Below are 54,579 nucleotides of genomic sequence, written 5' to 3'. Positions count from 1 at the left end.
CCGGACCGGCAGCCGCCGCTCCTGCCTCCTCAGGCCGAGTTCATGAGTGCAGAGCGCCGGGCCCACCCGGATCTGAGCGTCGCCCAGCTCAAAGCCCGCTACGACCAGCACCGCCGTACCGCCGAAGCCGCCGGGACCATCGCGCGGCTGAAACAGCTGTGCGGTGAGGACCGGGTCCACTACCGCGCCTGCGACATCCTGGACCGGGAGCGCACCACGGCGGTACTGGACGAGATCCACGACCGGCACGGCCGTATCGACCTCCTGATCAACGGAGTCCTCGACCTGCGCTCCCGTGCGCTGCCCGCCAAGCCCCTCGCCGACTTCCAAAAGGTCCGCGCCACCAAAGCGGCCGGCTACCGCAACCTCAAACACGCGCTCGCCGGCCGCGCCCCACGCATCTGGTGCAACTTCAGCAGCATGGCCTCCGTCACCGTGGTCCCCGGCGACGCCGACTACACCGCCGCCAGCGAATACCTCAACCACGCCACCGCCTGGGCACACCACCTCCCGGGCGGCCACGGCGAGTTCGCCATCCTGTGGGCCGGCTGGCGCTCCGTAGGCGTGGTCGCCACCCTCGACTCCGCCGACACGCTCGTCCAACACGGGGTGGACGCCTTCGTCACCAACGAACAAGGCTGCGCCCAATTCCTGTCCGCCCTCACCCGACCACCCCGGGACCCGGTCCTCCTCTTCGTCCGCGACGACGAGCAGGCGATGTTCACCCGGCTAAACATCTCCGGACAGCCCAAACCGCACCTCCCCCCGGCGCCACCCAGCGCGGCCCCCGCCGGCCCGGCCACCGGGCCGCTCCTGGACGGAACCCTGATGCGTGGACGCCACTGGGGGGTGTTCACCAAGACCTGGGAGCCCCGCTCCCTCCCCGAAGGCGACGGACGATGGCTCCGCCACCACCTCGTGGGCGGCGTGGCCGAAGTCGCCGGCACCTTCGTCCTGGAAGCGGCAGCCGAAGCCGCCGCACAGCTACGGCCTGACCTGGCGGTGGTCGGATTCCGCGACCTCGTCTGCAACGCCAGCATCACGGTCCGCGCCGACCGGCCACGCACCATCAAGACCGAGGCCCACATCCTCAAGCAGGACCAACACACCGCCACGGTCGCCGTCCGGATCACCACCAACCGCGTGAGCGCAACGGGCAAGGTCCTGCGCTTCGACGACCTGTGCCACCGGGCACAGGTCCTGCTGAGCACCCGTCACCCCGACCTCGCCGCGCCGCCGGACCCCGGACCGCAGTCGCCGTACGAGGCGGACACCTTGCCCATCTACCGGCCCAACAAGATCATCCATCTCAGCGGCCCCTTCGCCGCCACCATCCAGCACACATCCGGGCCGCAAGGCACCACGGCGATCTTCGACCTCCACCCCGAGACCTGCGCCGAGCCCCTCACCCGGCTACGTGTCCCCGCCCTCCTGCTCGACGCCATGGGACACCTCCTGGCACTCCCCCGGGCACGTGACACCGGACCGCTCCTCGGCCCCCTCGCAGGGATCACCACCGTGGACCTCGCCACCGCGGGCAACGACCTCGACCTGACCGCAGTCCACAAGACGATCCACCTGTCCCACGACCTCGCGACCGGCACACTCACCGCCCACACCGGCGACGGAACGGTCCTGGCCAGGACCACCGGGCTGACCTGCCACCCCACCGCCACCCTCGACTCTCAGCACAACCTCATTCCCCTGCCCGCGGGCACCACCCCGGCCCTCTGAACCCGTCCGAAGGAACCCACCATGCTGTGGCATGACATTCACCTCGCCGGAACAGGCGCGTGGATTCCCCGGATCCGCCCCAGACAAGGGACGTCCAGCCAATCCCCGGCCGACGTCAACGAGTACCTCTCCGCGGCACGCTCGACGGGCGACACCGCCGCGGAGATGGCAGGACGAGCAGCTCTGCAAGCACTCAGGGACAGCGGACGCGGCAGCAGCGAACTCAGTCTGATAGCCCATGCCGGCTACCGGGACGACGACCACTACACCCCCGTCACCTACCTTCAACGCGTACTGAACGCCCCGCACGCCCTCAGCGTCGAGATCGGCGCCGCCAGCAACGGCGGGGCCGCAGCCCTGGTCAGCGCCGCCGAACACCTCACCGCCCGCCCCGAGGCACGCGCCGCTCTGATCACGGCCGGCTCACTGTCGAGCCGTCTACACGACGACCGCCTGGAGGATGAAGCCGGAATCGTCGTAGGCGACGGAGCAGCCGCCGCAGTCCTCACCCGCGAACCGGGATACGCCCGGCTTATCACCACAACCCATACATCAGCACCACACCTGGAGAACCTCAGCCGCGGAACCCTCACCCTGCAGGACTTCCGGCTCCGCAGACGCATGCTCCTCGAGGACACCGGGGTCGCCCCGTACCTGACCTCACTGCGCGAATGCACCCACGTCTCCGTCCTCGCCGCCCTGGGCGAAGCCGAGCTGACGCCGAGCGACATCTCCCACACCCTCGTGATCGCCATGGGCGCCCCCGTCATCGACGTCCTGCTGACCGGCCCGCCACTCTTCCTCAGCCGCACCAAGAGCAGCTGGGCCTTCGGCCGCCACACCGGACACGCAGGCGCCTGCGACATCCTCCTGGCCCTCAACCACCTTCTCCGCACCAAGCAACCCGCACCCGGAGAGCACATCCTGCTCATCAGCTTCGGCATGGGTTTCCGCTGGACCATCGCCGTCCTGCAAACGACCGAACGACCCGACGCCCGATAGTCCATGCGCAGGGCCTGCCAAGATCCGGGCCAGTTGCGGGCCATCACCAGCCCGCCGAAGGCAGGTACCTTCATTTTGCCTGGTCAGGAGCGGTGTGGCGCATGTACCACCAGCAGTCGAAGAACATTTTTATCAGCTATTCGCCAAAGGCTGTTGGGTTCTTCTAGAGCCTCAAACTCCGCTCCACTGAAGGGGATTACCCTCCCGGAACCGATTCCGAAGCACCACCTCCGACGCTAAGCCTCCACACTAAGTGGTAAATGGGCTGGTTCGGACAAGCCTTCCGGACGGCCGCCGGGCCCGATGATCGGGGTGTCCTCACTGCAGGGTGAGGAGGTTTCCTTCACCGGTACCACGGACGTGAACGAGTTGGTGGAGTGGACCCGGGGGCTGGAAAGGTCACCGTGTACGCCACGTACGCCGGCCTCCCGGGCTGGGACCTCACCATCATCGATGAGGCACACCGAGCGTCCGGACGGATCCGTCGGCGCCCACAGCCCGGTCTCGGTCTCACGCTGAAGGCCGGACGGCGACTCAGCCGCACGCCATACCGACGCGGCTACCGCCGACCCACCCCCGCAGGGGCTACGGCGTGCCCGGTGGATCCTGTCACTCGACCCACCGGACACGCCTTCAGGCCAGGAAGACTACTCGCCGAAGGGTCAGCCGCTGCGGACCACGCTGAACGGGCGACATGCGATGATCTTCGTTGATCAGGGGGCCAGGTAGTAGACACTTCGAATGCCGGTGGAGTCGTCGCCGTCCTGAGGAACGATGTCGAAGCTCTGGTCCAGGGTGCCCACGTACGGGCGGCCGGTCACCGCACCGGCGCTGCTCACGCTCAGCGCGAGGTTGTGGTAGACGCTGCGGATGCCGACGGATCCGTCGGCCTGCGGGACCAGAATGAAGCTCTGATCCACGTTACCCACGTACGGGCGGCCGGTCACCGCACCGGTGTTGCTCATCGTCAGTGCGAGGTTGTAGTAGCCGTTTCGGATGCCGGTGGAGCCGTCGGCTTGCGAAATGCGTTTGAAGCTCTGGTCCGCGTCGCCCGCGTACGGCCGGCCGGTCACCGCACCGGTGCTGTTCATGCTGAGCGCGTAGCTTCGCGGGTGGGGCTCGGGCGCGGGCTGGTAGGTGGTGTGGATCCAGAGCCTGAGGTGTCCTTCGTTGCCGCCGTTGAACTCGTAGGTGGACACGCCGGCCGGCCACCCTGCGCCTGGCGGGATCTGGCTGAGGGCGACGAGTCCGGCGCGGGTGATGCCGTAGGAGCGGTGGGCGACGAAGTCGTCCTTGTTCTCGAAGAGCGAGAACAGCCAGCCGATGAACTCGGTGGCAACCCCGAACAGTGCAAGGGCTCCGGCGGCCGCCTGGGCGTTGTCGTCCGGAACGCCGGACGCCTGACCCCTTTCGGCCGCCTCCATCGCCTTGTCGGAAATCTTGTACAGGAACTTGCTGATCTCGCTCCAGATGCTGCCGCTATCCTCCTCCCACGCCTCGATGTCCATGTAGAAGAAGCGGTCCACGCGGCCCTGGAAGAGGACGTCGGAGTCGCTGAAGTTCCGGGTGTTGCCGGTGTACATGTCGGTGAAGACACGGGAGCGGTACTCACGGCGGGCAACCTGGTCGCTGCCCGCGCCCGAGGCCCAGTAGAACTCGTCGGCACCGATCTCGTCGGATCCCCGCACACTCATGAACTTGTGCGCCTTCAGGGTGAAGGTGCTCGGTGCGAGGGCCTCAGCGCCGGGCGGGGGTCCGGTGATCACCGTGAGCGCCGATCCGTACTCGCCCATCGCGGCGACGAATTCCTCGCTGTCCGGACTGTCCAGCTGCGCCCCCGCGGACGGGGAGGACAGGTCGATGATGTTGACATTGGGCTGCGCCAGAATGTCCCGGACAAGGGTCTCCTGGTCCGCCGCGTAGTCCGCCATCGAGTAGGAACGCTCCAGCTCGATCCGCGCCACGCCGGAGGGAAAGAACTCCCCGACGGCGGGGGCATCCTTGTAGAGCTTGCCGTACTCCGCGACCTCCTCCACGGTCACAATCCGGGCCATCTGGTCGACCAGGTCCTGCTCAAGGTCCGACAGCGGTAAGCCCTCGCTGAGCCGGGCAGCGGCATGCAACGCGGTCTCGATCAGGATGTTGCTGTTCCGGTTCACCCTCAGGCGCCTGGCCCAGCGCGTGTCCGCGCGGGCTCCCGACAGCAGGGTCCGAAGCCGCGCGACCCGCTCCTCCCGCGTCGTCGCGGGTCCCTCGGTTCCCTCAGTTACCGGCGGTGTGCTGTCCGACATGCGGCGTACCTCCCACGTCAAGTGCCTGCGACACAGGCCCAGTACGGAAGGTAACGGCCTTATCACTCCACGGCATCGACGTCTTTCAGGCCGCTGGCCTGAACGCCTGGCCGTCAAAGAACGATCCGACCCCCCGCTCGCCCACGACAGGACCGCCGGGACACCTCAGAAGGCGCGGGCCGCGATGTCTCCTTAGGCGGTGGTCGCGTGGATCTTCAGGGCGGCCGCGGCGCCGCCGGCGTTGCCCAGCGCGTGCTGATTCGGCCGCAGCCGGTGCCGACGTCGAGGGTCGCGGAGATTCCGCGGGCGGCGCCGACCACCAACCGCTCCGACACCGTCGCGCCAGCGGCGGTGAACACCACGAGGGAGAAGCACAGTGACCCTGCCCCGCCAGCGAGGACTGACCTAGCAGGCCGCCACCACGGCCATCGACACGGCTTGCCGCCTGTTGCGGCTTCCGGAGCTCAGGCACGAGTTCTCCGACATCACCAACCGGGCAATGAAGGACCACATGACCTACCGCGGCTTCCTCGCCGAGCTGCTGATGGCCGAGTGCGACGACAGGGCCCGGCGAGACCCGGTTGCGTTACCTCAACGTCGGTGAGAACTCCCTCACTACCCTGCCAGAGACCATCGGTGGGATGAGCGGCCTCATCGAGTTCAGGGCACAGCACAACCGGCTCACCGCCCTGCCCGATGCCATCGGCCAGCTCCGCTGCCTGCGTGAGCTGTGGCTCCGAGGGAACGCGATCGAGCACTTTCCGTCGTCAGCAGCCGAGCTGCATGAACTGCGCCACCTGGACCTACGCGAGAACTCCCTGACCGAGGTGCCGGAGTCACTGGCCGGCCTCCCGCGACTGCGTCAGATCGACCTGCGGAGCAACCACCTCGGCCAGCTGCCCGACTGGCTCGCCCTGATGCCATCGCTGGAGAAGCTGGATCTGCGATGGAACAAGGTCGATCCCTCCCTATCGCTCCTCAGCGAGCTGGAGCGGCGGGGGTGCATCGTCTTGACGTGACAGCGACGCCCCCCTCGCGCCACACTGCTGCTATTTCTCGGTTCTGGCACAGATCTTGGGGAGTGGTCGCGGAGGGTGACGCTGTCGTTCGATTGTGGGCGCGGGTCCGGGGCCCGTCAGCGTTCTCGCATTCTGGTCCACCACCAGCCGAAACCCGCCAGCTCAATACTGTTGGGGTCGGGCAGGGTGCGGCGCTCGAGTTCCTCATCGATGCGTGTGATCAGTCGGCCCAAGTCCCGTTGCGCTCCGGGAGGAAGGTGCCGCATCGCCCAGTCGAGGTCATCACGAGCATCTCCCACCCCGGGCGATTCGAACTCGGAGGCATCCAGGTAGCGTCCCGGCTGGTTAAAGGCTCGCTCGAAACACGAGAGCGCATTGGCGACCGCGTTGAGCCACATCTCCTGGTCTTCGACCCGGCGGATCGCTGCACGAGTCCGCGCGGAGACTCCGCGGACTCTCAGGACCGAACACTGCCATTGTGGCCGCCACCGCTCTGCGCGGACGGCCTTGGGACGCCTACGCGGCATCGCCCTTTCGGATCAACATGAGGCCATCCTGCCACGGCTGGGCGGCTGCTCGCACAGTGTTACTGGAGCAGGATCATCTTGCGGAGGAGTTCAAATCCGGCTCGGCCGTAGAGCTGGCGCTTGATCTTCTTGATGTGGTTGACGGCGCCCTCGATGCTGCCGGAGCTCCAGTCGAGAGTGAGCCCAGCTATCACGGCGTCAATGTCCCGCAGAAGGTGGAGCGCGAAGCCGGTGAGACAGGGTAGCTGGCTGTCATCGACTGCGTCGATCCAGGTGGGGAGTGTGGAGCCGAGGCGGTCGGTGAGTATCTCGCCGAAGTCGCGGACGTGTCCGGCGGCCTTGTCCAGTTCGGGGCAGCGGGCCAGGACCTCCTTCAGGCCGACCCGATCTTCCTCGGTCAGGGTCGTGGGGTGCCGGGTGAGCCAGCCGGTCACCTGCCGCACCGTCGGCGGCCGCTGCGGCGCGCCGGCCGGAGCCCCGCGGAGGGTGGCGATGTTGGATCGGACCATCTGGTAGGTGACGGGCGCGTTGTCGGCAACGAGTTCCCTATGGAGGTGGGTGACGCTCGTGCATCCCGCGGCGAAGCGTTGCTCCAGGTAAGGCTTGTATGGGTCCAGTCTGCTGGGGCGGGGCCGGTTTTCGCGGATGGTGTCCTGCCAGTTCGCGGCGTTCGCGTACCGGAGCACGGTGTTGAGACCCCAGCCCAGGTGCCGGGCGATCGCCCGGCGCGAGTGGCCTCGGGCAAGCAGCTCGTGCACCAAGGCGTGTGCTGCCTTCTTCCGCTCAGCCCGCCGGCCGACGGGTGCCGGGTCGTCCTGCGGCTGGGCGGCAGCCGCTCGGGTGGCCTCCGGCGGCATGTCCCTTGGTGAAGGATTGCGCAGGCAGTCGCGGTGGGCGGCGACGCAGGTCTCCACCGCTCGGCCGAGGCCCTGCCACAGATGGAACCGGTCGGCGATCTGCAGAGCGTCGGGGGCACCACGGCGGGCGCCCTCGGCGTAGGCGCCCGCCCGGTCCCGGCAGATGATCTCCACGCCGGGGTGGCGGATCAGCCAGGCGGCCAGTGGCCCGGCTTCACGTGTCGGGAGCACGTCGACCACGCGATGGCCTTCGACGCTGGTCAAGACTGTGGAGTAGGTCTGGCCGTGACGGATCGCGAAGTCGTCCACGCCCAGCACGCGCGGAGTGCTGAACTTCGGATCGGGCAACGCCATTACCCTGCGTAACAAGGTCATCCGTCCCGCGCCGAAGCCCAGCTGGGCAGCCAGCCGAGCTCCGGCCCGCCCGGCCAGCGCGAGCCCCACTCGCTCCAGGGCGTGGTTGAGACGCGTGGTGAACCGTGCGTGCGGGGCAGCCAGCCGCGAGAACGGCTCGGCGAACGTCCGGCGCGGGCACTCGGCCGACCCGCAGATGAAGCGCCGGACCGTCAACTGGATCACAAAGCCCTGCGCGGCGACCGGAAGGTCCTTCAGCCTGTGCTGGTATCGGTCGTGAACCCGATCCGAGAAGCGGCCGCAGTCCGGACATACAGAGCCGGCCGCACGGCCTCTCGCCGCCACCTCGACCGTGCCGAACGCGGCCGTAACCGCCTCGACATCCACATCGTCGATCCCCTCGAACACCAGCGAGTGCCAGAACGGTGCATCGGTCAGCATGACCAGCACCACTAAAGGCTGCCCAAACTCGCCAACAAACGCTGTCGCTGGAGATGAACGAAGCCAGCCGTCCAACAGCGGACGCCGTACCGCATCCAGCCGAAGTCAGCACCAGGGCCTACACAAAGAAACTGACACTCCCACGCGTCAATGCTGGCAGGACGGCCGGACGGAGAGCAGCTCGGTCCGTAGCACGGGTGTGCCGTCGACCGGTGCCGGGGCCTCCGCGGTCGGCTCGATTCCTCCGGCGGCGACTTTGTCGAGTGTCGTCAGGCCGTCGGCGCCGACCGTGCCGAACACCGTGTAGTTCGGTCGCAGCGCGGAGTCGCCGTAAACGACGAAGAACTGTGAACCATTCGTGTCCGGACCTGCGTTGGCCATCGCCAGCAGGCCTCGCCCATAGAGGCGGCGCGCGCCGGTCGGATCGGTCGGTGCCGGCGGCAGGTCCACCGGCAGCTCGTCCTTGTACTTGTACCCGGGCCCGCCCTCACCGGTACCGGTCGGGTCGCCGCACTGCAGGACCTTCAGCGTCGGGTACGCCGTCAGACGGTGGCACACCGTCCGGTCGTAGAACCCATGCCGTGCCAGGTGCAGGAAACTCTGGACCGTGCACGGCGCCTTGGCCCGGTCCAAGTGCAGCGGGAGCGGGCCCTGGCTGGTCGGAACAGCCATATCAACCGTGCCACGACTGGGGGTGTGCCGCGGGTCAGGCGGCAGCGGAACGGAGCGCGCCGGTGGCTCGTCCGGGGTCTGTGCGTACTGGCAAGGGCCGTGCGTCGTGCGCGGCGGAGCACCGTCAGCAGCAGTGGCGACGCTCCCCCCGGACACGACTAACGTCACGGCCGCGAATGCGCTGATCAGTGCCCGTTTCATCTCGCACGCCCTCCCGATGATCGCCAAGTCCTGAAGCGGTCGCAGTCTAGGGCGTGGGTTTGGTCCGCGGGAATAGTTAACGGCGGGAGGCTGGCCCGGCCGATCCCGAGGTCCTCACCCTGCAGCTGACGTCCCTGCTCGACGGAGCCACTGGCGCTGTAGGCGTCGGCCGCACCACAGGCTCCAGACGGCTCCGCCAGACGCTTCCATACCGTCCGAACCGACACCGGCAGCCTCCGCCATCACCCGCACATGCAGCGACGACACCGACCCCCGGCTCCTGGTCCACCGCCGACAACCGACGGACCACCACACCCCGCACCAACCGGCCGTCCTCACCCATACCCACCAGCACAGCCCGGCCCTAGCCTCCCGCACATGGGAACGGGCATCCCCATGACTGGCTAAGGGCGCGCGCATCGGCTCGGGGCTTCCACCCTGCCGTGCGTGTCGCCGCAGACGGCGATGATCGCCTCGACCGTCTCCCAGGACCGCGCACTCCGGCCCGAGGCCGCGCGCAACGCCGGCCTTTCGACCTGGGACCTGATCGTCGTCGACGAGGCGCACCGGACGTCGGGGCGGATCGGGAGGCCGTGGGCGGTCATCCACGACAAGGCCCGGTGCCCGCGGCGGTGTTCCGGCGCGAGCGCCAGGTCCACGAGGGTCCGGACCGGTCCCTCGGTGCACAACAGCGCGTCACACAGATCGAACAGGGCGTCGGCGCGGGAAGTCGGGCACGCATACAGCTCCGATCGGAACTCCGATGCCTGCACGAACGCGTCTCGTTGAACGATCTGTTCGACCACTCCCACGTTCCAGGCCTCCGTGCTGCATCAACCCTGAGCACAGGATCGGGTCCCGGCCCCCCGCACGTCCGCTGAACTGGGGAAACCCGAACAAGTTCGCGCCCAGTTCGACGCAGGTGGAGAAACGACAAGCTGAGCTTGTCGTTTGACGGCTGGGGTCGGTCGTGACCGACCGTGGTGTCAGAACTGCTGGCGCCGGTCTTCCACTGTCCAGGCGTCACCCAGCTCACGGCGGAGAATCTCCAGTGCAGCGTCCGCCTGCCGTGTGAACAGCTCTTGTTGTTCCTTGGGCCACGGAGACGGATTCGGTGGGTACTCCCAGTCGAGCGACGAGTAGTACCAATCGGCCAGTCTCGCCAGTTCGGCCTGGATATCCGAACTGATCGGCAGCCGCTCCAGCTCGCAGGGGTATCCGTAAGGACTGTCGAGTTCGGGATCACCGGGCGGACCTGGCCACAATGGGGTGTGGGCGCCGACTTCGAAGAAAAACCGCAGGTAGTAGGACACACCGCACCCTCTCACAGCACCTACTGATGCTGCGCTCGCCTGTCATCCAACGCGTCGCGGTTTGGCTCCTGTCTTGTGGTGGGCGGGGCGGATATATGCCTCGCCGGTGGCGAGGACACGTCCGACGTCGTAGCGGGTGGCGGGCTGCCTGTTCTTCGATCCGAGTGGGCGGCCGGGGCCTGGGCGGGTGGGTTTCGGCGCACGGGCCGGCGTGCTGGTCTTCGCGTGCAGGTTCCTGAACCCGCGCCGGACGCGTGCCGGGGTGAGTCTGTTCGGTTCCGCCGGCCGTTCCCAGGGACGGCGGAGGTCTCGTGCGAGTGGGCGGGCGAGGCGGAGTTGGGTGTGTGTGGCCAGGACGAGCCAGGTCCAGCGGTCGGCGGCCTGGGAGTCCCGGAGCTTGGGCCGGGTCCAGCCAAGGGTCTGTTTCGGCAGGCGGAAGGTGTGCTCCACGTCGAACCTTCGCAGGAACGCCCGCCAGCACCGATCCACGTCCTCGGGGCGGGCACCGGTAGCCGACCACCACAGCCAGACGGGCTTGTTCATCACGGTGCCCTCGATGATTGGCAACGGGCCCTCGTGGCTGAGCCACGCCGCCCGGCGGGTCAGCCGGGGATGCAGCCGGTCCCACGCCTGCGCCGTCGCCGTCCCATACCGATCTGTGTCGGTCACGGTCGTCACCGTGACCTCGTCCCAGGTCTCGGGGCGGCCGAAGACGAACTCGCCGCCGTGCTTGGGCGGGCGCCCGCCCTGCGGCGGGCAGATCCACGGCACCGGAACCGGCTTGCGCATCACCCGGTCCGAGCGGAGCCGGCCCAACACCTCGACCGGCAGATCGGCCAACAGGTGGGCGATGCGAGGTGCGTCGTAGCCTGCGTCCAGCACGACCAGGACGTCCAGGTCACCGTCCCGCCACTGGCCGCCGCGACGAGGCGTTCGACGACGTCGCGGACCTGATCGGCGGTGACCGCGGCCAAGTCCGCACCCGGCTCCAGCCGGATCGCGTCCAGCAGCGCGGTCCACGAGGTCCCGCCCGTCTCCAGGCCGGCGACGATCGAGTACGGCCAGTCGGGCACCATCTGGTGCTTGCCCAGCCCCCGGCCGAAAGTGTGACAGAACGAGCGGTCCGAGCAGGTGTCGGCATCCGGCCGCAACCACGGAGAGACGTCCACCGCCAACACCAGCCGGCCGTCGTTCGCCCGAGGCAGCGGCACACCCGCCAACGCGCGACGAAGTCGGGCGACATCGATCCGGCCCCGGTTCAGCCCGGATCACAGGGCACCATGCCCGCGCCGGTGCTCCGGCGCGAGGGCCAGCTCCACGAGCGTGCGCACCGGCCCATCGCTGCACAGCAGCGCGTCGCACAGCTCGAACAGGGCATCGCTCCGGGAGACCAGGCACGCGTACAACTCCGACCGGAACCCCGACACCGCCGCGAACGCAGCCCGTTGAACCTCGTGCTCGACCAGTCCCACGATCCCGGCCTCCGTACTGCATCAACCCTAAGCACAGGATCGAGGCCCGGCCTCTCGCACGCCCGGTGAACTGGGGAAACGCCGCACAAGTTCGAGCCCAGTTCGATGCTGGTGGATAAACGACAAGCTGAGTACCTGTTCCCGAACTGGATGGGTAAGCCGGGCTGCTTGAGGTCGGGTAGCCGCGACCTAAGCCTCTGAAAGGCCTGACTCAACCGAGCCAGGAGCTGTCGCGAGTCGGCGCGCGTGCTGCCGGGGCGGAGTTGAGGAAGACACGGCGGCCTGCCCCGGAGGAGACGGGACAGGCCGGGGTCTGTGTCAGTTGTTCTGCGTCGCGTCCGACTCGGCCTGGGCGGCGGTTTGGTCGGCGTTGTCGAGCTTTTGCTGCATTTCCTGCGCCTGCGCGTCGTCCGCCCCGTCTGTGGACTGCGACTGCGCCGTCCGGTCCGGTGCGGCTGCCTTGTTCGTGCCGCAGCCGGTGAGGAGCAGGGCAGCCGTCGCCACCAGGACGGCAACACCGGCCGCGGTGCGGTTGATCACTTCTTCGCCGCCGGGGCGCCCTGGGCCGCGCACCAGGTGCTGACGGACTTCAGGTCGTTCTGCCGGCCCTTCAGAGTGGGCAGCAGGCTCTTGCGGAAGGTGAGCCGGTCGTTGAGGTAGGTGTAGATCTCGGTGTGACCGGCCGCCTTGGCGTCGGCCACCCGCTGTTCCAGCCGGGCGATCGAGCCGGGCACGGTGGCGTCGCCGCTCAGCCGGGTGATCGAGTTGGCGACCTTCTTCTCGGTGTCCGGCAGGCGCTTGCAGATCGCCTTCGACCCGTCGCCCTTCGGGGCGGGCTTGGCGGACACCGCCAGCGCCGGGGTGGCGGCGAGCAGGGCGCCTGCCAGGGCGAGCGTGCCGATGGCGGCTGCTGTCGTACGGTTCGCACGCATGATGGTTCTCCTTCGAAGCCACGAGGGTTCGACCCGTGAGTGGTCCAACCGGGCAGGACCGTAGCGCGCGTCTTTGTGGCTTCTTTGTGAATCGGCGGTCAGTCGTGAATCGGCGCTCAGCCGCTCCGGGAGATCCAGTCCCGCCGGACCGGCAGCCGCGGGGCCCTCGTGTCCGCGACCAGCAGCGGCAGGAGCACCTCGAACCTGCTGCCCGTACCGCCGGGGGGTGTCGCGGCGGTGACCGTGCCCCGGTGCAGCGCCACCTGCTGGGCGACCAGCGTCAGACCGAGCCCCGAACCCTGGCTGTCGGCCCCGCGGTGGAAGCGGCGAAAGACCACTTCCCGGTCAGGGGGCGGGATACCGGGCCCGGCGTCGTCCACGGTGAGTACCGCGGATCCGCCTTCCGCACGCAGCCGTACGGAGATCCGGGCGGGCTCGCCCGGCAGGTGGCCGTGAGCCACGGCATTGCCCAGCAGGTTTGCCAGCAGGATCCGCAGACCCGCGTCCCAGCCGAAGATCCTCAGCTCGGCGGGGAGCTCGGTGGCCACCGCCACCTCAGGGTGCCTGCGCCCGGTCTCCGCGACCGCCGAGTCGACCAACTCCACGAGGTCGAGCGGACCGAATGCGGAAACCTCCACCAGGTCGCCCTGGGCGAGCATCCGCAGCGCGGTCAGCAGCTCCAGCAGCCGTGCGTGGTCGTCCTGCAGATCCTGCACCACCTCGGCGCGCTCGGTGCCGGACAGGTCGGGGTGGGCGGACAGGACGTCCAGGTTGGTCCGCATGCTCATCAGCGGTGTGCGCAGCTCGTGCGAGGCCGCGGAGGAGAACGAGCGGGCGGTGTCCAGCGCCTGCGCCGTCCACCCCGCCTGCTCCTCGTAGCGTGCGAGCAGCTGTCCGATCGAGGAGGTGAGTTCGTCCACCTCCGTGATGCGCGAGCGCTCGGCCGTGAAGCCCGCCGCCCCCGCCCGCGGATCCAGCTCTGCGGCCCGGCGGCTGAGCCGGCGCAGGGAGGCCGTCGCCCGGTCGGCCAGGGCGTACGCGAGCAGTCCGGAGACCGGCGCGGCGAGCAGGGCCACCAGCAGCATCCGGCGGCGTACGGCGCTGATCTGCGGGTCGGAGGCCGAGGTCGGCGAGAAGAGCCAGAGCGTCCCCGGCGAGGCACCCTCCACCTGTACGGTCAGCACCCGCCAGGTGTGGCCCTTGCCCCGTACGGTCACCGGGCCGCCCGGGGTGGTGGTGGTCGGTGGTTCGGCGGGCTGCGGGCCGCCGGTCAGGACCAGCGTGCCGTCCGCCGCCACCACCCGGACACCGGCGTCCAGTGCGTCACCGAGCACTTTGCGGTGCTGGTTCTGCTCGGCCTTCGGCCGGCTGTTGCGCTCGGCGTTCAGCAGCGTCCGTACGTCGGGCAGGACGGCCGTCGCCCGCTCGCGCAGCCGGGTGTCCTGCTGGTGGCGCAGGTCGCGGTTGACCAGCCCGAGCAGCAGCAGTCCGGCGGCGACCACGAGCACCGGCACGACGACGGTGACCGAGAGCGCGATCCGGGTGGAGAGCTTCATTTGCCGCCCCGTCCTTCCGGGAGGCGCAGGACGAAGCCGACGCCGCGGACCGTGTGGATCAGGCGGGGCCGGCCGCCCTCTTCCAGCTTGCGTCGTAGGTAGCTGACGAAGGTGTCGACTACGTCGGAACGGACGTCGAAGTCGTAGCCCCAGACCCGGTCGAGCAGCTGATCCCGGGTGAGTACGATCCCCGCGTTCCTTGCCAGCTGCGACAGCAGGTCGAACTCCCGTCTGGTCAGGTGGAGCTCCACTCCGTCGTGGAACACCTGATGGACGGCCTCGTCGATCACCAGCGGCCCGGCGCGCAGCTGGTCACGGGGTGGCGGCGCGGCGGGACGGCGGCGCAGCAGTGCCTGGATCCGCAGTACCAGCTCCTCCAGCGCGAACGGTTTGACCAGGTAGTCGTCGGCGCCGGCCTGGAGCCCGGCGACCCGGTCGGCGAGCTCGTCCAGCGCCGAGAGCATGAGTACGGGCGTCTCGTCGCCCCGGGCGCGCAAGGTGCGGCAGACCTCGATACCGCTCAGACCGGGCATGGACACGTCCAGCACCATCATGTCGGCCCCCGCCCCGGTGAGCTGCTCCAGCGCACGGAGCCCGTCCTCGGCGAGCAGCACGGTGAAGCCGCTCAGCCGCAGCCCGCGCTCCAAGGAGCGGCGGATCGCGGCGTCGTCGTCCGCGACCACTACCCGTCCGGTGGTCATGCCGTCCTCCTGCCTGTCGGTGGCTGTCGGTAGCGTACGAGACCGCCTGGTGTCGGGGCTGCGCACGGGGGGTCCGCCGGATGGCAGGGTGGGGTCCAGTACCAGGTGAAGGGAACGGGATGGCGGAACAACGGATGGCCCGGCAGGCGGTGGCCGTCGTGCGGCGGCTGCCTGCGACGACGGTCTACCTGGCGTTGCTGCTGGTGACGGCCGGCTGGATGGCCAGCCAGTCGGGACAGGAGCAGGCGCGGTTCGTCCGGCACAACAGCAGCAACGTGCACCATCTTGAGGTCGGGAAGTGGTGGACGCTGTTCACCAGCGGCCTGGTGGTGGATGGCTTCCCCGTGCTGCTCGGCATCGCGGCGGTCGCCGCGGTGCTCGGGCTCGCGGAGTGGCGGTGGGGCGGCCTGCGGGGATTCGGTGTCTTCCTCTTCGGGCACGTCGTGGCGACGCTGCTGACGGAGGGGGCCATGTGGCTGATGCGTCTCGCGCATCTGCCCGGCGCCCTGTCGCGGGCTCGCGACGTGGGGATCAGTTACGGCTTGGTGGCCACCGCGGCCTGCTTGCTGGCCCTCGCCGGTCCGCGGGTCCGCCGGCCGGCCCTGACGGCACTGACCGTGCTGCTTGCCGTGGCCTGGATCATCGACCAGGAACTGGCGGACGCGGGCCATCTGGTAGCCCTGGGGCTGGGCGTACTCGGCTCGCGGACCCGGTGGCTCAAGAACCATCAGGTGCGCGGCCACGGCGAACCGTGGCGGCGGGCGGGCTCGAGCGGCCCGCCGACGAGCACCGCCACCGCCACCGCCGCCGATCCCACCGTTACCGATCCCACTGTTACCGATCCCACTGTCACCGCGTCCGCCGGCTCCGCGTCTGCCGGTCTCCCGTCAGACGCTGGTCGAGGCCGCTGAGGCGGCCGCCGCCCACGGCCAGTCGGCGCCCCGGCCGCCCTCGATCAGGGACACCGTGCGGAAGGCCGCGTCGGTTCGGCCGTATCGTTTGGATCACCTGGCCAGGCCGGATTCCACTTCGCTGCCGCGTCGGCGTCAGATGCTGCCGAAGGGGTTCGGGGTAGATGAATTCGCCTCGCACGGTCCTGCGACGAGGTGCGTCCGGCGGCACAGCCGTTCACCAGCCCGGCCGCCGAGCGTTTCCTCCCGGACAGGGGCCTCTCAGCGAGGCTTCGCTCGTAGGACGAATGGACCCTGCGGGCGCGGTCCGGCACCCCTGGCATCTCGGCGGCGGACCGCACGCAGCAGCCACCCGACCAGACCCACCGCGGTGAACTCCACTGCTTTCAAGCGAACATCAACATCCAGGAACAACACAGCATCGAGCGAGCAGATCCCCACCAGCCAGGAATGCTCTGCTGGAACGTTCCTGCATGCGGGCCCTGACCTGGGAATTCACGGAACACCGGTCAGAGCCAAATCCAAATTTCCCCATCAGCGCGGGCGAAGCGCCGGCAAGGCGGTCGAGCGCCTGACTCGTCTTGGCCAGCAGGTCCGCGACCTCCTCGGGATACGCAATGGTCGAGGCTTCTACGGTCTCGATGTGCCGGTCCTAAGCGGTTTCGGTGAAGTCCAGTACTGATCCTTTGGCCGTCCAGGCCGACAACCGGCGGGCCTGCCCTGTGCCTGGCATTGCCTTGCTGGCAGTTGTTCCGGCGATGGCGGACGGCCACGTGGCTGTGTCAGTGGTTTCCTCTACGGTGCCCGGTATGACGGATTGGATACACAGCGCGCTCGCGCACCATGAGGAGACCAACGTCGTCTTCTTCCGAGGGTTGTCGCTGGACGCGCTCACCAGAGGACTCCTTGCCCAGCGGCGGATGCCACTCGCATACGGGAAGGGAACCGATTGGGGGCTGATGATGCACGACATGCTCAGCTGGGACAGCGGCGACTACGACCTTGCCGACTACCGACGGCTGTGCCCGGACGGCGGCGAACTCATCGTGTTCGTGACCGAGCCATGCTTGGTGAAGGCCCACCGTCCGTGGTTCGAGTACTACCGCGATGGGAACCTGCTCACCGGCTTCAGCTTCGAGAATCTAGACAGCCGCGGGGGCGAGGAGCCTGATCTGTTGCTGCCCGTCCTCATGGCGGCGAACCTGATCGGACCGAAAACGGATCCCTACAGGGATGACGACGATGAACGAACGGTGCAGGCGATCGCCGGCTTCTTCTCCTTGCCGGAACTTGAGACGCCTTGAGCGAGAGCTCTGAACGGTCCGGTGCTGTGTGGCTGCCGCTCGGGTATAAGACGGGATAGGGAGGGGCCGCCTCATGCCGAAGACCCTGCGTGTGGAGTTGACTTCTGATCAGGAACGCGAAGTGCGCGAGCGGCTGCGGACGTGATCTCGCGTCGGGTACCCGGCTGCGTCTGGAGTGCATACGACTGATGGGGCGGGGTCTGACGTGCCGGAGGTCTCTGACCTGCTTGCATGCAATGGCGTCACTGTGCGTGGCGCGGTCCACCGCTTCGCGGCGGGCGGCTTCGACGCGGTGGCGGATGCCCCGCGCCCAGGCCGCCCGGCCGTAGTCACCCGCGAGGACCGTGAGGCTCTCGCCGACCTGCTGGACGAGTCCGCCCGGCAGGGCCGGACCTGCACTGCCGCCGCGTTGCGCGACTGGCTAGCCGCCGAGCGGGGGGTGCGGATCGGCCGCTGGCTCGGCGTGACGGGAGCCGCATGGGATCGCAGCGGGAGGGGTGATCCTCAAGGTGCTGAAGGGCGTGCGTGGACTGGGGAGTCAGGACGCTGGGTTCCACCGCGGTGATCAGCGAGCGGATCAGTTGCTCGCGCACCTCTGGCGGCAGCAGGCCCGGGCAAGGGTTGAGCCTGAAGGGCAGGCCGAAACATCCCACAGCATACGCCCGGTGTGTCCTGATAAGCACTGATGTTTAGCTGATGTAAACAATGATCGGATCGCCCCCTCTCCTCTCTCCCCCCAAAAAAGGAGTCAGACAATGAGGCCACTGCGCCGCCCCCGCCAGGCCGCTACCCTGCTCGCCGCGCCCGCGTTCGCACTCACCTTCACCGGTCTGCTCGCCACCCCCGCTCACGCCGCCACCATCAACGTCGCCTGCTCCCCCGCAGCCCTTATCCGGGCCATCACGACCGCCAACAGCACCCCCACCACCCCCGACACCCTCAACCTCGCCCGCGACTGCACCTACACCTACAACGAGCGGATCGCCGGCCCCGGCCAAGCCGCGCTCCCCCAGATCACCAGCCCCATCACCATCAACGGACGCAACGCCACCATCACCCGAGATGACCACACCGACAACGAATTCCGCTTCTTTAACCTCCCCCCTTCCACCGGCGCGAATCTGACTCTCCGAGACGTTGCCCTCACCAACGCCAAAGTCGGAGTAGGCGCCCAGGGTGGGGCCATCCAGCTGGGATTCGGCACCGTTGCTTCCCTTACCAACACCCGCCTCACCGGCAACGCCTCCGGCAACGGAGGCGGAGCCATCAACAACAACAACGGAACCCTCCGCGTCGAAGGGTCCTACTTCAAAGGCAACAACACCGAAGCCGGCCACGGCGGCGCCATCCTGAGCAGCGGCTCCACACGCGTAGACCTCAGCGTCTTCACCAACAACTCCACCGGCCCCGTCAGCGGTGGCAACGGTGGAGCCATCTCGCACAGCAGCATCTCTTCAACCTTCTCCTTGACCGCAAGCATCCTCACCGGCAACGAAGCAAAAGGCCTGGGCGGTGCCATCCATAACAACAGTTCCTCCGCGACCATCTCCGACAGTCAGATCCGCAGCAACGACGCAAGAACTGGCGGGGGCATCGCCAACTTCGGCACGCTCACCATCAACATGCTCACCACCATCCGTGGCAACACCGCAAGCTTCTCCGGTGGCGGCATCTACAACTTTGGAACGCTCAATACCCGCAACACTGTCATCGACAGGAACGCCGTCACTCAAGGAACCGGCGCCGGCATTCACAACCAGGGTGACGCAACGTTCAACGACTCCCGTGTCACAGGCAATACCGCGGCCCACGCCCCCGCCGGCCTCCACAACGAAGGCGGAAACGTCACCCTCAACCACACCACCATCACAAACAACAACCCCGGTAACTGCGATCCTTCGAACCCCGCCGTCATCGGCTGTACTCACTAGGTCCGCCCAGGGCGGGGACACCGAGCCGGAAGAAGATCGATTCTTCGGTGATTCCGGCAGGAGCCGCCTTCGGCACGCGGGACCGGCGACCGCCCTAGACGCTCCACTGCGCGGGTGAAGCCCCGTATCGGCCGCACGGTCGTGTGCGGCGTACCTCGACCCAGCCGTCCTACTCCCTCAAGGACCTGCGAGGGACCGCGGTACTGCGGTCCCGGGTACTCACGGGAGGAACGTCACTGCCGGGAAGGCTGTGGACGGCCCGTCGAGCAGGTGCCCCCGCCGGTGACGCAGGTGCTCGTCGAAGAACGCGAGCGGATAAGCCTGCTGGATCTTCACCGCCTGGTCGGGATCGAGGGTGCCGATCACGTCCTGGAGCTGCTGGCCGCTCCATCCGAACAGTTTCGCCACCTGCGGGAACAGCGCCTCATTGTCGCCGTACGAGACGTGGGCGGCGCCCTGGGCCTGAACGTTCAGCCGCCAGCCCCGAAGGTGCGACCAGAATGCGGCGGCCTCGGGATCCGTGGCCCGGGTGAACACGGCGGACATCATCATGAACGGCCGGTCCAGGTCGCCGGCCAGTGGCGGGTTCATCTGCATCGGGCCGTCGAGGCTCAGCCCGGCCAGGATGCGCTCGTCCGCGAGCGTGGCGCAGGCGGTGGCGGTCCCGCCCTTCGACCATCCGAACGCGCCTATGCGCCGGGGGTCGAGGGAGCCGAGCAGCCCGGCCGGCAGCTCCCGCTGGTCGACGTCCGGATTGCAGCCGGCGGCGAGCTGCTCGACGCAGTCGAGGACGAAGCGCAGGTCGGCGGCGAAGTCCCCGGGCAGCGTCGGCGCCTCCCGGTCGCGGAGCGGGACGGCGACCCGGCCGTCGGGAAACTCGGTGTACGTGTCGTACTGGTGAGCCACCGTCACGGCCGCGTATCCGTGGCTGGCGAGCTCCTGGACCATGACGGTGTGGTCACCCTGGTGGCTGTGCGCGCCGTGCGAGAACACGACGACGGGCAGCCGTCCGCCCGACCGTCGCACCGGAGCGCCCACGTGCCCGGCAGTGAGCGGCGCCAGGGGGACCAGGTCGCTGAACCCCACGTCGGCGAGGAACGCCTGAAGGGCGCCGGCGGGCATCCAGGGCGCCACCGGGTACCGCTCGACGTTCCGGGCGGGGTACCAGAGGGTGGCCATCAGCTCTCGGAAGTGCCCGGGGCCCGCAATGTCGTCCGGACGCGACCGGTCGACGAGGTGCAGTTGGACCGTGCCCACCGGGTACGGCCCGGTCGGCTCGGGCAGCGTGAGCCGCGTATCGGCGGGCGATGGCGCGCCCGGGGCCGCCCATGCGGGGCTGGCGATGGCGGCAAGCGGCACGGCGGCCCCCGCGGCCAGCGCGGCTCCCAGCATGCTGCGGCGCGTCATGTCCTTCCGGCTGATGAACGGCGTGGTGGTCATGGGCCCTCCCCTAGTGACGGATCGTCAACCGTGCCGCCACGGGCCAGTCCGTGGGCACAGGGCAACGCTGTCACGCACCCCTCCGCGCGGCATCGGCCCACGGGTTTACGCCCTGGGGCTGATGCGGTCGGCGGTGTCGTCCGGTTACGAGGCCATCCCGCTCGCTTCGGGCTCGCGGTCCCGCCAGGATCAACCGACCTGTTCCGGCCACGACTCGTAGCCCACGCGGTCGCTCACTGCCGCTGAGGAGTTGAGCCCGCGAAGGTGGCCACCCCCTGGCTCAGCGCAACTCGCCTGCCAAGTCAGCTCTGGGTGACTCATGGTTCGAGTCGCGGTCGCTGCCAACATTTCCCACATCGGTAGTGGGGGTCGCGGCAACGACCCCACCGTGGATGTACGAGGCGTCCCACGGGCCGCACGGCCCTCGCCTGCCGCGCGTCCCCGGGCGGATCCGTCCGTGGCCCACTGGACGGGTACGCCGCCCACGACCACAAGGTCAGCCACACAGTGCCCGGACTCCTCGCCGTCCCGCGCAACGCCCGGACGCCCCCACCGTCCAGGCCTGGAGGGAGTTCCCGCCGTCACCGCGTCTCATGCAAGGCGGTACCGGAGGGGGGAGCTGAGGCTCGGCGAAATCACCAACACCATCCGGGAGTTCGGGCAGAACCTGCCTGGTGGCCGTCCTCGCCGACGACCGGACCGGGCATCACAGCCGGTTCGGGGCCCCCGCGTCCGGCCGGAGAATTGGCCCATGATCTCTGTGGGCCAATGGACCTCTCCCCTGGGCAACTTGAGTCCTAGTATCCTTCTCATGACCACAGTGGATTTCTACTTCGACCCCATCTGTCCCTTCGCGTGGATCACCTCCCGCTGGATCCTGGAGGTGGACTCCCAGCGCGACCTGGACCTGAACTTCCACGTCATGAGCCTGTCGGTGCTCAACGAGGGTCGCGAGGGCCTGCCAGAGCGCTATCAACGGCTCATGGAGACCGGCTGGGGCCCGGTACGGGTGTGCATAGCCGCCGCCCAGCAGCACGGTGACCATGTTCTGCGTAACCTCTACACCGCGCTGGGCACCCGCCTGCACAACGACGACCGGGCCGCCACCGACGCGGTCATCCGCGAGGCGCTGGCCGAGGCCGGGCTGCCGACGGACCTTGCCGACGCCGCACACACAACCGACTACGACGACGCCCTACGCAAGAGCCACCACGAGGGCATGGACCCAGTCGGCGAAGAGGTCGGCACACCGACCATCCACATCGACGGCACCGCCTTCTTCGGGCCCGTCCTCACCTCGATCCCCCGGGGCGAGGCCGCGGTGCGCGTCTTCGACGGAGTCCGGCTCCTCGCCGGCTACCCCGACTTCTTCGAGCTGAAGCGCACCCGCACGGGCACGCTCGACTTCACCTGAACCACCCTGTCGTGACGCCGACGGCGGCCGGCCGTCAGCCGGAGGTCGGCCGTTCGTGCTGTTCCTCGGTCGGCTGTCGGCGCCCGGTGTGGGTGGCCAGGGCGGCGGACGGCGGAGCGGGCGGCATCCGTCATTCAGTCTCCGCCGCTCGCCCTCCGCCAGGCGACGGCCCCGCTGACGACTCCCGGCGCAACGCCTGGACGTACGGCCACCACCTACGACAAGACCGCCACCATCTACCTCGCCGGACTCGACCTCGCCGCCATCTTCATCTGGTCAGCGAGGTGATCCGCAGGCAACGGCCTAGGCCGGCGGCGGCGTCCGCGTCGAGCGGTAGCCCGGGTGGACGCCCGGAGTCAGGCCCTGAGCGGCCGCCAGCCGGCCCAGCAGGGACGTCAGTTGCTCGTGCTCCTCCGCCGACAGGGGCTCGCAGACCTGCTGTTCGTGCGCCGTCGCCACCTCGCGCAGATCGGCCAGCAGGGCGGTTCCGGCGTCGCCGAGGAACAGCGCGTACAGCCGCCGGTCTTCCGGGTTGCGGCGGCGCTCGATCAGTCCGCGCGCCTCCAGGTCGTCGGCGAAGGCCACGAAGCGGCTCGGGGGCATGCCGAGCACGTCGGCCAGTTCGCGCTGGCTGCGGCCGGGGGTGCGGGCCAGCAGGCGCAACAGCCCCGCCTGGGCGGGGGTCAGGCCGAGCGCGGAGACCCGCTCGGCGAAGCGGCCGGCCGCGTGCGCGCCGAGCTGGGCCAGCAGGAAGGCCACGCCGCCGTGCGGGCGCGGGCCGCCGCCACCGTCATCCGTCGTTCCCATGGGGGAACCGTAACAGCTTGACAATCGTTTCAGCTTGTAATCATTCTAGAAAGGAACGGACTGGACGGACGAGGAGACGAGAACGCCATGACCGCCGCACCTGCCCCCGTGGAACCGGCCGACCGAACAGGTCGAGGGCCCCAGGCCGGGCCGCCCCTGCTGGCCCCCGTACTGGCCCTGGCCGGCCTGACCATCGCCTACGTGGTCCTGAACCGGGCCACCCCGCACCCCGACGCCACCGGCCTGGAGGTCCTGCGGTACGCCGCCGGGCACCGCACCAGCGCCGAGCTCGGCGCCCTCCTGCTGCTCGGCGCAGCCGTCCCGATGACCCTGATCGCGGCCGTCCTCTACCGGCGACTGCGCGCGCTGGGCATCACCGCACCCGGATCCGCGATCACCCTGGCCGGCGGGGTGCTGGCCGCCGCGGCGCTGATGCTGAGCGCCATGTCCGGCTGGGCGGGGGCGCGGCTCACGGACGGCGCCGGACCCGACCTCGCGCGGGCCCTGGCCGACCTGGCGTTCTTCGCCGGCGGACCCGCGTACTCGGCGATGTTCGCCCTGCTGCTCGCCGGGGTCGCCGTCCCCGGACTCCTCGCGGGGCTGCTGCCGAGGCCACTGGCCTGGGCCGGGCTGGTGCTGGCCGCCGTGGGGATGCTGGCCCTGCTCGGGCTGGTGGTGGACGGGTTCCAGTACCTGCTGCCCGTGCTGCGCTTCGGCGGGCTCGCCTGGCTGGTGTGGGCCGCGGTGAAGCTCCCGCGGACCCGGCACGGCCTCGGCCGGGCGGGGGCGCGCTGAGATGACGAACTACCCCGAACTGGACGGCCGTACGGTCGTCGTCACCGGCGGCAGTCGCGGCATCGGAGCCGCCACCGCCCACGCCTTCGCCGCCGAGGGCGCCCGGGTCTGCGTCGTCGGCCGCGACGCGGAGGCCCTGGCCGGCGTGGTGGACGCGATCGGCGCCGAGGGCGGTACGGCGATGTCCGTGACCGCCGACGTCACGGACGCGGCGGCGCTGGCCCATGTCCGGGAGGAGACCGAGCGGCGGCTCGGCCCGGTGGAGGTACTGGCCGCCTTCGCGGGCGGCCAGGGCCGGCCGGTCCCCACCCCCGAACTCACCGAGGAGCGCTGGCGCGAGGTCCTGGACTCGGACCTCACCTCCGCCTTCCTGACCGTACGGACCTTCCTGCCCGGCATGCTGGAGCGCGGCCGAGGCTGCGTGATCACCATGTCCTCCGCGGCGGGCCGCCGGCCCAGCCAGGCGAACCTCGCCTACGGGGTGGCCAACGCCGGGCTGGTGATGCTGACCCAGCACCTGGCGACCGAGCTCGGCCCGCGCGGGATCCGCGTCAACTGCCTGGCGCCCTCGGTGATCCTGACCGAGCGGACCGCGGTCGCGATGCCGGTGGAGATCCGCGAACAGCTCGCGCGGGCCCACCCGCTGCGCAGACTCGGCCTCCCCGGGGACGTGGCCGCCTGCGCGCTCTTCCTCGCCTCGGACGGAGCGTCCTGGCTCAGCGGGGTCACCCTGGACGTCGCGGGCGGCCGGATCACGGGGTGACCCGGCCGAGCCCGGCCGGCCTGACCGCAGACGGCGGGAGCTGCGTTCACCGGCACAGCCGTGGCGACACCGTGGGCGCGACGTTCAGCCACCCGGTTTCCCGGCCCCGCGTGCGGCGGTTGCTGTGAGCCTTATCGGCGCTGACGCTGTCCGGGCATGACCAACAGGGAAAGCGGCCGTCGGCGCTCAGGTGGATTTGGTGGTGAACCCGCCGCGCGAGCGGCCCAGGCCCTCATGTGCAGCACCACCTCCTCCAGGTGGCCGGCCAGGCTCGTCCACGCCGGATCGATCTGATGTCCCGTCACCGGCGCCCCCTTTGAGATGACGGGCGGCGGAGCGTCGCGGGCACCGGCGGCGTGCTGACGGGCGCGCATCACCGTGGAGTCGACCGAGACGTCCCATCAGATGTTCGGAGAGGCGCCGCCTAGTTCGCCCGCGCGCGGAACGTCTGCCGGTACACCATCGGTGCCACCCCGATCGCGTGCGCCATGTGCCGTCGCAGTGAGGCGCCCGTACCCAGGCCCGCCTCCTGCGCGATCCGGTCCACCGGCAGGTCGGTGACCTCCAGCAGGCGCCGGGCGTGCTCGATGCGCTGCCGGGTGAGCCACTGGCCGGGCGTCATCCCGACCTCGTCGCGGAACCGGCGCGAGAAGGTCCGTACGCTCATCCCGGCGTGCCGTGCCAGCTCTGCCAGCGCGATCGGGCGACCGAGCCGGCTCAGGGCCCATTCGCGGGTGGCGGCGGTGCCGGCCTGAGACACCTCGGGCACGGGCCGTTCGATGAACTGAGCCTGCCCGCCCTCCCGCCACGGCGGTACGACACACAGCCGGGCGACCCGGTTGGCCACCGCGCTGCCGTGGTCGCGGCGCAGCAGGTGCAGGCAGAGGTCGACTCCGGCGGCGACCCCGGCGGCCGTGAGCACTTGGCCGCCGTCCACGAACAGGACGTCCGCGTCGACCTCGACCTGGGGGAAGGCCCGCTGGAAGTGTTCCGCCTCGTTCCAGTGGGTGGTGGCCCGGCGGCCATCGAGGAGGCCCGCGGTGGCCAGGACGTAGGAGGCCGTGCACATCGAGACGATCCGTGCGCCGACGGGGAGCCGGGACAGGGTCCGGGCCAGTTCGGCGGGCAGCCAGTCCATGGAGCCGGGGTCCGCGCCGTCGGCTCCGGGGCCGCAGATGAACGGCGGGATGACGAGGGTGTCGGCGGTGGCGACGGCCTCGCCGCCGTGCTCGACCGTGATGCTGAAGTCGGCGCTGGTGCGGACCGGCCGGCCGTCGAGGCTGCAGGTGAGGATCTCGTAGAGGGGTGCGCCGTCCGGGCCTTCGGCCGTGCCGAAGATCCGCACCGGAATGGTCATTTCGAAGGGGTAGACCCCGTCGAGGGCCAGGACGACGACCCGGTGGGTCTGCTCAGGAGGCATGGCCAGATCTTTTCACATCGTGTCACTCCGGCCACTCGTCCGCCCGGATACGGCCCTGCATCCTTGATCACATGACGACGAAGACACAGAACAAGCCGGAGCAGCAGAACAAGCCGGAGCAGCAGAGCGAGCGGGAGAAGCAGAGCAAGCAGGCCGGGCACAGCGAGCAGGCAGGTCGGGCCGGGCGAACCATGCGGGCCATCACCCAGACCGCCCTCGGCGGCCCCGAAGTGCTCCGCCTCACCGAGACCGCGCGTCCCGAGCCCGGCCCCGCCGAAGTGCTCGTACGGATCCACGCCGCGGCCGTCAACCCCACCGACGTCTGGCACCGCGCCACCGGCGGCCTGGCCGGCGCCGAGGTGTCGCCCGTCCCCCTCGGCTGGGACCTCTCCGGCACCGTGGAGGCCGTCGGCATCGGCGTCACCCTCTTCCGGCCGGGCGACGAGGTGTTCGGCATGCCCCGCCACCCGGCCCCGGCCGGCACCTACGCCGAGTACGCCACCTCACCTGCCCGGCACCTCGTCCACAAGCCCGCCGGACTCGACCACGTACAAGCCGCCGCCCTCCCGCTGGCCGCCCTCACCGCCTGGCAGGCCCTGGTGGACACGGCCGAAGTGCGCCCGGGGCAGCGGGTACTGGTGCACGCGGCGGCCGGAGGCGTGGGCCACCTGGCCGTCCAGATCGCCAAGGCCCGCGGCGCGTACGTCATCGGAACCGCGAGCGCCGCCAAGCACGCCTTCGTCCGCTCGCTCGGGGCCGACGAGGTGATCGACTACCGCACCACCGACTTCGCCGAAGCCGTGTCCGACGTGGACGTCGTCGTGGACACCATCGGCGGCACGTACGGCCCCCGCTCGCTGCGCACCCTGCGCCCCGGCGGCATCGTGGTTTCCCTCGCCTCGCCGGACGAAGCGGCCCTGGCCGAGGTGGCGGCGGCGCTCGGCGCCCGGGCGGTGTTCATGGCCGTGGAGGCCGACCACGCGGGGATGTTGGAGATAGCTGCGCTCGCCGAACGGGGCGAACTGCGCCCGCACATCGCTCAGGTGCTGCCGCTGGCCGAGGCGGGCAAGGCGCACGAGCTCTCGCAATCCGGGCGCACCAGCGGCAAGATCGTACTGACCACGGGGGCCGCCACCACCGGCGCCGACGCGATTCGAGGAGCCCGAAAGTGACCACGTACGTACTCGTCCCCGGTGCCTGGCACGGCGCCTGGACCTTCGAGCCGCTCGCCCGCGAACTGCGGGGCCACGGGCACCACGCCTATCCGCTGAGCCTGACCGGACTCGGCAGCCGCAGGCACTTGCTGACCCCGTCGGTGAACCTGGACACGCACATCGCGGACGTGGTGAACCTGCTGGAGGACGAGGCGGTCACCGACGCCGTCCTGGTCGGCCACAGCTACGGGGGCATGGTCATCACCGGCGCCGCCGACCGGGTCCCGGAGCGCGTGAAGGGGCTCGTGTACGTGGACGCGATGGTCCCCGAGGACGGTCAGTCCACCTGGTCGCTGGTGACGGACAACGAGCGCGAGTGGTACCTCGACGGCACCGGGGAGAACGGATACACCAGCGCCCCGCTCCCCTTCTTCGACCCGCGCGCCACCCCGCACCCGCTGGCCTCGCTGCTCCAGGCGGTCCGTCTGGAGGGCGACCTGACCCGCGTCGCGGAGAAGTCGTACGTCTACGCCACCCAATGGCCGACGCCGTCGCCGTTCACGGAGTTGTACGAGCGGCTGAGCGGCTCGCCGCAGTGGCGTACGCACGCCGTCGAAAGCGGCCACAACGTCATGAGGGAGGCGCCGGATCAGCTACTGAAGGTGCTCCTGAGTCACGGCTGAGCGACCGTCCAGGCGGATGACGAGTGCCGGGCTGCCGTTGACCACGGTGAGGTCGAGGCTGAACGCGTTCGTGATCCTGCTGGCGGGCGGTACGCATCGGCTCAGGCAGCCAGGGGCCCACGTACGCCTCCTCGCGGCGGGCGGTCAGCAGGTGTTAAGGGCCGGTCTGCCGGCCGGCCGGAGGCAGGGCGCGCAAGAGGTCCCACAGCGGGCGGGACCCGCTGGCCCAGTCGGCGAGGAGGTGGCGGTCGACCAGGTGGAGCCTCTGAGACTTCGCGAACCGCACCGCGTTGTCGGTGATGCGGCCGTTGGTGAGCATGACCAGGACGTCACCGTTGTGGATCTGCCTGCCGGTGCCGTTGAGGACGTGCAGGTCGGGGGTGCCGACGGGTTTCCCGGACCAGCCGTCCTTCTTGTGTTTGCACTGGATGACCCACCGGCGGCCGTATGGGTCGGTGGCCTTGACGTCGGCGCCGTTGTCGCCGCGTCCGCCGACCTGCTGGGCGTCCGCGCAGCCGTCGCGGCGCATCAGGTCCCGCACCGCGAACTCGAACGCCCGGTGATGGAGCCCGTCGAGCTGTCCGAGCGCGTAGCGCAGACCGTTCGCCCGGACCTGGTCCCACCGGGCTGCCTCCCCGCGCCGCCACGCCCAGGCGCCGGCTCCAGCGGCTGCCACGAGCAGTACGGCCGCCACGGTCCAGGGGTGGGCGGCCAGCCACCGCAACGCGGCGGCCATCACGCCGAGTGCGAGCGTCGCCGCGAGAGCGGTGAGGACCACCTGTTCCCGGTGCTGATTCTTCCGCCGCCGGGGCCGGCGGCCGGAACGCCGGACCGGACGACGACGTCCGCTCACCAACTCCTCCCCGCCCGCAAGGTGACGGCGCCGTACGGGCTCGCGGTGCCCGGCCCGGCGAGGAGCCGGAGGGGATCTCCCCCGGTCACTGGCCGGCCTGGGAGACACTGCCGACGAGCTGGCCCAGAAAGCCGGCGATGCCCTGGCCGACGTCGGTAGGGGCGAGGATGATGCCGAGCGCCAGGACGATGAGCACGGTCATCTTCTCGTCGAACCGGCTGCGGGCCTGCGTGCGCCGGCGCAGTCGCAGAACAACGATGACCATCAGCAGCAACGCCACGTTGATCGTCAGCAAGTGCCCAGCCCCCCGCTCGAACCCCCGCGGGGACAGCGGACGACAGCCCCCGGCTTCCTGTGTAGCCGGAGGCCATCAGCGCTGCGGCCAGATCGCCGGGAATTGGCGGCAATGCGATGTACTGGCCGAATGACGCTTCGGCCCGACTGCGCTGTGACCGCCAGAACCCCGGCAGCCGGTCCACCGTCACGCCCGACGCGAAACCGGTGTGGCTGGCAGACTCTTTGGCGCCCGATGATCTGAGCCGACAGGGTGCCCGGGTGGGCGAGCGGGCAAAGGGAGGTCGTCCAGCGTGGCTGGTGAACCGATCATAGGCCGGGGTCCGCAGTATCTAGGAGCGCACTCAAGTCCCCAAGTCGTCGAGTGCTACGAGCAGTTCCTCCCCGCTAGGGAGCCGTCGAAGCTGGCCTCCCTGAAGGCGCTGGTCATCGTCGACGGCCTGGCGGCGGGAGACATGCACGCGCCATCGCCCCGCGCTTCATACTCGTTCCCCAGCTCCGCACCGAGCGACCCAGTCTTGTCGAAGAAGATCAGCACCGGGATCAAGGTGCGGTCGGAGTTCGTCAAGGCGATGGGCTTCGCTCGCACCATCAAGAAGGCCGTCCCCCACCAACGGGTGATCTTCACCGTGCACGAGATGAAGCGCCTCGGTCGCGGCGCCGCCGAGCGCCTGGCCATCGCCGAGGACCGCCGACACGGCGGACGGCCCGAGGTGGTCGACGACGACATGGCCGACTGCGCCCGCAGCCTGCGGGCCAACGGCGTGCCCGTACCTGAGATCGCCCGCAAGCTGGTCATCACTTCGGGCAAGAACAGGGGCGAGCGGCCCTCGGTCGCCATTGTCTACCGCAGCCTCGCCGAGGACGACACCACCGAATCGACGACCTGGACATCACGCTGAGCCGCTGGTCACTCGGCTCGCCGTTCGTTAACGGCAGCCCGAGTGGTCACCCCTTCGAAATCGTGGAGACCGGGCAATGCCCACGCGCCCGCCGACGGTCGGATCGGGAGGTGAAGCGGAGGGACATGCCTCTGGTCATGGTGTACGGGGCGGTCGGGGTGGGACCGTACCGTCCCGGTGCGGGGATGGGCCTGCACGCGTCCGATGGCGTTGCCGAAGAGTTCGGTGAACCATAGATTGCGGTCGGGGCCGGTCGTGATCTGGAAGGGCAGCTTGTTCGCGCCGTCCGGCACGGGGAACTCGGTGATCTCACCGGACGGCGTGGCCTTCCCGATCCGGCCGGACTGCTCGGCGAACCAGATGTGCCCGTCCGGGCCCTGGGTGATCCCGTCCGGGCCGCCGTCCGGAGTCGGCAGCGGGAACTCTTTGATCTGCCCCGCGAAGGTGATCCGCCCGATCGCGTTGGCGCCGGGCGCGGTGAACCACATCCCACCGGGACCGGCGGTGATGCTGAAGGGGAAGTCGACGTCGGTCGGCAGTGGGAATTCGGTGATGCGGCCGGACAGGCTGATCCGCCCGATCTTTCCGCTGATCTGCTCGGTGAACCACAGGTTGCCGTCGCGTCCGGCGGCGATGCGGTACGGGGAGCTGTCCGCCGTGGGCACGGGGTACTCGGTCACCCTGCCGCTGGTGGTGATCCGCCCGATCTTGTTGGCGTAGAACTCGGTGAACCACAGTGCGCCGTCCCGCCCCAGCGCGATCCCTTGCGGGAAGCTGTCCGCCACCGGCAGCGGGAACTCGGTGATGTGCCCGCTGGTGGTGATCCGCCCGATCTTGTTGGCGCTGCCTTCGGTGAACCACAGCGCCCCGTCGGGCCCCGTCGTGATGTACGACGGAAAACTGTTGTCGGTCGGGATGGGGAAGTCGGTGAGAGCCCCGTCGGTCGTCATCCGCCCGATCTTGTTGGCGCCCGACTCCGCGAACCACAGGGCCCTGTCGGGTCCTGTGGTGATCCCGGCGGGGAGGCTGTCAGTGGCGGTGGTGATCGGGTACTCGGTCACGCTCCCCACATCGGCTTGGGCAGGGCTGGCCACCAAGGCGACGCCGACCAGGCCACCGAGGAGCCCTGCGATCAGTCGGCGAGGACGCCACCGGGGCAACAGGCTGTGGGACATCGATGCAAGGCCCTTTCGGTGGACGTGAAGCAGCATGCGTGGATTCTGACGGAATATTCTGATTCAGTCCGGGATATGCCCCGTGTCCCACGAGCGGGCTACGCCAAGCGGCTGAGCGGCCGAGCACGCCCTGGCGGATCAGGCGGCGCTTTGTGGCATCCCTCGGCGCCAGGTGACGGTCTACCGACATCTGTTCGTCGTTCAGAGGTCCGGGAGATGCGAGGACTGCCGGGTGAGGGCAGCCGACGTCTCGTCCAGACCTGTCTCGTGGCTTCGTTCCTCTCCGTGATCCCGGGCGGATGGAGGCCGTCAGCCCAGTGCGAGAAAACGGGTCGCTGGGGAGTTCCTGACTGATCTACGGTGCCGTTCATGCTGGATCGTGAACAGTTGGGCGAGTTCGCCGAGCGCGGCTTCGTCGTGGTACCGCAGGTGGTCTCGCGAGATCTGGTGAGCGCCGCGTCGCGCGTCATCGACCAGTTGATCGAGAGTGCGCCGCCCGAACCTGGCGTACGGGGGCCGCACTTCTACTTCCCCCAGACCGCGCAGACCCCGTCCCTGGCTGCGCTGTTGACGGACAGCCCGGCGTTCGAAATCGCCGAGTCGCTCACCGGGGCGGGGGCGCTGGAGGTGCCGCGGCAGGCACAGGTGGCGTTGAACATACCGCCGTTCCCGACCGTGCCCGGCTGGCACCACATCGATGGATTCCCGTCGGAGGCAGACGGGCGCCCCGGCACGTTCACGATGCTCGCGAGCGTGCTGATGTCTGACCAACTCGACGAGGACGCAGGAAACTTGTGGGTCTGGCCAGGCAGTCACCTTGCTCACGCGGAGTACTTCCGCGAGCACGGGCCCAACGCGTTCTTCGAGGCGGGCGGCTACCCGCCGATCCAGCCGTCCAAGGCGGAGCAGGTCCGCGGCCAGGCTGGCGACCTGCTCTTGGCGCACTACCTGCTCGGCCATAACATCGGGAACAACGCCTCGGAGGCGACGCGGCGCGCGGTGTACTTCAGGATCAAGCGGACCGGTCACGACTCCCGGTGGCGCGAGTTCCTCCAGGACCCCTGGTTGGACTACGACGCGGTGCGTGACGTGCTGGGCTGAGAGGGTTGCTCCCGTCACAGGGGCCCACCGTGCCTGCGCCTGGCGTCGACCGCGAGCAGGTCCAGCTCATGGACGGCCGGGGCGGCCACCCCGCCGACTGCGTGACCCCGCGGGCGCTCGTGCAGATGCTGGCGTCTGGCAGCGCACCCCCGACGCGCGGCTCTCTCGGAAGGACCTGCCGACCCTTGGCGTCGACGCGCTGCCGGCCGAGAACTGCCGCGGCTGCCCGGCGCGCGGGAAGGTGTTCCCCGAGACCGGCGCGGCCGTCGGAGCGGACGCGCTCAACGACCGGCTCGCCGTCGGCGCCGTCACCATGGCCGACTACCTCGACAAGGGCGGCGGCCGCTACGACATCTTCCATGCGGGAGTCAACGGCGCCGCCACCCGACCGCGAACGCCGCCGACACCCTCACCATCGCCAACGACTTCACCCTGATCGCCGCCTACCTCCAGGAATCCCCCTGACGCGGTGAAGGGGGTGCGGGGCTCTCGTCGAGGAATCCGCCCGACTGGTGCTGCCACAGCTTCGCGTAGGTGCCGTCGCAGGCCAGCAGCTCGTGGTGCGTGCCCTGTTCGACGATGCGGCCGCGATCGAGGACGACGAGCCGGTCCATGTGGGCCACCGTGCTCAGCCGGTGCGCGACCACGAGGGCGGTGCGCCCCTCCATGAGACGCCACAGCGCCTCCTGTACGAGGACCTCGCTCTCGGAGTCGAGGGCGCTGGTCGCCTCGTCCAGCAGCAGGATCGGCGCGTCGCGCAGGATCGCCCGGGCCAGCGCGACCCGCTGGCGCTGCCCGCCCGACAGCTTGACCCCGCGCTCGCCGACCATCGTGTCGAGGCCGTCGGGCAGCGCGTCGGCGAACTCCGTGACGTGCGCCGCCTCGGCCGCGCGGCGGATCTCGGCCTCGGTGGCACCGGGCCGGGCGAACGCGATGTTCTCCCGCAGGGTGCGGTGGAACATCGCCGGGTCCTGCGGGACGTACGCCATCAGTTCGCGCAGATCGCGCTGGCGCAGCCTGCTGATGTCCCGGCCCCCGATCAGGATCCGGCCCGCGTCGATGTCCGTCATCCGCAGCAGCAGCCGGGTGAGCGTGGTCTTGCCGCCACCGGAGCGGCCCACCAGCCCGATCTTCGCCCCGCTGGGCACGTCCAGGTCGAGCCCCTCGAACAGCGGCTCCGCGCCCGCGTGGGCGAAGCCCACCTTCTCGAAGCGCACCTCGCCGGCCCGGTCCGGCTCCGGCACCGGCTCGGGAGACTTCGGGTCGAGTACGGTCGCCGGCGTCAGCAGCAGCTGCGTGAACTGCGCGGCCTCCGTCATCGAGCTCTCCAGGCGGCGGTAGATCTGGTTGAACTCGAACATGATCCGGGTGGCGTTGGAGAAGTACGTGAACGCGACCACGACCGCCTCCACCCCGTGCCCGCTTCCGCCCCCACCCCCGCCGCCGCTTCCGGCGATCGTGACGGCGATCAGCAGGCCCAGCGCGTTGGTCACGACGGACATCGGTGCGACCAGGGTGTCGATGCGCAGGTTGCCGTAGTCCCATGACCGCAGCGTGAGCGCGCGCGACTGCGCGACCCTGGACCGGTGTTCGGCCGCCTCGCGCTCCTCCGCGGCGAACGCGCGGACCGTGTCCATGTTCATCAGACTGTCGGAGACGTGCCCCGACACCCGGGCGATCGCCTCCTCGCGCCGGGCGACGAGCGCCTGGCGGCGCCGGATGAGGGGCAGTACGCACACCCCCGTCACCACGATCATAGCCAGGAGCGCCACGACGAGCAGCGGTTCGTAGCGCCAGAGCACGACCGACCCGAACAGCAGCGGTACGAACCGGCCCACGACCGAGAAGGTCAGCGCGTCGACGAACTCCTCGAAGCGGGAGGCGAAGCTCAGCACCCGCTTGGTCAGCGACCCGGCGAAGTTGTCGTGGAAGAACGCGGCGTCCTTCGCGAACAGTTCGTCCATGCCGACGATGTACAGCCGCTCGATGCCGAGGGCGTCGACCCGGTTCAGGCAGTGCAGGCCGAGGCGCCACGCCGCTTCCGAGAGCAGCAGGACACCGGCGAAGCCCAGGACGTACGGGAGGCAGGCGCCGAGGCCGAGCCCGGAGCCACCCGCGATGCGCCCGACCAGCTTCGCGACGACCAGCGGGGCGATGTAGCTGATGCCGATGTTGCCGAGGGCGGGCATCAGCATGGCGGGCGCGGTCAGCCACCGCAGCCGCGCCAACTCCCGCCCGTAGTAACGGAGTGCGAGGACCACCGGCCCTCTACCTGACGGACCCCCTCGTGATGGAGACGCTTTCATGGCCACCCTACGTAGTCGCTCGGTTACGGAGGTCGCAGTCTCCCGCGATGCCGTCCGCGCCGTCCAAGCGTTTTCCGTGTGGGTGACAACCGCCCCGTGTCCGGCTGGCGGCCGGCCCGCTATCCGCCCGGGGTGAACGTCACCGGCAGGGTCAGCGGGCCGTCTCGACACAGCACGGTCGGGCGGCGGACAGGGATCCGGAGCAGACCCGGGGCGGGGACCTTCCCCACGGCGGGCGGCGGCGCCCACGGATCGCGGGCCTCCGCGGTGCGCGCGGCCGGGACTTCACCCGGCCTGGGTGCGCCGACTGGGGACGCGGGCGGCGCGGGCGCGGCTGCACGTGCGGGTGTGGGGGTAGTGGCGCGGGCGCGGGCGCGGGCGCATCGCCATCGCGGCCGACTCCACGGCCTCGGCGAGGACTTCGGAGGGCGCCCGCCGTCGTGACGGCCTCACGCAGCAGCACCCCGGCGTCGGCCGCCGCTTTCGCCTGCGCCCGATGCGCTTTCGCCTCGTGCCAGAGCCAGGTTCCTCCAGCGCCTCCACCAGCGCGAGCAGCAGCGTCAGGACCACCGCGGCGCCACCGCCCCGAGCCGCCCGCGGGGCACGCTCCAACGCGTGTTCGGTGACACACCGAACACGCAGGTTCTTCGACCGTCGACAGCGTCAGACCCCTGTTGTCACCGGCTACTTCACAGCCCCGCACGTCCGCTAGATCCTTGTCGAGTTACCCCCATGGGTTTCTGAGCAGGTGCGTGGTTGTCGACCTCAGCAGCGAACGATGGCAATGACTCAGGGGAATCGTTCGATGATCGCTGCCACGATCTGATCTGGTGCGTCTTCCTGAATGAAGTGCTTCGCCCGACGGAGTTCAACGATGTCGAGTTCGGTGAATGAGGAGCGAATCCGCGGGATGCACGCCTTCGGCCGGAACACCATGTCCCGCATGCCCCATATCGCCAGAGTCGGTTTGTCGCCGAGGCGGGCAGGTACCTCGTGGGCGAGATTCTCCAGCAGTGGGCGTGCGGCGCGGATCTCCCCGGGCATGACCGCGAGTCCGCGCCGGGCTTCCTTCGTGGGCTGCACCATGCGGTAGTGGTCGGCCTCGACTGCGGTCAGGGTGGGGCCGGTTCTACCGAGTAGGAACTGTTCTACGAGAAGGTTCTGTTCGAGGATGCGCCGTTGCATGGGGCGGCTGCTCATGATCATGCTGAACGCCCGATTCGCCAGCGGCTCGATCGGCCAGAACACGGTGTTGCCCAGCACGATGCCCTTGACGCGATCTGCGCGCGTGGTCACCGCGCCGAGCCCGATGGGGCCACCCCAGTCCTGTCCCATCAGGACGAAGTCATCGAGCTGCAGATGGTCGATCAGCTCGCCTACGACTGCCGTGTGCTCCGAGACCGTGTAGCTGAAGCCGGCCGGACGCTCGGACAAACCGAAGCCCAGGTAGTCGACAGCGATGCAGCGATATCGATCACGAAGGCCCTTCACGATGTGGCGGTAGAGGAAGCTCCAGGCAGGAGCGCCATGGCAGAACACAATCGGCGGCCCCGTCCCCTCATCGATGTAGTGAACCCGACCGGCGGACGAGTCGAACCATCGCGATTCGAAGGGATAAAGGATCGGGTCGGGAACGAAGTCGATCATCATTGCGCCCTCCTCCTGGCCTGCGCCGCATCCTGTCGACCTAACCCCACATCGCCACTACAGGTGTAGAGCCCTCACGGTGCGAGACTCTACACCTGTAGCATCGAGTCGTGTCTTCGAATGCGGCAAGTGGCAGTGAGCGGCGGGAGGCGATCGCCGACAGCGGGATTCGCATCATCGCCCGCGACGGTGTTCGCGCCCTGACGCATCGGGCTGTCGACCGCGAGGCGGGCATACCGCAGGGATCGACCTCCTACCATGCAAAGACGCGGATCGCGCTTGCGGAGCTCATCGTCGACGCGCTCGCCGCCCGTTCGAAGGCTGACGCCGAAGAACTCGCCGACTCTCTGAACACGGCGTTCGAGCGCGAACACCGGCTCGGCGTCGAAGAGCTTGCCGCGCTGATCGCAGGACTCGTCGAGACTCTCGCGTGCCGCCGCGACGACATGAGAGCCCGATACGCCCTCATCCTCGAACTCGATGACGCGCCACGCATTCGAGCAAAGTTGACGGCAGAGTCCGAAGTCCACGCCATCACCCAACAGGTGACGGCGTCGGCCCTGACCAGAGCAGGACTCCCCCACTCAGACGCGCACGTCGAGGAACTGATCGCCCTCACGGACTCGCTGGTGTTCTACCGGACCGCCATCAACGAGACCGTCTCTCTGCAGACCATTCTGGCCGCCTACCTACACGGCACAGCCTTGGCCTAACTTGATCTTCAACCTGTGCGGCGAGGTCGCGGGGGCATCGACTTCCTGTCCGGGACGTGGCGGGTTTCGGATTTGCGGACTGTGTGACGTCGTCGCCGAATCGAACAGCAGCAGCGGGTACCGGAGCCTCGTACGCGGGGCGTGCGGGAACACCTTGCGCATGACGGGGTCCGGCCTCGTCGGTGAAGCGGAAAGCAGAAGGACTCACCGGTGGCCGGGTCGGTGAGTCCTTGAGTGCGGGTGATCAGTGGGACGAGACGAAGCCAGCTGACTGGTCGAGGTGGAACGGCGAGCCGGGGTTCTCGGGCGTCCAGCCGGCGGTGAGAGCGGTGAGGATGCTGTCAGCCACCTGGGCGGGCAGGACCGGGCTGCCAACTGTTCCGAACCAGTTGCTCGGGTGCGGCTGGTTGGTGGTGACCACCAGTGTCGTGCCGGGAGTCTGGGCGTGTTCGACCGCGTAGGTGAGGGGTGAATGGACCAGGCCCTGGTCGTAGGTCGGCCGTCCGCGGAGTCGCCACCGGTAGGCGGTGCCGTCCACGATGATGAGCCGTGACCCCTTTTTGACCAGTGCCATGTCCACATCCTTTCCCATGTGACAGTAGTGAACGGCAGCTGTTCGTGTCGCGCCGATTCCGGTCGGGGGTGTCAGCTTCTGCGCATGGGGATCACGTCCCGGCTTGCAGCGGGGTGTGCAGTAGGTGTGCCGGGCAGCCGCGTTGGAGTTGCCCTGGAACCTTCGGCCATCCGCCGTGGTTGCCCTTGGACGCGGCGATGACCTGCCCTTCGAGGGTCTTCTCCCGAATGTAGTTGCGCTCGATCTGCCCGGCCACGGCGAGCATGGCACCTTGATCCGGGTCCTGATCTGCTCGGAAAAGACCCTGTGGCACTCCGCCCGGCGCAGGGCTTCGAGCTGGCTCGCCAGCTCCTGCCGGGCGGTCGACGTCCTCGCGTACCCGCTCCGGACGGGCCGCTCGGTGCGAGGCGGGCGGGGCCTTGACCGGCCGAGGGCCCGGCCGCAATTCGCTTGCCCTGGTCACGGGTCGACGCTGCACTGTGGCGGGACACCACACGTCGTGGTGTCGGCATCCCGGAAAGGCAGTAGCGGCAATGGAGATCCGTCCCACGACCGACCAGGACCTCGAGGTCTTCGTCGACACGATCCTTGCCGCGTTCGGGCGCTTCCGGGAATCCCCGGCCGAGGGCAACGGGTTCGTGTGGTCGGCGTACGAAATGGACCGCAACCTGCTCGCCATGACGGCGGACGGGCGGCCCGTCGGCACCACTGGTGCGTACTCCTTCGAGCTCACCCTGCCCGGTGAGATCCTCGTGCCGGTCACCGGAGTGACCGCCGTCGGTGTCCTGCCCTCGCACCGACGCCAGGGCCTACTCAGCGCGATGATGCGGCATCAGCTCACCGAGCTGCGGGCCCGCGGGGAGTGCCTCTCCGTGCTGCTGGCCTCCGAGGCCCCGATCTACGGCAGGTTCGGCTACGGACCGGCGACCTACACGGCGCGGCTGACAGTGCCGCGCCACCGGGCCGCCCTCGCCGTTCCCCGGGCGCGCGGAGCGGCCGACGCACCAGCGACCGGCTCGGACAACGGCTCGGTCGAGGTGCTGCGGCGTGCCGAGTGCGGAGAGATCCTGGAAGAGGTCTACGACCGGTACCGCCGCGCACAGCCCGGCGCGCTGTCCCGGCCGCACCGCTGGTGGGCCTTGGGCGCGGGGCAGCCCCCCGTCTCGCCGGCACCGCGCTACGTCGCCGTCCACCGCGACGCCGACGGCGTCCCGGACGGGTACGCCAGCTACTCGCTCGGCGAGCACGAGACCTTGACGGTCGACGAGACCATAGCCACGGACGACGCCGTCTACACGGCCCTGGCCCGGTTCGCACTCGGACACGACCTGGTCACTCAGGTCGTGTTCAAGCACGTCCCGCCCGACCACCCGCTGCGCTGGCAGCTTGCGGACTTCAACGTCGGCCAGGTGAGCGGCGACACCGACTGGCTCTGGGTGCGGCTGCTGGACATCCCGCGGGCGCTGACCGCGCGCGGCTGGTTCACGGACGGCGAGCTCGTCCTCGACGTCGAGGACCCGTTCCTCGGCGAACACGGCCGCTACCTGCTGACCGTCCGGGACGGCAAGGCCGACTGCGTCCCGACGGACCGGGAGCCCGACCTGTCCCTGGACGTGCGCGACCTGGGCTCGGTCTACCTCGGCGGCACCGCCCCGAGCACGCTCGTGCGTGCCGGACACATCCGGGCCCACCGCCCGGGCGCGGCCGCCCTCGCTGACGCCCTCTTCCGCGCCGAGCGCTCGCCGCACTGCCTGCACTGGTTCTGACCGCGCGCTCGCCGACAGGATCACCGCGGCGACCAAGCCCTGACCGCCACCTTGCGGCTGGTGTCCGAGCCAGGAGATCGACGCCCGCGTGGTCATCCGCACCGGCAAGAAGAACCGCCAGCACCCCTCGCCGGCGCCGCATGCGCCTCCTGCGCGAGCACGACGAACAGACGCTCACAGACTTGGCTCCCGCCCCATGACCAACGGCCCCACCATCCCCAGCCCGAGGTCAACGGCCCAGTGATCAGTTCTTAGCGTAAATGCTCGGCCGCGAACTACTGGAGGTGCTCAGCTGCCGCTCCGGCGGGAGCCAGCCTTCGCCCACCGGGCGGTTGCCCGGCGGTTTGTGGCGCGGATCAGTACGGTGACCAGAGCCGCCAAGTCGAGAGCGCCGTCTGGGTCGTCCGCGTAGCGGGTGGTTTGCAGCGGCCCCACTTCGTCCAGGCGTACTCCTTCTCTCTCCAGGACGTGGGCGAGGACCAGCAGTGCCAGGCGGGCGTTGCCGTCCGGGTAGGGATGGAAGAAGGCGATGTCGAGGTACGCCCTGGCCGCGCGGGCTGTCAGGGGAACCGACGGGTCGGCGCTCTGGTACAGGCAGGTGGCGAAGTCCTGCCAGGTGTGGGGCGTGAGCCCGTATCGTTCCCGGCCGCCCTTGGCGAAGGCGTCGCTCTGACGCAGACCCACCTCGTTCACGCCGAGGACCAACTTCTGCCAACTGGTGAGGAGGGTCGGGGTGAGCGGCTCTCCCCGTGAGGCCGCTACGCGGGACAGGGTCATCGCAGCGAGGAGCCGGTCGGCGCGATCCGGGTCTCGAAGGCGGACCGGACCGTCGAACCACGCGGCGAGTCCGTCGACGGCCGGGATTACCGGTGCCGGGCTCACGCTCGCGGCCGAGGCCCAGTCGACCTGCTCCCTGACCGTGCACCACACCGCCAGCGCGTCATCGTTCACGATAGAACCCGCGGCCGGTCAGGCGGATCGCCAGGTCCTCCCCCACCGTGTCGACCAGGGTCGGGGCGGGCGCGACGTGGCTCTTGAACCGGCCGCCGATAGCGGCTTCCACCGCCTTCCGCGCCTCTTCCGGTCCCATGCCGGTGGAGGTGAGGAACCAGGTCAGCGTCGTCTCGCAGAGCCCGTACCAGGACGACTCGGCGTGGGTGCTGCTGACGACCGCGGTGACCAGGCGGGTCACCGCGCGTTCCAGATGCCAGCTCCGGTCCTCGCCGCCGGCATCAGGATGCGGTGCGAGCTGCTCGAACCGCTCGGCCACGTCCTCCAGCCAGTCACGCCACTCCAGCAGGCAGGTCACGACGCGCCCGGCGGTCTCCTGCGCCTCTCCGACCGAGTCCGAAGCGCAGCACCAGGCCTCGACGGGACCGCCGTTGTGGACCGAGTAGTCCCAACCGCAGGCCCACCGGCCGTAACGGGACACCAGAAGCGCAGTGACCTCGTCGGCGAATCGAAAACCCGCCATCCGGTCGCGATCAGCCGTCCGGTCGACCTCGGAAGGCACCATCGGGACGACAAGCGCCGTCAGCCGTGCCGCCTCGTCGTCGTCCCAGTCGAAAGCGTTCCGGCCGGGGTCGGCGACAGCCCAAGGCAGCGACCAGGGTCGTTCGTGGTCGATGGACGTGGCGTACCCCCGAAGTCAAGCGTGACGGAACAAGTGACTGATCATCTTCACCAGGTCGAAACCTGTCACCCCATTTTGTCACCCCTGCCGCCCGGCTCCCGTCACCGGCCCGGGACCCGCCCACCGCACAGGAATGATCCGGCCGATCAGGTTTCGTCTGGAGTGTTCTTGGCGAGGTACTTCCACCATGGGCTTACCTCCGGTTGCCGGTCATCCTGCTGTCGCTGTTTTCCGCGAGCCCCGAGGCGGGCGGTCGGTCCCGGTGCTCGGCGCGCGGGTCGATGCCGAGGCGAAGGGCACCGCGCGCGTGCTGGCCGGGTTGGCGACCCATGCCAGACCTGTGGAGCGGACCCTGGCGCTACGGCAGGCCGCTGCGGCTGCCGGCGAGTTGGTGGCCGCGCTGTCGGCTCTGGCTCCGGCCGTGGTCGGTGAGGGGCTGCCGGCGGAGTCGATCAGTCAGTCGTTCTTCCGGGTCCGTGAAGAGGAACTGTCGGATCAGCAGGCGGCCCTGCACGGTGTCCTGGTCGTCCACCGCGGTCTGGAAGACCTGTGTGAGGCTCCTCTGTCGGGCGCCGACCTGGCCCTGGAGGCAGCCGCGATGCGCCAGGCGGTGCTCGACCTCACCGGCGCGGCGCCGGGCGACGACCGTGACCCCGTACCGCTGGTGGCCGTCCCCGAGCCTCCCGCGGGGGCGTCGATGGAGGAGGTGTGGAACGCTCGGTGGCTCATCGGGCACCAGGTCCACGTCCTGTTCAACATCTGCGCCGCGGTCGCCGTGGCCGACGCGACCCGCCTTCTACGGCACGGCGACGTCGATGCCGCTCTGCCGCGGCTGGCAGATGCGACCGCGTACGTACGGGGCTTCCCGGCGGCCATGACCCACGCGAGTACGGTCCCGGCCGACTACTACATGGCGGCGATACGCCACACCATGGCGCCCCCGTCGGTGGACGTCCCGTTGAGCGGGCGCCAGCATCGCGGATACAAGCTATTCCGGGCGGCGATGAAGGACCTGTTGTCCGTGGTTCCCGACTCCTACGCGCAGTTGGCGGGCCGCGCCCCGGAGCTGGCCGAGGCACGGGGCGCGCTCCTGGAAGCCGACATCGTGGACGGTGAACGGCACGTCACCCTCGCGTACTCGATGGTGCATCTGCATCGTTCCATCGCTCAGAAACCGGAAGGCCCCGACAACGCCGTCGCCGAGCTACGGCACATGCGCCATCGCCGCGCGGCCCAGTACGCCTCCCTGATCCGGTTCGGGGACCACTACATCGCCGAGGCCGTGGCCGGCCTGCGCCGCCCGTGAGTCCGCGTGTCCGCCGCCCCCGCCCCCACACCTCCGGCAGGAGACCCTGACCCCGATGGCCCATACGACGCCCGGAACGCCCGGCACTACCCGAAGCCCTGCCGTGGCAGCCGACTGGGCACTCGGCCCGGCCGATGCCGGCGCGTGCGAGCGGCTGGCCCGCACCCTGTGCGCCGGCGAGCACGACCAGGTCGACGATCCCGAGTGGGTGGCCCGGGCCCGGGACGGCTGGGAGGACCTTCCGTTGCCGCTGCGCCGTGGAGTGCGCCGATTTCGAAGGCACTCCGGCCCGCACGGCACCTTGGTGATCGGCGGCCTGCCCGTCGATCCGGCGGCCCTGCCCGCGACACCGTCCGTACCCGGTTCGGTCCAGCGCCGGGCCACCGTCCCGGCCGCGGTGCTCACCATGGTGGCCTGCGGGCTCGGCGAGCCCCTCGCCTACCGGGCCGAGAAATCCGGCGCCCTCGTGCAGGACGTCGTGCCCGTGCCCGGGCAGGAGAACTTCCACGGCAACGCCGGATCGGTGCCGCTGTCCTTCCACACCGAGAACGGCTTCCACCCCCACCCACCCGACTACGTGGTCTTCCTGTGCCTGCGCGCCGACCACGACCGACGCGCCGGCATGCGCGTCGCCGGCATCCGCCAAGCACTGCCGCTCCTCACCCCGGCCAGCCGCCAGACCCTGTTCGCGCCGGAGTTCATCACCACACCACCACCCTCCTTCAACCCCGATGCCGCCGCGAGCGAGCCCGGCGTCAAGCCCCGACCGGTGCTGTCGGGAGCGGTCGAGGATCCCGACATACGGATGGCTCAACTCGTCACCACCCCGCTCACCCCTCGGGCCGCCGCGGCGCTGACCGAATTCGGCCGCGCCTGCGAGACGACCGCCCGCACCCTGCGCCTGAACCCGGGCGACCTGGTCATCATCGACAACCGCGTCACCGTCCACGGCCGCACCGCCTTCCACCCCCGGTACGACGGAGCGGACCGCTGGCTGCAACGCACCTACGTCACCACCGACCTGCGCCGCTCCCGCGACCACCGCCCCCACGACGGCCACGTACTCGCCCGCTGACCAGCCACCGACGACCAGCCACCGACGACCAGCGACCAGTCCCACGGCAGGTGTTCACGCACGCGGTGAACGTCTTCCCCGCGTTCCCCCGGCCTACGTTCGTGGGGGGCCAAGTTCCGCGCCGGGCGGTGGCACCCCACCACCGCCCTCGGCCGCGCCGCGAAGAAGGAAGAGGCCCGGACGCGCGCCGAGAAGCTGGTCGATGTTCACATGCCGCTCGATATCTCTGATAGGGGCTCATGTGGTCGGAGCGGGCAGTCCAGGATCCGGCCGTCGACTGTTCCGATGAGCAGGTGCCCCAACGGCGTCACGGCGAGGGACAGTGCGGTGGTCGGGGCTCCTTCGACCTCCAGCTCGGTGTGCCATCGCACCGTACCGTCGTCGGCGTCCAGTGCTGTCAGGGCACCGGAGTTGTAGGCCACGTAGACGGTGTCCCCGTCGGTGTCGACGGCGGTGACGGGATGATCGGCGCGGTGCTGCCACTGCACCGCGCCGTTCAGGGATCGCCGCACGACGTAGGCGCCACCGGATTGAAGCCCGCCACCGTCGTGGACGGCGCCGGCGTAGACCAGGGACTGCCCGACTTCGACCGCCGGACCCCCGAAATGATGCTCTTCCGGTACCCAGGAGTGCGGGAAGAGCCGCCGCAACGTCCCATCGGCGCCCAGCGCGGTGACCCACTTGTCCTTGTGCGGCTCGTCCGGGTCGGTGCCGACCAGGACGTACGGGCGGCTCGCGCGACGGACGGCGAACGGGTGGTCGAACAGGTCGAAGCCGCCGACCTCCGGACCGTCACCCTCCTCCGGACCGGCCTCCGGACCGGCCTCCGGACCGTCGACGTCGAACATCAGCAGTCGTTCGGGACGCTTGCGGCGACCGCCCAACTCCCTGAGGACCGTCCTCCGGTCGCCCGCGACGAGAACCGTGAACACGTCCGGGCTCAAGGTCTCCAGCACTTGCCCCGTGTCGACGGCGATGCGGGCCAGCCGGGGCGGGGACGTCTGCCAGCGCCGCCCCATGGGGCGACCGCGGCGTTCGGCGTTGGTCCAGAGCGAGGTGCCGTCGGAGGCCGGAACCAGCTGTCGGCCGCCCTCCTCGTCCTCGACCGTCCATTGCAGGTCTCCTGACGGGAGCCACGACTCCGCCAGGACCCCGTCCAACGCGGCCAGCACGCGGCCGTCCTCCGTACCTTCGACGGCCCACACCCGCCGGCGTACGGACCAGTGGCGACCGGCCGAGGCCGCGAGGTCCGCGAGGATTCGGCGGGCCTCCGCGCCGCCGTCCGGCCGGACCACCGGTTCCGCGGGAGCATCCAGCTCCTCTTCCTCGACCGCCCCCGGCCCGACGGCGTCCCAGTCCGGGCGGGCCACGACGACCGCATGCCCCTGCTCGTGCGCCCGGGGGTTATCCCAGTCGTCCAACGGCGCGAGGACGAGACGAAGCGCCGTCTCACTGCGCCATTCCACGCCGAGCACCTCGCGCGGGTACGGCAACGCGGACACGACGGCGCCCGAGTGGAGGTGGATCAGCAGCAGCTCGCCCTCGAAGGAGTAGCCGCCGTCGTAGCGCCCGGTACCCACGGCCAGCAAAGGGAGAACGGGGTGGAAGTCAAGGGACCGAACGGGGTACCGGGACCGCACCAGGTGCCGGCACCGCAGCCCGTCCCGCTCGTAGACCCCGATCCGCTGCCCCGTCCACCCCTGGTCCGCGGTACCGCTGCCGCTCCACTGGACGTGCCCGAGGTCACCGCCGACGGCGACCGTCCGCGAGCGCTCGTCGAGGACGGCCAGCGCCGGTTCCCCGATCTCGGCGAAAGGGCCGTCTCCGAAGACGCGTCGGACCATCGACACAGGGGTGATACGGGTCATACGGGCCATACGGTGTCCCTCCCGGGGCGGTACGTGAACGACCGCCGTCACGGGAGCGCGCGGCACGGCCGCAGACCATGATCCCGTCGGGCTACGGGGGTGCACCAATGGATTTCATCCGGGCGAGGCGGGGCATCCGCTTGCGGCGATTCCAGCGAGCCGGGTGCGGCGCGGCTGGGGGCCGTTGGGGGGGGCGCTACGGGGGCGCTGTGGGGTCGACCTGCCTTCAACAGGGGCTCTCAATCATACATTTGGGCTATATGATCAAGCCATGTGTCTTGAACAGGGCACGTAGGTTAGGAGATTGCTTTCTATGTCCATCGGGACCAAGCTCGCCAAGAACGCCGCCGCTCTCGCGGTGGCGGGGGCGGTACTGCTGGGTACGGCGGGTGCCGCGAGCGCCGCCCCTGGTGCGTCCTATCTGGGATACGGCCACACCACCTCCGGGAGCGGTGTGTGGTGCGTGCAGCACAACATCAACTACCTCGTGAACCAGCTCTACGCCCAGGGCACCATCACGACGCCGCCGCCCTACCGCACCCTCTCCGAGGACAGCTCGTGGGGCCCGAAGACGGACGCCAACGTCCGGTGGTTCCAGAAGATGGTCAGCCTCGGCCAGGACGGCGTCGTCGGTCCGGCCACCGGCTCGCGCCTGCTCACCCTGGGAGACCAGTACTACAACGGCTCCCCGCTGACGGGCAGTCACGGCTACTGCTGGAACTACATCCCCGGCGACTTCAACTGACGATCCGTCGCCCCGGCGGCCGCACGGGACCGCTCCCCTTCGCTTTCGGTTCCCTCCTCCCCGCCTCCTCCTCCCTTCCTTCATTCGAGATCCCGAGATTGGGCAGATCCATCATGTTCAAGAGGCTGAAGTTCGCTTCCGTCGCACTCGCCGGCGTCCTCGCCGCCACCGGCCTGACCGCAGCCACCGCGTCCCCGGCCGCAGCCGCCCAGACGTGCCCGTGGCCCTACGTCTGCTTCCTCGACTCCAACGAGAACATCCTGACGATGTACAAGGACGTCGGCTGGCAGAGCACCAGCGCCAAGACCCGTACCGCCCGCTGGGTCACCAACGCCCGGCACGACGACTGCGCGTACCTGCAGTACGCGAGCGGATACGTCGACCAGATCCGCCCGGGACAGACCTTCGGCCTCGGCTCCAGCGTCGTGTCGATCAACATCACCAACGGCTGCCCCTGAACCACGGCGCGGCCCGGCCGGTCCATCACCGGCCGGCCGGGCCGTCCTGGTCCCGCAGCGACGCGAGAGACGCGGGGGACGCGAGAGATGTACGGGACGCAAAGCCATCGGGCACGGCTGCCGGGGTGCTGGCCTCGCCACCGTAGAGCTCGATGACCTCCGCGACGTGTTCCCGCACCTGGGATTTCGGGATCGCGGAGCACCCCGGCGATGGTCCTGGTGAGGCCGTCGATCCCGTTGTGGCCCGCGATCACCACCAGTATCCCGCCGGCCTCGCGCCGCACGCGCGCGTCGTCGTCCGCCGCGAGCGCCAGTCGAACAGGAGACTGGGGACCTCGGCCCGGACGCGCGCGCTCGGGTGACCCGCGTGCCGCAGCCCTACGGCCTCCAGTTCCGGGTGGTCCATCTCGCCCAGCATCCGGAGCACCCTGGCGAGGACCGCCGGGTTCTCCTCCCCGTCATCGGTGGCCCAGGCCACGAGTACGTCCGCCGTCTCCTTCGCGAAGGTGTTCTGCCCGCCCGACCGCTTCATCAGCAACCGGTAGGGCCGCAGCCGGTAGGACTCCAGGACGGTGAGGACGAACAGCCGGTGCTCCGGGCCCGGATGGTGCCGGTGCGCGACCACCGCCGAGAACGTCTCCGCCCCGATGCGCAGGGTGAGGACCGTGGTGACGGACGACGCGACCAGCGGTTGCCGCCGGTCAGCGTGACGGCAAGCGGGGTGCCGGTGGAGTTCTTATTGGCCGAGCCGACCGCGCTCGGAAACCCGCCCACGGCCGGTCACCAACTGGCTGGACTCCCCCGATGGACGGCGACGGTTGATTTGCGAGAGCCACCGCTACCTCCTAAGGGCGGGGAAGGTTCCACCTGTTCTGCGGCGCCCGCCCTCGACAGTCTCTAGTGGTGCCATGCCTCACCTCCGACGTTGTGGATCATCCGCTGCAGCACCTTGAGGGTGACCAGGTACTCCTCATCGGTGATGCCGTCGTGGGCTTCCTTTCGCATGGCCGTCTGGCGCTCTGCGCACTGGCGGTAGACGGTGTCTCCCCCAGGGGTCAGCTGAAGGCGGTTCTCCTTGTCGAGCGCGAGCAAGTCCCGGGCGAGGAGGTCGTCGATCTCCCCCGCGAGCGCGGCACCCACGTCCAAGTACCCCTGGAGGACCATCGTCACTTCCGCCCGGGTCCGGCCGTTCTCGCCGGAGGTGACCTGGTTCAGAACCCACCACTGGGGCTGGGTGACATCGAACTGTGCCAGCCCGGCGCGGATGTTCGTGACAACTGCTTTGTGAGCGGCCCAGCTCCAGTAACCGATCGGCTGCTTGACCAGCTCGGTGTCGTTGTGCGAGTACTCCATCGTTCTGCCCTCACCATCTGGGGATCTTGACTGGTGAGAATGAACGTAGAACCTAAACCAAACATGAGGTCAAGCCCTCGACAGTTGGTTGCGCCTCTCTACCAGTATCAAGCCCCGAGCTGCGCGCCTCCAGGTGTCCGGGGCACGCTCGTCGTCCACGACCACAAGCGATTCGGCCGCGGCATCGATCTGGCGACGCCGGCCGAAGAGCCGAAGGCCAGCGATGTCGGCCTGGAGTCCTGTCTCCCAGCAGGCCCGGTCTTCCCCGTAGAGGAGCCGCCGACCAGTGCGACGATCCGGCGCGATCCGTTGACGGCGTCCTGGACGAGGGCGCGTAGCTTCCGGTCGTGCTGCCGCTCGATGTAGATCGGCAGTTCCGGCAACTCCGGCAGCTCCGGACCGCCGTTCGCCGTTCGCCGTCTCGACGCGGATGGCTCGGTGGGCCTCCAGCGCGTACGGGTTGGTGAGCTCGCCGATGGGCCGGCCCTCCGGGCGGGCATCGGTGCGAGGTACGGGTGCCGGCGGCCCACCTCGATTGACCGACGGCGTACAGCTGCCAGTCAGGCCGGATGCAGCACCGCCGAGGCGATCTCACGCACGCGGTCCAGGGTGATCCCGGTGCGCTGTTCGACGGCGAGCGGGTGGTCGGTGGGCTCCAGCTCGATCGAGGGCCGCTTGCCGATCGGTCGCGTGTGGGCGTTGGTCTTCAGGTCGGTGGTGCCCTCGGAGTAGAGCGCGAGCTCGGTGCTGAGCCAGCCGAAGTACGGCTTCTCGGTCTCGCGGCCCTCCATGTTCCACACCTCAAGGGCACGGCTGAAGTTGTCCCTGCTCAGAGAGATCCAGATGCCCCAGGAGAAGACGTCCTGGCTGCCGATCACGGGTATCTCGATCAATCCGCTGATGAAGAAGTGCTGGCCCCTGATCACGCACTGGTCGGACGACAGCATGCTGTCGGGATCGTTCGCGAAGCTGGGATCCCAGGCATCAGGGGCCGTGGTCGAGTAGCTCATGGGGAGCTCGGCATGGTGGGCACCGCAGCAGGAGCACGTGAAACCGAGATCGTTAGACATGGCCCGAGCCTAGCGACCACCCGCGCCATCGCCTTCCGCGCCCCGGGGCGACCTCACTCTCCAGGAAGGACAGCATGAGCGGCGGCTTGCCGAACAAGTGCCGAGCAGGTGGAGGTGTGGCGGTCGAAGGGCCGTGACGGTCTACCGAAGGCGCCGGTCAGCGAGGGTGGGCGGTCCGCGCGAGCGCGAGTACGCCGAGGGTTGCGGCGGCAACGGCGCCCATGGCCATGAATCCGCCGCGCGAGCGCCAGGAGAGCACCGAGAACGTCGACTGCGCGGAGAGCAGGGAGCCCGCGCTCATCCAGGAGCCGGTCGAGCCGACGGAGAGCGCCGATCCGATCGAGCCGATCGACAACACGCTGCCGACCGAGCCGATGGAGAGGACCGAGCCCACGGAACCGATGGACAGCACCGAGTCCTGGGACCACAGGGAGAGAGATCCGTAAGCCATGCGGGTCATGCTGCCACACCCGTGATCGGCGCGGCAGGTCCAGCAGCGGGTCCAACAGCGGGCTCGGCAGCTGGGGGGAACCACCGCGGAGGACGGTATCCGGGCATAGATCCGGGGAAACCGGCTAACCGGGCCGTTCTTGAGTCCCCGCGCCTGAAGCGATCATGGCGTTCTGCCGGTGGGGTCGCGGTGCTCGGACCGACCGACACCACCGCCGGCCCGGAGAACTGATGCCGCGCCACTTCGTCGAGCGGACGGGGCTGCCGCCCTGCCCGCCGGCCAGTTCCAGATGCACGACTGGACGTCACTACCCCTCATCCGGTTTTGGTGTCGTCGAGCCGTTCGAGGCGCGCCACGTTCTCCTGGTCCTCGGGGTCCGTGCTCGCCGCGGTGGTGAACCAGGCGTCGAGGATCTCCTTGAGGAGCGGTTCCGAGGTGAGGCGCAGGCTGAGCGCGAGTACGTTGGCGTCATTCCAGCGGCGCGCACCGCCGGCCGTGTAGGCGTCTGTGCACAGTGCCGCCCGTACGCCGGGCACCTTGTTCGCGGCGATCGACGCGCCCGTACCCGTCCAGCAGCACACGACGGCCTGGTCGGCGTTTCCGGCGGCGACCTCGCGGGCCGCCGCCTGCGAGCAGGCGGACCACTGCGGATCGTCACCAGGGCTCAGCGCCCCGAACGTCACCACGTCGTGTCCGCGTTCGCGCAGTTGCCCGAGGAGGGCGCGAGCCACGGGTTCGTCCATGTCCGAGGAAACGGAGATCCGCATGCCCAGAGACTACCCGCGTGGAACGGACGGTCGCCGCGAGCCGCGCGATGAGCGCCTCGGCGTGACCGGGCGGTACCTCACCCCCTAACAGACCGCATCCTTCCGCGAGCATGCCCGCGTGCAGACCGAACGCCTCGGCCGGGAGCGGGGCCGCGCCTCCCGCCAATACGCTGTCGCAACGGGGAACGGATCTTCGAGCTGGAGGCGGCAGGTTGTTGACGTGGTGGGAGACGGAGGGCGGCCCGTTCGTTTTGGTTCCGCGAGATGCGTTGTCGCACTGGTCGGGAACGGAGGGCGACTACGACCGGGCCTGCGCGGTGATGGATCTCGTTGGCGTTCTCGAACTACCTGACGGAGCCGAGGCACTCGTCCTCGGTGACGAACCGCTCTCCACCGCCTACCTTCCCGAACATCGAGTCCTCGCCCGCTGGTGCTACGCGGAGAGTGCGGAGGGCGTCGCTGACATCATCGTGGCAGGGCTGACCGCAGCCGAGTGGGACGAAGGACCCGTTCTGCACACCTCGGGCGGGCTTGTCATGTTCGACGCCGCGTACTTCGGTAACGAGGTCGGGGCACTCGTCGACGGCACCGTCCTCGATCTCGGTGCCGGCCGCTACCGCGTGGACTCGGCAGAAGTCGAGCCCGACGACCTCACGTCCTTTCGTCTGCACCGATTCGTCGAATTGACCTGACCAAGGCTTGTCCGGCAATGCTCCCAGAACTGAGCGCGGGCCTTGGTGGTCAGCCCGCGTCGGCTTCCGCACTCCACATGGAGCAGAGTTGCGCGCCGACGCGGAGGCACCGCGCACCACGGCCGTACGGTGCCGCGCGTGCGCGACCGGGCTGGCGCAGGTGGTCAGGTGTCGCGTCCGACACCGCGATCGGGTGCGCTCATGTCCCCGGTGGCGGGTGTGCCGTCGGCGAGCCCGTACCGCAGGTACACGGTGCCCTTCGGGCTGGCTGCCGGGGGTGCGAGGAGCGTGACGTTGGTGGGCACCTCGCCGCCGTCGAACACCTTCTTCCCGACGCCGAGCACGATCGGGTGCAGCCACAGGTCGAGACGGTCGAAGAGCTTCTCGCGCAGGAGGCTCTGTACGAGGTTCAGGCTCCCGACGACCTTCACGTGCTCGTGCCGGTCGCGGATCTCGCGCACCGCGTCGGCGAGGTCCGGGCCGAGCTGCGTGGACCCGGCCCACGAGAGGTCGGGCCTGCCGCGGGAGGCCACGTACTTCGGGACGCTGTTGAAGAGCGTGGCGATCTCGTTGTCCTGGCCGCCCTTCTGGTGCGGCCAGTAGGCGGCGAAGAGGTCGTACGTCCGCCGGCCGAGCAGGAGGGCGTCCGTGCCCTCGTAGGCGGCACCGATCTGCGCCCCGGCGACCTCGTCCAGCAGCGGCGCCTGCCAGCCGCCGAACGGGAATCCCACCGGGTCCTCGTCGGGGCCGCCAGGCGCCTGCGCGACGAGGTCGAGGGTTGCGAACAGCTCGATGTGGATGAGGCCCATGTCTTGCTCCCGATGAGTCGGTTGTCTCCGTTGTCTCCGTCCAGAGATAGACCTCTGGGTGCCCACGGACTCAGCGACACGACGGTACGAGGACGCCCCCGGCCGAACCACACCCGCACGCCCTGCGCCCGCACCGATCCGCCCGCGACAACTCCCGCCCGAGCCGTAGGATCGTCGTGGAACGAAGGCGTACGCGTTCGCCGTTCACACCGTCAGAGGTCCAGGGGGGCGCCATGACCACGACGCCGGACGACCAATCGCCTGCGCACGGGGCTCCGGCGGTGCCAGTCGAGGAGCACAGCGGCCTGCGGCGGGTATGGGAGGGGATCAAAGAGTTCGTAGGGGAAGCGGTCGGCGAGGTCATCCTGCAGGTGCTGAGCTGCCTACTGCTCGCGGGGGCTGCTCTTGGAGCGCACTGGAGCTGGAGCCGGAGCCCCGGACTCACGCTCGGCGCCGCCGCCGTGCTGGTCATCGGGACCGTCGCCGCGGTCACGGCCTGGCGCCACCCCGGACCGCTTCGAGCGAGACGGATGGGAGCGACACTGCTGACGGTCCTTCTCGCTCTGGCCCTCTGGTTCATCCTGTACGGAAGTAAATGCGGGTGCATCTGACCAGCTCATGCTGGCATCACCGTCGACGACCGACCTCAGCGGTGTCCGGCCAGCCCCCTGATGGAGCGTCAATTCTGGTCGTCGGACGGCGAGGCGTACGCGGTCTCCGTCGTGATGACAGGCAGCCGGTCAGGCCAGAGGGGCGGCCTCGTCGTGGGTCGGGCCGGCCGCGGACATGATGGCCTGCCAGGGGGCGGAGTCGAAGATGAGCGCGATCGAGGTGATCCGCCCGTCGTGGAGGTGGAAGTGCTCGGCCGTGCGCTGGGTGATGCCGACGGCCGGGGTGGTGTGGACGTCGTAGAGCAGGGTGGCCTCGGTCTCGCCGTACAACTCGCTGATCAGCTCTACGCCGGTGACGATGGACAGGAGTCCGTCCAGGCCGTCGAGGTGGCCGGTCGGGCTGTCGGAGGTGATGAACGGGCTGCGGAAGCCGAAGCCTTCGCCGATCTGGGCGGCGGCCGTGGTGACGTCTCCCCGGAATCGGGCCTCGTGGTAGGCCCTGACAGTACGTCGGGCGGTCATGTTGGCTGCCGAGTCGGTGGTCATGTGGTGCTCCGTCGGTGTCGGTTCAGGGAGTCGGCGGCTCGTCGTGCCGGGCCTCGTTCAGGTACTGCTCGATGCGTTGCTGGTTCTCGACCACGCGCAGGCACAGGTCGCGGAACCGGGCGAGTTCGTCTTCGGTGAAGTTCTGGAAGACGGCGGACATGGCGCGCTGCGTCGGCTGGCGGAAGTTGTCCAGCCAGTCGAGGCCGGCTGGTGTGATCGTGGCGCGTACCGACCGGCGGTCGTGCTGGTCCTGGACCCGCTGCGCCAGCCCGTCCCGTTCGAGCGTGTCGACCAGGCCGGTGACGTTGCGGGAACTCACCCCTGCCGCGCGGGCCAGTTCGCCGATGCTCAGGCCCCGGTCCGGGGCCGTACTCAGTCGCGCGAGGACGTCGAGCGCCCCCGCGCTGAGCCCCCGTCCCCCCGCACCGTGCGAACGCAGCCGGTCGACCGCCTGTGAGGCCGACCGGACGGCTGCGGCCGTCTCCAGCGCGAGGGTGTCGTCCCCCGCCGCGAATGCCTGCATGGAGTCCCGGACTCCGGGGTCGTAGAGGAAGCCGTCAGGGTCACGTGCCAGGCCAGAATTATGTACGTGCTTCATAATGAAGCAGCACTCTACTTTGCCAAAGGCGGCATCGCCAGAGTCCGCCGCCGCGCGATGCCCGAAGATCCCACCCTTGCGGGGACGAGAGGCAGGCGATGTAGCCGCGCTGCCTCTGCGCACTGCTCTCGGCTCTCCGTTCTCACCTACGCAGCCACCGCGGCGCACATCGGCAACAAGGGCAGGTGTCAGGTAGCACGGGGGCCAGCTACTGCGCGCGGTCCTGCCGGCGCGCGAGGAGTTCGTCGAGCTTGGAGGCACGCTTCACCTCCGCGTTGCCGCGCCGGGCCCGGTCCGGCGGGTACGTGCCCGAGCCGTGCCTGCTGCACCCGGAGCAGGTGACCACGTACCCGTTCGCCAGGCTCCTGCCCGAGGACTTGTGGGCCCGGCTCGACGCCTGGGAGGAGGCCCTGGAAGAGGCGGCCGAGGAAGAGGACGACGGCAGCGCCGCCTAGGCCGCCCGGCTACCAGACGAGGCTCAAGGCCTGAAGGGGTCCTGGACACTCACCGGGTGAGATCCACCCGCCACTGCCGTGGCCACTGCCCCGACGGTGGCGGAGCTCCGCCGATTCCGAGGTCACCCCGCGCGCTGGCGTAGAAGGCATCACGAGCCTCGCTCGCCAGCCGATGAGCCTTGGTCCACATCTCGGCGTCGATCGGACCCTCCCGTATGAACACCTCGATGGTCCAGATCGACTCGTGCCAGCGCCGGGCCGCCGCGCCGGCTGCAACGGGTCGGCCACGTGCGCGAAGCCGACGGCGGCACCGATGCACTGGGCAACACGAAGCTGCGCCTTGAGGGCATTGGCGTAACGGCTGTACGTCTCGAACCTCTTCTCGTCCCACCGTTCCTCCCGCTGCCGCTTCCACCGCCGGCGCTCGGTCAAGCTCTGCACGGCGTAGGAGCCGAGTGAACCGACCACGACACCTAACAGAGCGGCAGTGAGAACGGTCAAGCTTGGCTGAGCCGCGTCAGCAGGGGGACAGGAACGGTGCAGAGGGCGTCGTACTTGCTGATGACTGCCCGCAGCTCGCGGGCTGTCCGAGGCGACACGGCCAGGAGCACGCGGTCGAGGAGTGCGCGGCCCTCCAGAGGATTGCCGCAGCAGTACCAGTGGACGTCGCCCCACGTGCATTCGTCCCACAACTCGCTCCGGGGGCTGCGGACGTACATCTGCCACCGGTCCAGGGCCAGGACCACGTCTCCCGGCTCCAAATGGTTCCGCGTGCGTTCGAGGCGGGTGATCTCCCATACCGCGCGCGCGGAGAGACCATCGAGTTCCAGCCCTGTCGAGTGCGTCCGGAGCTGCCGCGGGACGGCAATCCGGAGACGTCCTGGCCGTCTACGCGGCACGGACCCTTCTGTTCGTCGTCATGCGACACATGCTGCCACGTCCTCGAACGACGAGGAGCCGGGGGGGTGTGGGGGGGGGGGCCCGCGCGCGCCCGCGCCGCGCGCGCGCGCCGGGGGGTTCGGGGGCACCGGTGGGGGCGGCGCGGCGTCGTTGAAATCTGCGGGCTCGGACACAGAACCACGCTAGGTGGTATGTACCTTTTCAGCCCGTTTTGACG

The 54,579-nt window shown here is 69.5% G+C and carries 58 protein-coding genes and 2 pseudogenes (1 of these 60 only partly in view); 26 read left to right on the top strand and 34 right to left on the bottom strand.

The genetic code is table 11. From position 1 onward, the window contains the following. Both ACFXDJ_RS31505 and ACFXDJ_RS31500 read left to right on the top strand, forming a co-directional pair. Window positions 1-1,734, top strand: the 3' end of a protein-coding gene (locus ACFXDJ_RS31505) for an SDR family oxidoreductase (RefSeq protein ID WP_384851036.1). 4,191 nt of this gene lie to the left of the window's left edge; the window shows 1,734 of its 5,925 coding nt (coding positions 4,192-5,925); its start codon lies beyond the left edge, outside the window; its stop codon occupies window positions 1,732-1,734. Between the two features lie 165 nt (window positions 1,735-1,899). After that, window positions 1,900-2,736, top strand: coding sequence for a 3-oxoacyl-[acyl-carrier-protein] synthase III C-terminal domain-containing protein (locus ACFXDJ_RS31500; protein ID WP_384649046.1), 837 nt, complete (start codon window positions 1,900-1,902; stop codon window positions 2,734-2,736). A 713-nt stretch (window positions 2,737-3,449) separates the two neighbouring features. Here ACFXDJ_RS31500 and ACFXDJ_RS31495 read toward each other — a convergent pair. Then, window positions 3,450-5,027 carry an RICIN domain-containing protein gene (locus ACFXDJ_RS31495; RefSeq protein ID WP_384649048.1) on the bottom strand — a complete coding sequence of 526 codons (1,578 nt, stop codon included), beginning with the start codon at window positions 5,025-5,027 and terminating at the stop codon, window positions 3,450-3,452. A gap of 427 nt (window positions 5,028-5,454) precedes the next feature. Here ACFXDJ_RS31495 and ACFXDJ_RS31490 point away from each other — a divergent pair. Then, a pseudogene (locus tag ACFXDJ_RS31490) lies at window positions 5,455-5,601 on the top strand (AAA family ATPase); the annotation flags it as partial. Window positions 5,602-5,608: 7 nt separating this feature from the next. After that, complete coding sequence (locus ACFXDJ_RS31485; RefSeq protein ID WP_384649050.1) at window positions 5,609-6,046, top strand: leucine-rich repeat domain-containing protein; 438 nt, start codon at window positions 5,609-5,611, stop codon at window positions 6,044-6,046. A 116-nt stretch (window positions 6,047-6,162) separates the two neighbouring features. Here the strand turns inward: ACFXDJ_RS31485 and ACFXDJ_RS31480 are convergent, their stop codons facing one another. From ACFXDJ_RS31480 to ACFXDJ_RS31435, 10 genes and pseudogenes are all read right to left on the bottom strand, one after another. Next, window positions 6,163-6,444: a hypothetical protein gene (locus ACFXDJ_RS31480; RefSeq protein WP_384851034.1), complete on the bottom strand. Its 282-nt coding sequence runs from the start codon at window positions 6,442-6,444 to the stop codon at window positions 6,163-6,165. A 188-nt stretch (window positions 6,445-6,632) separates the two neighbouring features. Then, window positions 6,633-8,225 carry an ISL3 family transposase gene (locus ACFXDJ_RS31475; RefSeq protein ID WP_384649160.1) on the bottom strand — a complete coding sequence of 531 codons (1,593 nt, stop codon included), beginning with the start codon at window positions 8,223-8,225 and terminating at the stop codon, window positions 6,633-6,635. A 147-nt stretch (window positions 8,226-8,372) separates the two neighbouring features. After that, window positions 8,373-8,897 carry a peptidylprolyl isomerase gene (locus tag ACFXDJ_RS31470; RefSeq protein WP_384649053.1) on the bottom strand — a complete coding sequence of 175 codons (525 nt, stop codon included), beginning with the start codon at window positions 8,895-8,897 and terminating at the stop codon, window positions 8,373-8,375. 605 nt (window positions 8,898-9,502) lie between these two features. Next, the gene (locus tag ACFXDJ_RS31465) at window positions 9,503-9,904 is read right to left on the bottom strand and encodes a hypothetical protein (RefSeq protein WP_384649055.1); all 402 of its coding nucleotides are present in this window, start codon (window positions 9,902-9,904) and stop codon (window positions 9,503-9,505) included. A 180-nt stretch (window positions 9,905-10,084) separates the two neighbouring features. After that, window positions 10,085-10,411 (bottom strand): hypothetical protein, encoded by a 327-nt coding sequence (locus ACFXDJ_RS31460; protein WP_384649057.1) that lies wholly within the window; start codon window positions 10,409-10,411, stop codon window positions 10,085-10,087. A gap of 42 nt (window positions 10,412-10,453) precedes the next feature. Beyond that, window positions 10,454-11,883: pseudogene (locus ACFXDJ_RS31455) on the bottom strand (NF041680 family putative transposase). Window positions 11,884-12,201: 318 nt separating this feature from the next. Then, window positions 12,202-12,423 (bottom strand): hypothetical protein, encoded by a 222-nt coding sequence (locus ACFXDJ_RS31450; RefSeq protein WP_384649059.1) that lies wholly within the window; start codon window positions 12,421-12,423, stop codon window positions 12,202-12,204. Continuing rightward, entirely contained in the window at window positions 12,420-12,815 is a 396-nt protein-coding gene (locus tag ACFXDJ_RS31445) for a hypothetical protein (protein WP_384851032.1), read from the bottom strand. The genes ACFXDJ_RS31450 and ACFXDJ_RS31445 overlap by 4 nt, the downstream gene beginning before the upstream one ends. A gap of 116 nt (window positions 12,816-12,931) precedes the next feature. After that, on the bottom strand, window positions 12,932-14,371 hold the full coding sequence (locus tag ACFXDJ_RS31440) for a sensor histidine kinase (RefSeq protein ID WP_384851030.1): 1,440 nt from the start codon (window positions 14,369-14,371) through the stop codon (window positions 12,932-12,934). After that, window positions 14,368-15,072, bottom strand: a complete 705-nt coding sequence (locus tag ACFXDJ_RS31435; RefSeq protein ID WP_384851028.1) for a response regulator transcription factor — start codon at window positions 15,070-15,072, stop codon at window positions 14,368-14,370. Before ACFXDJ_RS31435 ends, ACFXDJ_RS31440 begins: the two co-directional genes overlap by 4 nt. 119 nt (window positions 15,073-15,191) lie before the next feature. Here ACFXDJ_RS31435 and ACFXDJ_RS31430 point away from each other — a divergent pair, with 119 nt between their 5' ends. The 5 genes from ACFXDJ_RS31430 to ACFXDJ_RS31410 all read left to right on the top strand — a co-directional run bounded on the left by ACFXDJ_RS31430 (window position 15,192) and on the right by ACFXDJ_RS31410 (window position 19,218). Beyond that, a complete protein-coding gene (locus tag ACFXDJ_RS31430) occupies window positions 15,192-15,983 on the top strand; it encodes a rhomboid-like protein (protein WP_384851026.1) in 792 nt (263 codons plus the stop codon). A 370-nt stretch (window positions 15,984-16,353) separates the two neighbouring features. Continuing rightward, complete coding sequence (locus tag ACFXDJ_RS31425) at window positions 16,354-16,665, top strand: hypothetical protein (RefSeq protein WP_384649069.1); 312 nt, start codon at window positions 16,354-16,356, stop codon at window positions 16,663-16,665. Window positions 16,666-16,792: 127 nt separating this feature from the next. Beyond that, complete coding sequence (locus ACFXDJ_RS31420) at window positions 16,793-17,287, top strand: DUF6461 domain-containing protein (protein ID WP_384649071.1); 495 nt, start codon at window positions 16,793-16,795, stop codon at window positions 17,285-17,287. 175 nt (window positions 17,288-17,462) lie between these two features. Further along, on the top strand, window positions 17,463-17,852 hold the full coding sequence (locus ACFXDJ_RS31415; protein WP_384851024.1) for a transposase: 390 nt from the start codon (window positions 17,463-17,465) through the stop codon (window positions 17,850-17,852). A gap of 190 nt (window positions 17,853-18,042) precedes the next feature. Then, the gene (locus tag ACFXDJ_RS31410) at window positions 18,043-19,218 is read left to right on the top strand and encodes a hypothetical protein (RefSeq protein ID WP_384851022.1); all 1,176 of its coding nucleotides are present in this window, start codon (window positions 18,043-18,045) and stop codon (window positions 19,216-19,218) included. Window positions 19,219-19,437: 219 nt separating this feature from the next. Here the strand turns inward: ACFXDJ_RS31410 and ACFXDJ_RS31405 are convergent, their stop codons facing one another. Beyond that, window positions 19,438-20,658 (bottom strand): alpha/beta hydrolase family protein, encoded by a 1,221-nt coding sequence (locus tag ACFXDJ_RS31405; protein ID WP_384851020.1) that lies wholly within the window; start codon window positions 20,656-20,658, stop codon window positions 19,438-19,440. Window positions 20,659-21,469: 811 nt separating this feature from the next. Between ACFXDJ_RS31405 and ACFXDJ_RS31400 the strand changes: the two genes are divergently transcribed. Next, complete coding sequence (locus ACFXDJ_RS31400; RefSeq protein WP_384649077.1) at window positions 21,470-22,072, top strand: DsbA family protein; 603 nt, start codon at window positions 21,470-21,472, stop codon at window positions 22,070-22,072. A 303-nt stretch (window positions 22,073-22,375) separates the two neighbouring features. Here the strand turns inward: ACFXDJ_RS31400 and ACFXDJ_RS31395 are convergent, their stop codons facing one another. Next, window positions 22,376-22,879: a MarR family winged helix-turn-helix transcriptional regulator gene (locus tag ACFXDJ_RS31395; protein ID WP_384851018.1), complete on the bottom strand. Its 504-nt coding sequence runs from the start codon at window positions 22,877-22,879 to the stop codon at window positions 22,376-22,378. Between the two features lie 87 nt (window positions 22,880-22,966). Between ACFXDJ_RS31395 and ACFXDJ_RS31390 the strand changes: the two genes are divergently transcribed. Both ACFXDJ_RS31390 and ACFXDJ_RS31385 read left to right on the top strand, forming a co-directional pair. Next, window positions 22,967-23,674, top strand: a complete 708-nt coding sequence (locus ACFXDJ_RS31390) for a DUF4386 domain-containing protein (protein WP_384851016.1) — start codon at window positions 22,967-22,969, stop codon at window positions 23,672-23,674. A 1-nt stretch (window position 23,675) separates the two neighbouring features. Continuing rightward, window positions 23,676-24,437, top strand: coding sequence for an SDR family NAD(P)-dependent oxidoreductase (locus ACFXDJ_RS31385; protein ID WP_384649083.1), 762 nt, complete (start codon window positions 23,676-23,678; stop codon window positions 24,435-24,437). Window positions 24,438-24,861: 424 nt separating this feature from the next. Here ACFXDJ_RS31385 and ACFXDJ_RS31380 read toward each other — a convergent pair whose 3' ends face one another. Beyond that, window positions 24,862-25,857, bottom strand: coding sequence for a GlxA family transcriptional regulator (locus tag ACFXDJ_RS31380; protein WP_384851014.1), 996 nt, complete (start codon window positions 25,855-25,857; stop codon window positions 24,862-24,864). Between the two features lie 191 nt (window positions 25,858-26,048). Here ACFXDJ_RS31380 and ACFXDJ_RS31375 point away from each other — a divergent pair, with 191 nt between their 5' ends. Both ACFXDJ_RS31375 and ACFXDJ_RS31370 read left to right on the top strand, forming a co-directional pair. Further along, on the top strand, window positions 26,049-27,029 hold the full coding sequence (locus ACFXDJ_RS31375; RefSeq protein WP_384851040.1) for an NADP-dependent oxidoreductase: 981 nt from the start codon (window positions 26,049-26,051) through the stop codon (window positions 27,027-27,029). Then, the gene (locus ACFXDJ_RS31370; protein ID WP_384851011.1) at window positions 27,026-27,694 is read left to right on the top strand and encodes an alpha/beta fold hydrolase; all 669 of its coding nucleotides are present in this window, start codon (window positions 27,026-27,028) and stop codon (window positions 27,692-27,694) included. The genes ACFXDJ_RS31375 and ACFXDJ_RS31370 overlap by 4 nt, the downstream gene beginning before the upstream one ends. A 154-nt stretch (window positions 27,695-27,848) precedes the next feature. Here the strand turns inward: ACFXDJ_RS31370 and ACFXDJ_RS31365 are convergent, their stop codons facing one another. Further along, on the bottom strand, window positions 27,849-28,547 hold the full coding sequence (locus ACFXDJ_RS31365) for a restriction endonuclease (RefSeq protein WP_384649088.1): 699 nt from the start codon (window positions 28,545-28,547) through the stop codon (window positions 27,849-27,851). An 85-nt stretch (window positions 28,548-28,632) separates the two neighbouring features. Then, window positions 28,633-28,842: a hypothetical protein gene (locus ACFXDJ_RS31360; RefSeq protein ID WP_384649090.1), complete on the bottom strand. Its 210-nt coding sequence runs from the start codon at window positions 28,840-28,842 to the stop codon at window positions 28,633-28,635. Window positions 28,843-29,359: 517 nt separating this feature from the next. Between ACFXDJ_RS31360 and ACFXDJ_RS31355 the strand changes: the two genes are divergently transcribed. Then, window positions 29,360-29,743: a hypothetical protein gene (locus ACFXDJ_RS31355; protein WP_384649092.1), complete on the top strand. Its 384-nt coding sequence runs from the start codon at window positions 29,360-29,362 to the stop codon at window positions 29,741-29,743. An 8-nt stretch (window positions 29,744-29,751) separates the two neighbouring features. On the opposite strand, the gene ACFXDJ_RS31350 is transcribed toward ACFXDJ_RS31355, so the two are convergent. Then, window positions 29,752-30,804: a hypothetical protein gene (locus ACFXDJ_RS31350; protein WP_384851009.1), complete on the bottom strand. Its 1,053-nt coding sequence runs from the start codon at window positions 30,802-30,804 to the stop codon at window positions 29,752-29,754. A 483-nt stretch (window positions 30,805-31,287) separates the two neighbouring features. Between ACFXDJ_RS31350 and ACFXDJ_RS31345 the strand changes: the two genes are divergently transcribed. Then, entirely contained in the window at window positions 31,288-32,019 is a 732-nt protein-coding gene (locus ACFXDJ_RS31345; protein ID WP_384851007.1) for a phytanoyl-CoA dioxygenase family protein, read from the top strand. A 241-nt stretch (window positions 32,020-32,260) separates the two neighbouring features. Continuing rightward, the gene (locus ACFXDJ_RS31340) at window positions 32,261-32,455 is read left to right on the top strand and encodes a hypothetical protein (RefSeq protein WP_384649097.1); all 195 of its coding nucleotides are present in this window, start codon (window positions 32,261-32,263) and stop codon (window positions 32,453-32,455) included. Between the two features lie 7 nt (window positions 32,456-32,462). On the opposite strand, the gene ACFXDJ_RS31335 is transcribed toward ACFXDJ_RS31340, so the two are convergent. The 3 genes from ACFXDJ_RS31335 to ACFXDJ_RS31325 form a co-directional block, all read right to left on the bottom strand. Next, complete coding sequence (locus tag ACFXDJ_RS31335; RefSeq protein ID WP_384851005.1) at window positions 32,463-34,325, bottom strand: ABC transporter ATP-binding protein; 1,863 nt, start codon at window positions 34,323-34,325, stop codon at window positions 32,463-32,465. A gap of 285 nt (window positions 34,326-34,610) precedes the next feature. Continuing rightward, entirely contained in the window at window positions 34,611-34,778 is a 168-nt protein-coding gene (locus ACFXDJ_RS31330) for a hypothetical protein (protein ID WP_384649101.1), read from the bottom strand. Between the two features lie 336 nt (window positions 34,779-35,114). After that, window positions 35,115-35,975, bottom strand: coding sequence for a haloalkane dehalogenase (locus ACFXDJ_RS31325; protein WP_384649103.1), 861 nt, complete (start codon window positions 35,973-35,975; stop codon window positions 35,115-35,117). A 107-nt stretch (window positions 35,976-36,082) separates the two neighbouring features. Here ACFXDJ_RS31325 and ACFXDJ_RS31320 point away from each other — a divergent pair, with 107 nt between their 5' ends. Next, window positions 36,083-36,685: a TetR/AcrR family transcriptional regulator gene (locus ACFXDJ_RS31320; RefSeq protein WP_384649104.1), complete on the top strand. Its 603-nt coding sequence runs from the start codon at window positions 36,083-36,085 to the stop codon at window positions 36,683-36,685. Between the two features lie 244 nt (window positions 36,686-36,929). Here the strand turns inward: ACFXDJ_RS31320 and ACFXDJ_RS31315 are convergent, their stop codons facing one another. Together ACFXDJ_RS31315 and ACFXDJ_RS31310 are read right to left on the bottom strand one after the other, a co-directional pair. Then, window positions 36,930-37,259, bottom strand: coding sequence for a hypothetical protein (locus ACFXDJ_RS31315; protein WP_384649106.1), 330 nt, complete (start codon window positions 37,257-37,259; stop codon window positions 36,930-36,932). A 91-nt stretch (window positions 37,260-37,350) separates the two neighbouring features. After that, window positions 37,351-37,524, bottom strand: a complete 174-nt coding sequence (locus ACFXDJ_RS31310; RefSeq protein WP_384649108.1) for a hypothetical protein — start codon at window positions 37,522-37,524, stop codon at window positions 37,351-37,353. A 268-nt stretch (window positions 37,525-37,792) separates the two neighbouring features. On the opposite strand from ACFXDJ_RS31310, the gene ACFXDJ_RS31305 reads away from it, so the two are divergent. Further along, complete coding sequence (locus tag ACFXDJ_RS31305; protein ID WP_384851003.1) at window positions 37,793-39,025, top strand: GNAT family N-acetyltransferase; 1,233 nt, start codon at window positions 37,793-37,795, stop codon at window positions 39,023-39,025. 288 nt (window positions 39,026-39,313) lie between these two features. On the opposite strand, the gene ACFXDJ_RS31300 is transcribed toward ACFXDJ_RS31305, so the two are convergent. Together ACFXDJ_RS31300 and ACFXDJ_RS31295 are read right to left on the bottom strand one after the other, a co-directional pair. Continuing rightward, window positions 39,314-39,976, bottom strand: a complete 663-nt coding sequence (locus tag ACFXDJ_RS31300; protein ID WP_384851001.1) for a Fic family protein — start codon at window positions 39,974-39,976, stop codon at window positions 39,314-39,316. After that, window positions 39,966-40,541 (bottom strand): hypothetical protein, encoded by a 576-nt coding sequence (locus ACFXDJ_RS31295; RefSeq protein ID WP_384850999.1) that lies wholly within the window; start codon window positions 40,539-40,541, stop codon window positions 39,966-39,968. Before ACFXDJ_RS31295 ends, ACFXDJ_RS31300 begins: the two co-directional genes overlap by 11 nt. A 379-nt stretch (window positions 40,542-40,920) precedes the next feature. Between ACFXDJ_RS31295 and ACFXDJ_RS31290 the strand changes: the two genes are divergently transcribed. Beyond that, window positions 40,921-41,964, top strand: coding sequence for a hypothetical protein (locus ACFXDJ_RS31290; RefSeq protein WP_384850997.1), 1,044 nt, complete (start codon window positions 40,921-40,923; stop codon window positions 41,962-41,964). A gap of 55 nt (window positions 41,965-42,019) precedes the next feature. Further along, window positions 42,020-43,039: a TauD/TfdA family dioxygenase gene (locus tag ACFXDJ_RS31285; RefSeq protein ID WP_384850995.1), complete on the top strand. Its 1,020-nt coding sequence runs from the start codon at window positions 42,020-42,022 to the stop codon at window positions 43,037-43,039. Between the two features lie 206 nt (window positions 43,040-43,245). On the opposite strand, the gene ACFXDJ_RS31280 is transcribed toward ACFXDJ_RS31285, so the two are convergent. Continuing rightward, window positions 43,246-44,907 (bottom strand): PQQ-binding-like beta-propeller repeat protein, encoded by a 1,662-nt coding sequence (locus ACFXDJ_RS31280; RefSeq protein ID WP_384649120.1) that lies wholly within the window; start codon window positions 44,905-44,907, stop codon window positions 43,246-43,248. Window positions 44,908-45,220: 313 nt separating this feature from the next. Here ACFXDJ_RS31280 and ACFXDJ_RS31275 point away from each other — a divergent pair, with 313 nt between their 5' ends. After that, the gene (locus ACFXDJ_RS31275) at window positions 45,221-45,652 is read left to right on the top strand and encodes a peptidoglycan-binding protein (RefSeq protein WP_384649122.1); all 432 of its coding nucleotides are present in this window, start codon (window positions 45,221-45,223) and stop codon (window positions 45,650-45,652) included. A 113-nt stretch (window positions 45,653-45,765) separates the two neighbouring features. Continuing rightward, window positions 45,766-46,110, top strand: a complete 345-nt coding sequence (locus ACFXDJ_RS31270) for a hypothetical protein (RefSeq protein WP_384649168.1) — start codon at window positions 45,766-45,768, stop codon at window positions 46,108-46,110. A 250-nt stretch (window positions 46,111-46,360) separates the two neighbouring features. On the opposite strand, the gene ACFXDJ_RS31265 is transcribed toward ACFXDJ_RS31270, so the two are convergent. From ACFXDJ_RS31265 to ACFXDJ_RS31245, 5 genes are all read right to left on the bottom strand, one after another. Further along, window positions 46,361-46,735, bottom strand: coding sequence for a HEAT repeat domain-containing protein (locus tag ACFXDJ_RS31265; protein ID WP_384850993.1), 375 nt, complete (start codon window positions 46,733-46,735; stop codon window positions 46,361-46,363). A gap of 272 nt (window positions 46,736-47,007) precedes the next feature. Then, entirely contained in the window at window positions 47,008-47,463 is a 456-nt protein-coding gene (locus ACFXDJ_RS31260; protein WP_384649123.1) for a MarR family transcriptional regulator, read from the bottom strand. 560 nt (window positions 47,464-48,023) lie between these two features. Then, window positions 48,024-48,533: a DUF2199 domain-containing protein gene (locus tag ACFXDJ_RS31255; RefSeq protein WP_384850991.1), complete on the bottom strand. Its 510-nt coding sequence runs from the start codon at window positions 48,531-48,533 to the stop codon at window positions 48,024-48,026. A gap of 157 nt (window positions 48,534-48,690) precedes the next feature. After that, window positions 48,691-48,993, bottom strand: a complete 303-nt coding sequence (locus tag ACFXDJ_RS31250; RefSeq protein WP_384649127.1) for a hypothetical protein — start codon at window positions 48,991-48,993, stop codon at window positions 48,691-48,693. Window positions 48,994-49,298: 305 nt separating this feature from the next. Continuing rightward, on the bottom strand, window positions 49,299-49,751 hold the full coding sequence (locus ACFXDJ_RS31245) for an RpiB/LacA/LacB family sugar-phosphate isomerase (RefSeq protein WP_384850989.1): 453 nt from the start codon (window positions 49,749-49,751) through the stop codon (window positions 49,299-49,301). A gap of 215 nt (window positions 49,752-49,966) precedes the next feature. Between ACFXDJ_RS31245 and ACFXDJ_RS31240 the strand changes: the two genes are divergently transcribed. Continuing rightward, window positions 49,967-50,443: an Imm21 family immunity protein gene (locus tag ACFXDJ_RS31240; RefSeq protein WP_384850987.1), complete on the top strand. Its 477-nt coding sequence runs from the start codon at window positions 49,967-49,969 to the stop codon at window positions 50,441-50,443. 164 nt (window positions 50,444-50,607) lie between these two features. Here ACFXDJ_RS31240 and ACFXDJ_RS31235 read toward each other — a convergent pair whose 3' ends face one another. Next, window positions 50,608-51,252 carry a dihydrofolate reductase family protein gene (locus ACFXDJ_RS31235; protein WP_384850985.1) on the bottom strand — a complete coding sequence of 215 codons (645 nt, stop codon included), beginning with the start codon at window positions 51,250-51,252 and terminating at the stop codon, window positions 50,608-50,610. 233 nt (window positions 51,253-51,485) lie between these two features. Here ACFXDJ_RS31235 and ACFXDJ_RS31230 point away from each other — a divergent pair, with 233 nt between their 5' ends. After that, window positions 51,486-51,863 (top strand): lysine transporter LysE, encoded by a 378-nt coding sequence (locus ACFXDJ_RS31230; protein ID WP_384850983.1) that lies wholly within the window; start codon window positions 51,486-51,488, stop codon window positions 51,861-51,863. Window positions 51,864-51,992: 129 nt separating this feature from the next. Here ACFXDJ_RS31230 and ACFXDJ_RS31225 read toward each other — a convergent pair whose 3' ends face one another. After that, entirely contained in the window at window positions 51,993-52,409 is a 417-nt protein-coding gene (locus ACFXDJ_RS31225) for a hypothetical protein (RefSeq protein ID WP_384649137.1), read from the bottom strand. Window positions 52,410-52,431: 22 nt separating this feature from the next. After that, the gene (locus ACFXDJ_RS31220) at window positions 52,432-53,007 is read right to left on the bottom strand and encodes a MarR family winged helix-turn-helix transcriptional regulator (RefSeq protein ID WP_384649138.1); all 576 of its coding nucleotides are present in this window, start codon (window positions 53,005-53,007) and stop codon (window positions 52,432-52,434) included. A 251-nt stretch (window positions 53,008-53,258) separates the two neighbouring features. Here ACFXDJ_RS31220 and ACFXDJ_RS31215 point away from each other — a divergent pair, with 251 nt between their 5' ends. Then, on the top strand, window positions 53,259-53,462 hold the full coding sequence (locus ACFXDJ_RS31215; RefSeq protein WP_384649140.1) for a hypothetical protein: 204 nt from the start codon (window positions 53,259-53,261) through the stop codon (window positions 53,460-53,462). A gap of 497 nt (window positions 53,463-53,959) precedes the next feature. Here the strand turns inward: ACFXDJ_RS31215 and ACFXDJ_RS31210 are convergent, their stop codons facing one another. Next, window positions 53,960-54,208: a hypothetical protein gene (locus tag ACFXDJ_RS31210; RefSeq protein ID WP_384649142.1), complete on the bottom strand. Its 249-nt coding sequence runs from the start codon at window positions 54,206-54,208 to the stop codon at window positions 53,960-53,962. Window positions 54,209-54,579: the final 371 nt, after the last annotated feature.

This window comes from Streptomyces sp. NPDC059443 (genome assembly GCF_042750105.1).
GTDB lineage: Bacteria > Actinomycetota > Actinomycetes > Streptomycetales > Streptomycetaceae > Streptomyces.
Note: the sequence above shows the minus strand (reverse complement) of the source record. Positions and strands in the feature narration are given on the sequence as shown.

What these genes read in the sequence shown, in the direction of transcription:
- ACFXDJ_RS31500 (WP_384649046.1), top strand. Translation starts at nt 1,900, where the DNA reads ATGGCAGGACGAGCAGCTCTGCAAGCACTCAGGGACAGCGGACGCGGC.
- ACFXDJ_RS31495 (WP_384649048.1), bottom strand. Translation starts at nt 5,027, where the DNA reads ATGTCGGACAGCACACCGCCGGTAACTGAGGGAACCGAGGGACCCGCG.
- ACFXDJ_RS31480 (WP_384851034.1), bottom strand. Translation starts at nt 6,444, where the DNA reads ATGTGGCTCAACGCGGTCGCCAATGCGCTCTCGTGTTTCGAGCGAGCC.
- ACFXDJ_RS31475 (WP_384649160.1), bottom strand. Translation starts at nt 8,225, where the DNA reads ATGCTGACCGATGCACCGTTCTGGCACTCGCTGGTGTTCGAGGGGATC.
- ACFXDJ_RS31470 (WP_384649053.1), bottom strand. Translation starts at nt 8,897, where the DNA reads ATGGCTGTTCCGACCAGCCAGGGCCCGCTCCCGCTGCACTTGGACCGG.
- ACFXDJ_RS31445 (WP_384851032.1), bottom strand. Translation starts at nt 12,815, where the DNA reads ATGCGTGCGAACCGTACGACAGCAGCCGCCATCGGCACGCTCGCCCTG.
- ACFXDJ_RS31440 (WP_384851030.1), bottom strand. Translation starts at nt 14,371, where the DNA reads ATGAAGCTCTCCACCCGGATCGCGCTCTCGGTCACCGTCGTCGTGCCG.
- ACFXDJ_RS31435 (WP_384851028.1), bottom strand. Translation starts at nt 15,072, where the DNA reads ATGACCACCGGACGGGTAGTGGTCGCGGACGACGACGCCGCGATCCGC.
- ACFXDJ_RS31430 (WP_384851026.1), top strand. Translation starts at nt 15,192, where the DNA reads ATGGCGGAACAACGGATGGCCCGGCAGGCGGTGGCCGTCGTGCGGCGG.
- ACFXDJ_RS31420 (WP_384649071.1), top strand. Translation starts at nt 16,793, where the DNA reads ATGACGGATTGGATACACAGCGCGCTCGCGCACCATGAGGAGACCAAC.
- ACFXDJ_RS31410 (WP_384851022.1), top strand. Translation starts at nt 18,043, where the DNA reads ATGAGGCCACTGCGCCGCCCCCGCCAGGCCGCTACCCTGCTCGCCGCG.
- ACFXDJ_RS31405 (WP_384851020.1), bottom strand. Translation starts at nt 20,658, where the DNA reads ATGACCACCACGCCGTTCATCAGCCGGAAGGACATGACGCGCCGCAGC.
- ACFXDJ_RS31400 (WP_384649077.1), top strand. Translation starts at nt 21,470, where the DNA reads ATGACCACAGTGGATTTCTACTTCGACCCCATCTGTCCCTTCGCGTGG.
- ACFXDJ_RS31395 (WP_384851018.1), bottom strand. Translation starts at nt 22,879, where the DNA reads ATGGGAACGACGGATGACGGTGGCGGCGGCCCGCGCCCGCACGGCGGC.
- ACFXDJ_RS31390 (WP_384851016.1), top strand. Translation starts at nt 22,967, where the DNA reads ATGACCGCCGCACCTGCCCCCGTGGAACCGGCCGACCGAACAGGTCGA.
- ACFXDJ_RS31385 (WP_384649083.1), top strand. Translation starts at nt 23,676, where the DNA reads ATGACGAACTACCCCGAACTGGACGGCCGTACGGTCGTCGTCACCGGC.
- ACFXDJ_RS31380 (WP_384851014.1), bottom strand. Translation starts at nt 25,857, where the DNA reads ATGCCTCCTGAGCAGACCCACCGGGTCGTCGTCCTGGCCCTCGACGGG.
- ACFXDJ_RS31375 (WP_384851040.1), top strand. Translation starts at nt 26,049, where the DNA reads ATGCGGGCCATCACCCAGACCGCCCTCGGCGGCCCCGAAGTGCTCCGC.
- ACFXDJ_RS31345 (WP_384851007.1), top strand. Translation starts at nt 31,288, where the DNA reads ATGCTGGATCGTGAACAGTTGGGCGAGTTCGCCGAGCGCGGCTTCGTC.
- ACFXDJ_RS31335 (WP_384851005.1), bottom strand. Translation starts at nt 34,325, where the DNA reads ATGAAAGCGTCTCCATCACGAGGGGGTCCGTCAGGTAGAGGGCCGGTG.
- ACFXDJ_RS31325 (WP_384649103.1), bottom strand. Translation starts at nt 35,975, where the DNA reads ATGATGATCGACTTCGTTCCCGACCCGATCCTTTATCCCTTCGAATCG.
- ACFXDJ_RS31315 (WP_384649106.1), bottom strand. Translation starts at nt 37,259, where the DNA reads ATGGCACTGGTCAAAAAGGGGTCACGGCTCATCATCGTGGACGGCACC.
- ACFXDJ_RS31310 (WP_384649108.1), bottom strand. Translation starts at nt 37,524, where the DNA reads ATGCTCGCCGTGGCCGGGCAGATCGAGCGCAACTACATTCGGGAGAAG.
- ACFXDJ_RS31305 (WP_384851003.1), top strand. Translation starts at nt 37,793, where the DNA reads ATGGAGATCCGTCCCACGACCGACCAGGACCTCGAGGTCTTCGTCGAC.
- ACFXDJ_RS31295 (WP_384850999.1), bottom strand. Translation starts at nt 40,541, where the DNA reads ATGGTGCCTTCCGAGGTCGACCGGACGGCTGATCGCGACCGGATGGCG.
- ACFXDJ_RS31285 (WP_384850995.1), top strand. Translation starts at nt 42,020, where the DNA reads ATGGCCCATACGACGCCCGGAACGCCCGGCACTACCCGAAGCCCTGCC.
- ACFXDJ_RS31280 (WP_384649120.1), bottom strand. Translation starts at nt 44,907, where the DNA reads ATGACCCGTATCACCCCTGTGTCGATGGTCCGACGCGTCTTCGGAGAC.
- ACFXDJ_RS31275 (WP_384649122.1), top strand. Translation starts at nt 45,221, where the DNA reads ATGTCCATCGGGACCAAGCTCGCCAAGAACGCCGCCGCTCTCGCGGTG.
- ACFXDJ_RS31270 (WP_384649168.1), top strand. Translation starts at nt 45,766, where the DNA reads ATGTTCAAGAGGCTGAAGTTCGCTTCCGTCGCACTCGCCGGCGTCCTC.
- ACFXDJ_RS31260 (WP_384649123.1), bottom strand. Translation starts at nt 47,463, where the DNA reads ATGGAGTACTCGCACAACGACACCGAGCTGGTCAAGCAGCCGATCGGT.
- ACFXDJ_RS31255 (WP_384850991.1), bottom strand. Translation starts at nt 48,533, where the DNA reads ATGTCTAACGATCTCGGTTTCACGTGCTCCTGCTGCGGTGCCCACCAT.
- ACFXDJ_RS31250 (WP_384649127.1), bottom strand. Translation starts at nt 48,993, where the DNA reads ATGACCCGCATGGCTTACGGATCTCTCTCCCTGTGGTCCCAGGACTCG.
- ACFXDJ_RS31245 (WP_384850989.1), bottom strand. Translation starts at nt 49,751, where the DNA reads ATGCGGATCTCCGTTTCCTCGGACATGGACGAACCCGTGGCTCGCGCC.
- ACFXDJ_RS31235 (WP_384850985.1), bottom strand. Translation starts at nt 51,252, where the DNA reads ATGGGCCTCATCCACATCGAGCTGTTCGCAACCCTCGACCTCGTCGCG.
- ACFXDJ_RS31230 (WP_384850983.1), top strand. Translation starts at nt 51,486, where the DNA reads ATGACCACGACGCCGGACGACCAATCGCCTGCGCACGGGGCTCCGGCG.
- ACFXDJ_RS31225 (WP_384649137.1), bottom strand. Translation starts at nt 52,409, where the DNA reads ATGACCACCGACTCGGCAGCCAACATGACCGCCCGACGTACTGTCAGG.
- ACFXDJ_RS31220 (WP_384649138.1), bottom strand. Translation starts at nt 53,007, where the DNA reads ATGAAGCACGTACATAATTCTGGCCTGGCACGTGACCCTGACGGCTTC.